The sequence below is a fragment of the Marinagarivorans cellulosilyticus genome, from assembly GCF_021655555.1.
In the GTDB taxonomy this organism is placed as follows: Bacteria; Pseudomonadota; Gammaproteobacteria; order Pseudomonadales; family Cellvibrionaceae; genus Marinagarivorans; species Marinagarivorans cellulosilyticus.
In genome coordinates this window covers 4,315,429-4,373,099 of sequence record NZ_AP023086.1, presented here as the reverse complement: position 1 = coordinate 4,373,099, position 57,671 = coordinate 4,315,429, and the positions used below count along the sequence as shown (strand labels likewise).

At 44.9% G+C, this 57,671-nt stretch carries 23 protein-coding genes (2 of these 23 only partly in view); 22 read left to right on the top strand and 1 reads right to left on the bottom strand.

What is annotated here, in order from left to right; translation table 11 throughout:
- The 16 genes from MARGE09_RS17870 to MARGE09_RS17795 all read left to right on the top strand — a co-directional run.
- Positions 1–1,012, top strand: partial view of a sigma-54 interaction domain-containing protein gene (locus tag MARGE09_RS17870; RefSeq protein ID WP_236984299.1) — the 3' portion only. Its footprint begins 500 nt before the window's first position; only the last 1,012 of its 1,512 coding nucleotides appear in the window; the start codon falls outside the window, past its left edge; the stop codon is at positions 1,010–1,012.
- A 49-nt stretch (positions 1,013–1,061) separates the two neighbouring features.
- The gene (locus MARGE09_RS17865) at positions 1,062–4,439 is read left to right on the top strand and encodes a type I restriction endonuclease subunit R (protein WP_236984297.1); all 3,378 of its coding nucleotides are present in this window, start codon (positions 1,062–1,064) and stop codon (positions 4,437–4,439) included.
- Between the two features lie 217 nt (positions 4,440–4,656).
- Complete coding sequence (locus MARGE09_RS17860; protein ID WP_236984295.1) at positions 4,657–5,025, top strand: winged helix-turn-helix domain-containing protein; 369 nt, start codon at positions 4,657–4,659, stop codon at positions 5,023–5,025.
- Positions 5,025–5,624 (top strand): hypothetical protein, encoded by a 600-nt coding sequence (locus MARGE09_RS17855; RefSeq protein ID WP_236984294.1) that lies wholly within the window; start codon positions 5,025–5,027, stop codon positions 5,622–5,624. The genes MARGE09_RS17860 and MARGE09_RS17855 overlap by 1 nt, the downstream gene beginning before the upstream one ends.
- Before the next feature lie 12 nt (positions 5,625–5,636).
- Complete coding sequence (locus tag MARGE09_RS17850) at positions 5,637–7,328, top strand: type I restriction-modification system subunit M (RefSeq protein ID WP_236984292.1); 1,692 nt, start codon at positions 5,637–5,639, stop codon at positions 7,326–7,328.
- Positions 7,328–8,410 (top strand): PDDEXK nuclease domain-containing protein, encoded by a 1,083-nt coding sequence (locus tag MARGE09_RS17845; RefSeq protein WP_236984291.1) that lies wholly within the window; start codon positions 7,328–7,330, stop codon positions 8,408–8,410. The genes MARGE09_RS17850 and MARGE09_RS17845 overlap by 1 nt, the downstream gene beginning before the upstream one ends.
- Entirely contained in the window at positions 8,403–8,717 is a 315-nt protein-coding gene (locus MARGE09_RS17840; protein ID WP_236984289.1) for a hypothetical protein, read from the top strand. Before MARGE09_RS17845 ends, MARGE09_RS17840 begins: the two co-directional genes overlap by 8 nt.
- Before the next feature lie 31 nt (positions 8,718–8,748).
- Positions 8,749–10,014, top strand: coding sequence for a restriction endonuclease subunit S (locus tag MARGE09_RS17835; RefSeq protein WP_236984287.1), 1,266 nt, complete (start codon positions 8,749–8,751; stop codon positions 10,012–10,014).
- A gap of 16 nt (positions 10,015–10,030) precedes the next feature.
- Positions 10,031–11,773 carry an ATP-binding protein gene (locus tag MARGE09_RS17830; RefSeq protein WP_236984285.1) on the top strand — a complete coding sequence of 581 codons (1,743 nt, stop codon included), beginning with the start codon at positions 10,031–10,033 and terminating at the stop codon, positions 11,771–11,773.
- A gap of 57 nt (positions 11,774–11,830) precedes the next feature.
- Positions 11,831–15,241: a hypothetical protein gene (locus MARGE09_RS17825; RefSeq protein WP_236984283.1), complete on the top strand. Its 3,411-nt coding sequence runs from the start codon at positions 11,831–11,833 to the stop codon at positions 15,239–15,241.
- A complete protein-coding gene (locus MARGE09_RS17820; protein ID WP_236984281.1) occupies positions 15,234–21,143 on the top strand; it encodes a DEAD/DEAH box helicase in 5,910 nt (1,969 codons plus the stop codon). The genes MARGE09_RS17825 and MARGE09_RS17820 overlap by 8 nt, the downstream gene beginning before the upstream one ends.
- A gap of 145 nt (positions 21,144–21,288) precedes the next feature.
- Positions 21,289–22,233, top strand: a complete 945-nt coding sequence (locus tag MARGE09_RS17815; RefSeq protein WP_236984279.1) for a restriction endonuclease — start codon at positions 21,289–21,291, stop codon at positions 22,231–22,233.
- A gap of 90 nt (positions 22,234–22,323) precedes the next feature.
- Entirely contained in the window at positions 22,324–23,139 is an 816-nt protein-coding gene (locus tag MARGE09_RS17810; protein ID WP_236984277.1) for a hypothetical protein, read from the top strand.
- Between the two features lie 374 nt (positions 23,140–23,513).
- Positions 23,514–24,248 carry a Fic family protein gene (locus tag MARGE09_RS17805; RefSeq protein WP_236984276.1) on the top strand — a complete coding sequence of 245 codons (735 nt, stop codon included), beginning with the start codon at positions 23,514–23,516 and terminating at the stop codon, positions 24,246–24,248.
- Between the two features lie 143 nt (positions 24,249–24,391).
- Positions 24,392–25,777, top strand: coding sequence for a DUF4011 domain-containing protein (locus MARGE09_RS17800; protein WP_236984274.1), 1,386 nt, complete (start codon positions 24,392–24,394; stop codon positions 25,775–25,777).
- Between the two features lie 1,385 nt (positions 25,778–27,162).
- On the top strand, positions 27,163–27,714 hold the full coding sequence (locus tag MARGE09_RS17795; RefSeq protein ID WP_236984272.1) for an HD domain-containing protein: 552 nt from the start codon (positions 27,163–27,165) through the stop codon (positions 27,712–27,714).
- Positions 27,715–27,747: 33 nt separating this feature from the next.
- On the opposite strand, the gene MARGE09_RS17790 is transcribed toward MARGE09_RS17795, so the two are convergent.
- Positions 27,748–27,930, bottom strand: a complete 183-nt coding sequence (locus MARGE09_RS17790; RefSeq protein ID WP_236984270.1) for a hypothetical protein — start codon at positions 27,928–27,930, stop codon at positions 27,748–27,750.
- Positions 27,931–28,824: 894 nt separating this feature from the next.
- Here MARGE09_RS17790 and MARGE09_RS17785 point away from each other — a divergent pair.
- The 6 genes from MARGE09_RS17785 to MARGE09_RS17750 all read left to right on the top strand — a co-directional run.
- Positions 28,825–44,331, top strand: a complete 15,507-nt coding sequence (locus MARGE09_RS17785) for a thrombospondin type 3 repeat-containing protein (protein ID WP_275068731.1) — start codon at positions 28,825–28,827, stop codon at positions 44,329–44,331.
- A 235-nt stretch (positions 44,332–44,566) separates the two neighbouring features.
- On the top strand, positions 44,567–45,529 hold the full coding sequence (locus tag MARGE09_RS17770; RefSeq protein ID WP_236984268.1) for a hypothetical protein: 963 nt from the start codon (positions 44,567–44,569) through the stop codon (positions 45,527–45,529).
- Positions 45,530–45,543: 14 nt separating this feature from the next.
- Positions 45,544–46,149 carry a hypothetical protein gene (locus tag MARGE09_RS17765; protein WP_236984266.1) on the top strand — a complete coding sequence of 202 codons (606 nt, stop codon included), beginning with the start codon at positions 45,544–45,546 and terminating at the stop codon, positions 46,147–46,149.
- 170 nt (positions 46,150–46,319) lie between these two features.
- Positions 46,320–46,610 (top strand): hypothetical protein, encoded by a 291-nt coding sequence (locus tag MARGE09_RS17760; protein WP_236984264.1) that lies wholly within the window; start codon positions 46,320–46,322, stop codon positions 46,608–46,610.
- Positions 46,611–46,732: 122 nt separating this feature from the next.
- Positions 46,733–57,556: an RHS repeat-associated core domain-containing protein gene (locus MARGE09_RS17755; protein ID WP_236984262.1), complete on the top strand. Its 10,824-nt coding sequence runs from the start codon at positions 46,733–46,735 to the stop codon at positions 57,554–57,556.
- On the top strand, positions 57,557–57,671 hold the beginning of the coding sequence (locus tag MARGE09_RS17750; RefSeq protein ID WP_236984260.1) for a hypothetical protein. Its footprint extends 542 nt past the window's final position; only the first 115 of its 657 coding nucleotides appear in the window; the start codon lies at positions 57,557–57,559; its stop codon lies off the right edge, out of view. It abuts the gene before it with no gap.

Genomic DNA, 57,671 nt, shown 5'->3' with positions numbered 1-57,671 from the left:
CGCACCTAATACCGCGGCTTTTGACGATATCCTTTCGCAAAGTGCGGTAATGGCAACGCTTAAGCAAAAAGCTGCCATCTTGGCCCAGCGCGATGTGCCGGTACTTATTTACGGCGAAACGGGTACCGGTAAAGAGCTGTTCGCCAAGGCTATTCACAATGCCAGTGCGCGTGCCGCCAAACCGATGCTTGTACTCAACTGCGGCGCTATTCCGAAAGATCTTATTGATGCAACGCTGTTTGGTTATACCAAGGGGGCTTTTACTGGTGCAATTAAGGACGCCTCAGGCTTTTTTGGTGATGCCAATGGCGGCACGTTGTTTCTCGATGAATTCGGCGAGTTGCCGCTGGATGCTCAAGTTCGCTTGTTAAGGGTGTTGCAAGAGGGTACCTATACTCAGGTTGGCTCAACGGTAGCAAAATTTACTGACGTGCGAATTATCGCGGCGACTAATAAAACCTTAATGGATGAAGTGGCCGCAGGGCGGTTTCGCGAAGATCTGTTCTACCGGGTGGCCATTGGTGTGCTTCACTTGCCACCGCTTCGTGAGCGTTCTGGCGATTTACTGCTACTTGTTAACAATATCTTAGGTAAAATCGCCAGCGAGACTAACGCCAGTGCTAAAAAAGATAAAGCGCAAAGCAAAGGCGAAAAACATAAGAAAATTTCCGTTAAAGCAAGAAAACTTATTCAAGGTCACCCTTGGCCAGGCAATGTAAGAGAGCTACAAGCGACTTTACTGCGCGCCACCCTATGGCACAGTGGTGATACCTTGTCGGATGAAGATATTCGAGGGGCGTTGATAAGCACTACGCCGCACAAGGCGGGAATACTCGATATGGATGTGTCTCAAGGTATTGATTTAAATGAACTTTGTGATGATGTGGTACGGCATTACGTGCCCCTGGCACTGGACGCTGCACAAGGTAAAAAGAGCAAAGCGGCGGAGTTGCTAGGCTTGAATAACTACCAAACGCTAGAGAATAAAATGAAGAAGTTGAATCTTATTTAAGAATTGGCACAGCCTTCGCTATTAGGTTGTTATGGATAGAATAATTTTTATGAAATCAGTTAACTTTGAGTTTTTGCGCCCCGACAATGATCTGCTCGCCAATTTGGGTGGGCTTTCAGAGGCCGTACTTTATGTCGACCCCGGTAGTGCATTAACGCGCTTACGCAGCTTTGCAGAGGAACTGACCAAAGCTATTTATAAAGAGGAAGTCCTACCGCGCATGCCGCAGTCCTCTTTTTACGAGCTGGTTAAAAACGCCGTATTCGAAAACTGCGTTAGCAAGTCACTGATCCATCAAATCAACTTTTTGCGCGTCCAAGGTAACGAAACGGCCCACGGTTGCGAAGGTGAACTGCGTAATGCGCTAATGGCACTGGGTACTGCGCACCAGCTCGCCATGTACATGGCCATTAAATATTACGGCAAAACAAAAGATCAGATTCCAGCCTTTGAGGATGTCAAAGACCCAACGGCAACGCTCAACCAATTGCAAAAATCTGTATCCATCTATCAAAAAGAGCTGCAAAAGCAACAAGAAGAATTGCAGCAGGTCATGGATCAGTTGGAGCGCGAGCGCACTAAAAATATCGAAAAACTCGATCCACCCGCTGGGCCGGATCAACAAAAGCGCAAGCAGCAAAGTCAGCAAGTTGCCAGCAGCTTGCAGTGGAACGAAGCCAAAACACGGGCACTGTTAATCGACGCCATGCTACTAAAAGCCGGGTGGGATATTAATACTACCGACGAAGTCGGCCAAGAGGTCGAGGTTGATTTCCCAAACAATCCCTCGGGTAAAGGTTTTGTCGATTACGTGCTCTGGGGCACAAACGGTCAACCCCTAGCTGTTATAGAGGCTAAAAAATCCAGCGCCACCAATTTACAGGCCGGCCGTGAACAAGCGCGCCTCTACGCCGATGCCTTAGAGCGTATGGGTTATCAGCGCCCCGTTATTTTTTATTCAAACGGTTACGAAACCTTTATTTGGGATGATCACCAATACAACACATACCGCCCCGTTTATGGTTTTTACAGCAAAGACAGTCTCGAATACCTGATTTACCAGCGCCATTATCGCGCTGCCGAGCTAGAGCGCCACAATCCAGAGCTAAGCATTGCCGATCGGCCCTATCAAATTGAGGCCATTAAAACGGTTGCTGCGCACTTTCAAAGTCAGCGTCGCAAGGCATTAATTATTCAAGCTACGGGTACCGGCAAAACCCGGGTGGCCATTGCATTGGCCGAGCTACTATTACGCACTGGTTGGGCCAAGCGGGTGTTGTTTTTATGCGATCGCAAAGAGCTGCGTATTCAAGCGGACGAGGCCTTTAAGCACAACCTACCCTCAGAGCCCCGCTGCGTAATTGGCGAGGCCAATAAAATCGACGAAACGGCACGCGTTTATATTTCTACCTACCCCGGCATGATGAACCGCTTCGCTCAGCTCGATGTGGGCTTTTTTGATTTAATCATTGCCGATGAATCGCATCGCAGTATTTACAATAAATACCGCGACTTATTCGACTACTTCGATGCACTTCAAATAGGCTTAACGGCCACACCGGTAAAATTTATTAGTCGCAATACATTTACTATTTTTGATTGCGAAACCACGGACCCAACCTTTGAGTTTGGCCTAGATGCCGCTATCAACAACGAGCCGCCATACCTCGTCCCATTTCGCGTCAAAGACTTAACCACTGACTTCCTGCGCGACGGTATTCACTACAACGATTTAACTGCAGAGCAGCAACGCCAGCTCGATGAAGACCTCGGCCGAGAAGAGGCGCAAAACACCACCATTGCCGGTAAAGATATTGGCCGCAAAATTTTTAGTGAAGATACCGACCGTATCATTCTCGAAAATCTCATTAATAACGGGATCAAAGACGATACCGGCTCCCTCGTGGGTAAAACCATTGTTTTTGCTCAGCGCCAAGATCACGCCGAACACCTCGAAAAACTCTTTTGCAAACTCTACCCGCAGTACGGCACCAAAGTCTGCAAGGTGATTCACAACGGTATTCCCCATGTCGAAAGCTTAATTAAAGAATTTAAAAAAGCCGATAACGAATTCCGCATCGCCATATCGGTAGATATGCTCGATACCGGCATAGATGTGCCCGAAGTCGTCAATCTGGTGTTTGCTAAGCCCGTTAAATCGATGGTTAAATTTTGGCAAATGATTGGCCGTGGCACGCGCTTGTGCCTCAACCTGTTTGGCCAGGGCAAGCACAAAAGTGAATTTTTAATTTTCGATCATTACGGCAATTTCGATTTTTTTGAGCAAAAATATCAAGAGCCAGAAGACACCGGCAGTAAATCCCTATTGCAAACCACCTTTGAGGCTCGCCTGCAGCTAGCGCAAGCAGCTTTACAGCGTAACCATGCCCAAGCCTTTGATGCATCAATCGCGCTTTTACTGGCCGATATTAACGATCTGCCCGATACCAGTATTGCCGTTAAGCGCGAACTGCGCGTAGTGCATCAGCTTCAACAAACCGATTTACTGCAAACATTGGATGCCCGAACGCAGCATCTGCTGGCCAATACCCTCGCGCCGCTCATGTCGGCAAGGGTACTGCGCGACAAACACGCCACCGCCTTCGACAAGTTAATCGCCACCATCCAGTGTTGCTTAGTAGAGCAAGCCAGCTGTTTTGATGATGGCCGCGATCAGCTGCTGTTGGAGGTCGATAAACTCGCCATTAATATTCAGGCCGTTCGCCAAAAGGATGCCGTCATAGCCGAACTGCGCAGCGCCGTTTTTTGGCAAAACCCCAGCATCCAAAAGCTAGAGCATGTACGCAAAGAATTGCGCGGTATCATGAAGTACCGGCAATCGGCTGCGGGTGGCATTTATGCCATGCCGGCCACCAAAGCGGGCGATACGGGGGTGCAAGAGAGCGAGCGCGAAGTTAAAATTGCCGGCGCAAACGAGGCCATGCTTTACCGGCGCCGGTTAAAAGATATTCTCGATCAAATGATCGATGCCAATCCAATCCTACAAAAAATTCGCCAAGGCCAAGCCATTGCCGAGCCAGAGCTAAAAACCCTTACCTCTATTATTCTTACCAGCCACCCGGGCGTAAGCCTAGAGGTATTAAACGACTTTTATGGCCGCACGGCAGATCAGCTTCACATAACAGTGCGGGAGCTAATAGGGTTAAACCCACAAATATTAGAGGCCCACTTTCAAGCCTTTTTACATGCCCACCCCAGCCTTACCGCTCAGCAAGTGCGCTTTATGAACTTGCTAAAAAACTACATTGCCCAGCATGGCTCCATCGTTATTGACAAACTTTACGACGCGCCCTTTACCTCCGTTTCCCACGAAGGCATAGATGGTGTATTCAATGCCGATGACGTCAACGAGCTGGTCTCTGTGCTCAAGCCCTATTTAAAACAGGACATGCAGCATGACAGTTAAAAGCCTATTTCGGTCAACCTGTGCAGGGAGGACGCGTGCTGGTTGCTTTGCGCGGCGCTATCGGCAGACAGGGTCAGCAAGCAGGCCGAGCTATCCACGGTACATATATACCAATAGGTGTTTTATATGTACCAAGTGATGGTTTATATTAACCACCTATTGGTACATTTGGTTGACTAACGGGGTTGAGTAACCGGATCGAGTAACGGAGTTGGGTATGTTTGTGCTTAAAGGGCTGCTGCGAGCCGAATCGCAGGAAAACGCGTTGGTGTATCTTATGTTGCGCGGCGAAGGGTACGCCCGTGCCATAGCCGCCTTTTACGATATGCCGGTCAACCCTATGCAAAAGCAATTAGCAAAGCTGGAAGAAGACAGCGTTATTGTGAGTGAATTAATTGGCCGTGTGCGCAACTATCGCTTAAACCCGCGTTACCCCTTTACCGAGCAACTCACCGCGCTGTTAAAAGCCGCCGTGGCTGCGTACCCGGTGGAGCTAAAAAACCGCTTATTGGTGCAGCGCACCCGCCCGCGCCAGGCGGGTAAACCCTTGGTTAAGGCGCAACGCTCTAAAAGTGAAGGCGAATAATGGATTTTAGTCGCACCAATATGACGGAGCTGGCGGGCATTATTGCTAACCACCTAGCCGAGCATAAAATAGCCGTAGTACTGGTGGGCGGCCTTGCGGTAGAAATCTACAGCCAAAACCTCTACCTCACCAAAGACATCGACATGGTCAACACCAGTTACACCCCCGCCAAAACCTTGCAACTCGCTATGGCCAAACTCGGCTTCAGTAAGCAGGGGCGTGTATTCGTCAACAGTACCACCGAGGTCACTATCGAATTTCCGAGTGCGCCACTGTCAGTGGGGGACGAGTTGATTACGCAGACCACTACCATCCCTACAAGCCATGGTGATATACCCATTCTCACCGTTGAAGATGTCGCCAAAGACCGTTTAGCGGCCTTTATCCATTGGCAAGACATGCAATCAATGGTGCAGGCCACCGCTGTTATGCTCAAACACCAGCTTAAGCCAGACTATTTTCGTGCCTTTATCAAGCGTGAAGGCAACACAAAGCACTACACAATACTGCAATTGCTGTTCGCTGCCGGCAAACAGGGCGATGTCACCATGCAAGCGCTGGAAACCAGTTTGGCAGACATACTGCTGCAACAATATTAACAAGAGAACCCTATGCTAACAGGCCAAATACGTAACGATATCGACAAGCTCTGGGAGAAGTTCTGGACTGGCGGCATCACAAACCCCTTAACCGTTATCGAGCAAATCAGCTACCTTATGTTTGCCCGCATGCTGGATATGCAAGAAGACAACGCCGAGCGCAAAGCCGCGCGCAGCAAAAAAAGCGACTTCGACCGCGTATTCCCCAATACCTCAAAAGGCCAACTACTGCGCTGGAAGAACTTTAAAAACCTCAGCGGTAAAGAGCTACATAAACACCTTAAAAACGAGGTATACCCCTTTTTTGCAACCCTGGGTCATAAGTCGGAACAAAAAGACGGCCTAGGCGGCAAGGGCAGTGCTATCGAGGCCCTGGGCCATATTGGCGAATACATGCAGGATGCCGACCTAGAGATTAAAAACGAATCGGTACTGGTTAGCGCAGTAGAGATGGTCGAAAACCTGCCACTCACCCAAAGCGATGTAAAGGGCGATATTTACGAATACCTGCTGAGCAAGCTCACAACCGCCGGTATTAACGGCCAGTTTCGCACCCCCCGCCATATTATTGATGCCATGATCGAACTCATCGATCCACAGCCCACCGAAAGCATTTGCGACCCAGCCTGCGGTACCGCAGGTTTTCTTGCTCGCACCATGGAATACCTCAATAAAACTTATTCCAGCGAGGCCGGTATTTTTGCCGACGAAGAGGGCAATAAACACTTTACCGGCGATTTATTAGAGCCTTACCGCAAGCACATCAATACCCAGATGTTTTGGGGTTTTGATTTTGATACCACCATGCTGCGCGTTAGCAGTATGAACATGGCCCTGCACGGCGTAAATGGCGCCAATATTCTCTATCAGGATTCCCTCAGTAAATCCATTAAAGAGAACTTTCCCCAACAAGAGCAAAACTTTTTTGATGTCATCCTCGCTAACCCGCCGTTTAAAGGCAGCCTAGACGAAACCAATACCAACCCCGATGTATTAGGTTTGGTTAAAACTAAAAAGACCGAGTTGTTATTTATTGCTCATATTTTACGAGCATTAAAACTCGGCGGCCGCGCCGCCGTTATCGTGCCGGATGGCGTGTTGTTCGGCTCCTCCAAAGCACACCAGCAATTACGTTCGGAGCTTATAGAGAATAATCAGTTAGAGGGCATTGTCAGCCTCCCCAGTGGGGTATTTAAACCTTATGCGGGTGTGAGTACAGCTATTTTGATTTTTACCAAAGGCGGCACAACGGAAAGAGTTTGGTTTTACGATTTAATGGCGGATGGGTTTTCCTTAGATGATAAGCGGGTACCGCTTAAGCCTTCAGTAAAAGATGATGACGTACAAGGAGGCACTAATACCGCAGGCGCAAGGAACGCTGGAGCGGTAAAGCGTGCACATGCCTTAGAAGGAGTCAATGACCTGCCGGATGCCATTGCCCAGTGGAAGAAGTACCGAACATTGATTGATAAAAATTCTCGTGCTGCGACCATTGATAAGCAGTTTGGCGACAAAGCGCAAAAAGCCTTTGTGGTCGATGCGGCAGATATCAAAGCCAATAAATATGACTTATCGATTAACCGCTATAAAGAAGTGGTGTACGAAGAAGAAACCTACGAGCCGCCTAAGAAGATATTGAAAAAGTTGAAAAAACTTGAGTTGGATATACTCAAGGATTTAGACGAGCTAGAGGCCATGCTGTAATGAATAAACCCTCAGCAAAAAAAATAGCCCTAGCGCATAACGACGATTATAAGGGCTGGTTAAGCACCCTTAAAAAACGCTTTATGCAAACACGCGTGCAAGCAGCCGTTAAGGTAAACCAAGAGCTGTTGCAATTTTATTGGCAGTTGGGCGAGCAAATCGTAGAAAAGCAGAAAAACAGTACTTGGGGCGACGGTTTCTTAACCCAGCTCAGTCAAGACTTGATGCACGAATTCCCCGACATCAAGGGTTTTTCGTTGCGTAATCTTAAGTACATTCGCCAATGGGTTCAGTTTTGGCAGGGCGCACCGGAAATTGGGCAACAAGCTGTTGCCCAATTATGCCAAATCCCCTGGGGGCACAATATAGCCATTATGAGTAAGTGCCCAAGCGTTACCGAGGCCCACTTTTATCTTGCCAGCACCTTGCAATACGGCTGGAGCCGAAATGTGCTCATCCACCAGATCGAAAGTGGCTTGTACCAGCGCGAGGGCAAAGCCATCACTAATTTCGAGCAAACCTTGCCGCCGCTGCAATCAGACTTGGCGCAACAAAGCTTAAAAGACCCTTATGTTTTTGACTTTTTGAGCCTTACGGATAATTACAACGAGCGGGAGCTGGAAAAGAGCTTGGTTAAGCATATTACCCAGTTTTTATTAGAGTTAGGCGCAGGGTTCGCCTATATGGGCCAGCAGGTACCTGTACCCGTGGGTGATAAAGACTTTTACTTAGACTTGTTGTTTTACCACACTAGGCTGAGTTGCTATGTGGTGATAGAGCTGAAAACAATAGACTTTGAGCCAGAGCATGCCGGTAAGCTTAATTTTTACATTAACGCTGTGGATGCGCAGCTCAAAAAAGACAGCGATCAACCCACCGTTGGCCTGTTGTTATGCCGCAAAAAAGATAAGTTGGTCGCCGAGTATGCATTAAAGGGGATAGAGACGCCTATAGGGGTTTCGGAATATCAACTGACTCAGGCCTTGCCGGATAACTTAAAGGCCAGCTTGCCGAGTATTGAGGAGATTGAAGCCGAGTTTGCTAAAGATGTGGCGAATGAGTTGGGGGAAGGGAATGAGTAGTTTGAATAGCGTAAGTGGGCACGGTGCAGGGGAGCCACTGCCAAGGCAATTGCTGGGCACGCTGGGCCTACAGGTAAGTGCTAATCCTGAAAATGCAGGAGTATTCTTGCAGGATAAAACACAAAAAGCCTTTGTGGTGGATGCGGCGGATATCAAAGCCAATAAATACGACTTGTCGATTAACCGATATAAAGAAGTGGTGTACGAAGAGGAGGTGTATGAAGCCCCTAAGGTAATACTGAAAAAGTTAAAGGATCTGGAGAAAGAGATTCTCCAAGATTTAGACGAGTTGGAGGCAATGCTATGAGCATGAACTTCGACTTGATTTGGATGATGACGTGCACGACTGCATGGATGCAGGAGGTAGAGCAACGTCTGGAACGGTTGCCGATGGATGCACTAATGTCGCGATTGAATGGAATCAATGGAGCGACGCTGGAGGGGATGCTCTGATGGTGGCTCTAGCTGACTTGGTAGATATTCGAGGGGGAGGAACCCCGAGTAAAAAAGTAGCAGAGTATTGGGGCGGATCGATTCCTTGGGCTTCTGTTAAAGACTTTAAATCATCTGAACTTTCTATTACTCAAGATTGTATAACCGAGTTGGGAGTTAAAAATTCAGCGACTAATGTCCTTCCTGCCGGGACTATCGTAGTTCCAACGAGGATGGCGTTAGGTAAGGTCGCTGTAACAGCCACCAATATGGCAATAAACCAAGACTTAAAAGCGCTATTAGTTAAAGATGAAAGAGTATTAGATAAGCGCTATTTGTTACGTTTTTTGGAGTCTAAATCTGATGAAATTGCTAAACAAGGGAAAGGAGCGACTGTAAAAGGTATCACTCTTGATGTTTTACGTGAGCTGGATGTATACCTTCCATTTCCTAATAATGCCGAGAAAAGCCTAAAAGAACAAAAACGCATCGCCGCGATCCTAGACAAAGCCGACGCCATCCGCCGCAAACGCCAAGAAGCCATCCAACTCGCCGATGATTTTTTACGGTCTGTGTTTTTGGATATGTTTGGTGATCCGGTTAGCGTAGATAAAGTTTCCTTTGGTGATGTTGTCGCAATTGATGCGAAGATGGTGGACCCTAGAGAAGATGCATATATTGATTTAGTCCATATTGGTCCAGATAGGATTGAAAAAGAAACTGGTATGTTTTTACCTGCCTTAACCGCGCGGGAGGAAGGGCTGATTAGTAAAAAATTCCTTTTCGACGAACGACACGTGCTTTATTCGAAAATCCGACCATATCTTCGAAAGTGTGCCTTGGCAAATAATGTTGGTCTGTGCTCCGCTGATATGTATCCCATACGAGCGATTGATGGAAAAACAACGCGTGAATTTATATGGATGCTTTTACTATCTGAACAGTTCTCTCATTATACGGAAACTCTGCCTGATCGTGCGAGCATCCCTAAGCTTAATCGCACCGAGCTGGCATTGTTTGAGTTCTCACTACCAAAATATGAAAGTCAGGTTAAGTTTTCAAAAGTGGTTAACTCAGTTTTATCGATGAAAAGTAGGTATGCAATTGAAGTAAGTAAAGAGAACCTACTGTTTGGTAGCTTAAGCCAAAAAGCCTTTTCAGGAAAACTATAAGTAAGGATATATCAATATGAGCCAACATTCCTTCAAAGTCGATACACGCTTGGCCTTATTGTTAAGCGAAAATTACCGCTCACCCGAAAAGGCTCTGAAGGAGTTAGTTGATAACGCATGGGATGCCGAAGCAGACGAAGTGCGTATTACATTGCCGGGTATTGTCAGTAAAGAATCTATCGTCGTTGAAGATAGCGGCACAGGCATGACTTTGGCTGAGCTACAAAGTGAATATTTGAACATCGCCAGAAACCGCCGCGACCGCAGTGGTGACTTTACTCCAAGCAAACGTAGAAAAGTAAAAGGTAGAAAAGGAATTGGCAAGTTCTCAGGCTTAATGATCGCCTCGGCTATGACGCTGGAGACTTGGGCTAGAGGGAGTCGTTCGGAGTTTCGTTTAGACAAAGCACTTTTGGATAGCCACGAAGGCTTGCCCGAAATGCCGCTTGAAATTACAGAAACTGCGAGCACAGAGTTGGCTCAGGGCACACGTATAACGTTAAGCGATTTACATCAAAACATACGCTTTCCTGATGAAACTCGCCTTAAGCAGGTTTTGATTGCAGATTATGGCAGAGAAGATGGTTTTAATATTATCATCAATGGAAAGCCACTGGGGGTTGATGACCTTCAAGGTGAATACGTAGAGCAGCCCCTTAATTTGAATGAGGGTGAAGGCATTCTTCGCTGCACTGTTAGCGAGCAAAAACGCAAGCTAAGAAAGCCTGGTATATCCATACGTATTGATGGGAAAGTTGTGGGTGACCCATGCTTCTTTGGTTTGGATCAAGCTGATGATATACCAAGAAAGTTACTCGATAAGTGCTTTGGTGAAATTGAGTTAACCGGGCGATCTAATGACGTGACGGCAGATTGGGGTGCGTTGATAGAAGGCAGTAAAACAGAACTAGATCTGCTTGAGTGTGTTCAGCCTATATTGCGTGAGCAACTGAAAAGCGTGTACGGCCAAGAAATGCATTTGGCGCAAGCTCGCCTGCGAAAAAAGGCAAAAGAAAGAATTGCCAAACTCCCAGAAAATAGACGCGACTTTGCTGAGCTAGCTATTAAAAAAATACTCGATAAATTTTATCAAGAACCAGAATCTAAACTAGAGCCTATCGTTAGTGTTTTGTTAGATGCCCTTGAGCGAAGCGATTATAGAGTTGTACTCGAATTTATTAACGATGCTCGTCATTCCGAGGTGGCTAAATTTGCGGAGGCGTTGGAAGAGTTTGGCCTTGTGGAGTTAGCACTAGTTGCAGAGCAGGCTACCCATCGATTACGTTTTTTAGATTACCTAGAAGAGATTTGTTCCAAGAAAGAGACACTAGAAAAACATGTTCACCGAGCAATAGAAAAGAATCTGTGGTTGTTTAGCCCGGAGTACAGTTTGTTTAGCTCGGATATCACACTTAAGCGACAAGTAGAAGAATATCTAGGGCGCAAGTATACCGGCGATAGAGCCGATAAAAGGCCTGACCTATTTTTGACTCAAAATTTGAACGGCGAAAGGCTGCTTATTGAATTTAAGCGCCCAAATCACTCGCTACGATTCGAAGACTACCAACAAGCGACAGCTTATCGAAATGACTTTCACCAAAATGGTATTGATCAACAAATTAATGTGATCTTGATAGGTGGGAAGCGAGGTAATGACTTGTCAGTACAAAACCTGCGTGAACCCAATGTAAAAATCATAATCTTTGACGACCTTATCTGTGCTGCGCGACGGCAGTATCAGTGGCTACTTGAAAAGTAGACGAACTTACCGTTGTGAGTGTAAGTATCCATATAATATAAAAATGATTAGGAGGGCATGATGCACTCACCGAATAGAAATGACGTGTTTAACGTATTTGAAAAATATGAAATTAGCGTTAAACAAAGGTTATGTAAATCTGATGTTCCATATTTGGGTTTGATTGACGGCCTGTTAGATGATGCGACGGCTTCGTTTATACAAAAAGCCTTAGTCCAATCTGGTGGGAAGTTGATCAACTTCGAAAAAGGCTTACGGATTTCCCCTTGTCTTTTTGTTGGGTATTTGGTGCGTACTATTAAGGCGAATCTAGGAAGTGATAATGCAGGTAGCGCCGTTTATGGTTGCATTAACTTGGCGATGGGGCGAAAGAAAGATGCGCCGCAAAATAATGAAGAGCGAAAGCAACTTTGGAAGGCTTTTTGCCACGCCTGTAAAAAGTTAGAGCTACCTCTTTCTAACCGACTTTATGGCGCAAACTATATGGTTGATGCTTACTTGGGTCAGGTGGGCGTAGCGGAGGCCTATATCGGCGATGTATATAATCGAATGGAAAAATACGCCCGCGAAAACGGATTGCCAGATGTAGACGATTTTGGTGCGCAACTGGAGTGGTACGATAGTTTTAAAAAATCCCCCAAAAATCGGTTTGGCAAAAGGACGCAGCGCGCCTTAATGATTGATAACCAAGGTTATTATTTATCTCAGTTTATAAATATGATCACGGGAGCCAAATCTGAAGATACAGTGCATGACCCTTCGAAGGTTAACGTGCAAAGTTTAGATAGTTACAAAATATGCGTACCTCCGGCCTTTATTTTTGATGGTGAAGAACTCTCTATAATACTGCCCTTTGAAGAGGGAGAGTCTTTATGGCAAGTCGAGATTAATGGTCAACTAGAAGAAGTGGATGTTAGGGGGCATGATAAAAATATTGCCCTAGATGATTTTGATATACGCGAAATAGTTTTGAGCCTGCCGAAATCGCAAAAAGTGAATATCGCATTATGGACGAGTGATATTAATAATCAGTTCGCGATTTTCAATTGTGATTCTAGTGCCTTTGTTGGGCGGTTTGATTTATCCGAAGATGGGGTTTCACTCTCTCCGGGCCAATATCGAGTATTAAGTCGCTTTGCGGTAAGTAACAATTGGCTATCGCTTGAGGAGGCTTACCAAGATGGTTTTTTTGTTGGCGAGTTTGAGTTAAAAGCGGGGCAAACTTGCGAGCTTAAGCGCGGCCCAGTATCGTTTAATATATGTGCGCACAGTGAAGCTAGAATGACCTTCGAGGGTGGTGAGGTTGTACCCTATTCGGGTAAGTCGTTTTATGCGTCGAAGAATCTCATATTGATGATCGAGCTGCCTACAGAGTGGATGCGGTCTCAGAGTGAATACGAATTAGAACTAAGTGCTGGGAGTTTAGGAGAGCGCCGGACGTTACCGGTATCTGTTGGCGGTGACGGGAAGATTATAAGTGATCTCTGCTTTGAACAGTTAGGCTGGTCCCCCGGTATGGCCCGTGTTAGGGCGGTCTTGCGCAAAAAAAATGAACGTCGAGAATTAGTTAAGAAAAGTGCATTGGTGTGGCTTGGCCTGGAATCTTTAGACCACGGTTTCAATTTGGATGTCAGTGCGACGCCTACCAATATCAACGCCGACTATTCAAAGAATGTACGTAAAGAGAATGAAAAATTAGTACCGGTCGATCGAGACGTTCAATTTGTCGAGTTATCATTTGATATAGCCGCAAAGCGTAGCCAGCGATTTACTTTTGCACTGCTAGGAACGTTTGTGTATTTGAGTGATTTGGAGGAGGGCTTTCGAAAGGAGACACTCTTACCATTGGGGAGCACGCTTTCATCCAATTACACTGATACTCGACGGGTGCGAATATTTTCAACTGAAGAGGGTTGCTTAGAAATTGGTGGTCATACAGTCCACGAAAGTTTTTCAAGAAAACCTTGGTGTAAGCCAAGTATCGCTGCGTTGTTAGATAAAATTGAAAGCGATGCAAATACATTAGTCTTGAAAACTCCTAATTATACCCTTCCTATTTTAAAGCTTGTTGCTCCTCATTACGTGGACCAATGGTCAATAGTCGTTAAATCGAGAGGCTTGGATGTATCGTTTAGATCTCCAGCTGGTATTGATTCGTTCGTTGTCGATGCAACTAACTTAATAACCTTGAGTCAGCATAAGCAAATATTGTCTACACATAGCGGAGAGTGCATAGGCCGTAAGGGCGAAATTGCTGGGCTATTAGTTAATCAAGACAGTGGTGACCACTCCCAATTGCTTACCTTAAATGTTGATGAATTGGACGATGGAGCTTGGTTTATTCGGTTTGATTCTTCCATTAAGGGTAAGTGGGGGAGTATTACAAATACACGTAAAGATCACTATGGTCTGGGTGTTGTTGTAGAACGTGGACGTATCGTTAGCTTTAGTTCAAGCCTTTTTTCGGATATTCGTGATCTAACTCAGGTGAAAAAACGAGAGTTATTTCTTTTTGTCAATTCAGAACTAAAAAAATGCTACGAGCATAGCTGTTGGAACACTCTGGACTGGATTAAAGGGATTTGGTGTTACTTGATTCGGGATAAAGATGTTGTAAATGATGAAAAAGTTAGTCAAATACTTTCACACGCGGAGTTTATTCCTAGCGATGTTGATTCTTCTTCCTGGGTTCCCCAGGTACATATGGGAGCGTTTAACTTAGATCTCTATACTCGACAATCAAACTATTACAGACAGGTAGATGTTAAGAATTCGGTTAGCTTACGTTGTTTAAAGTTAATGGGTGAAGCGAAAAAGACGCTTTCTCTATGTTTGAAAAGTGAATTGATTGCTGATTCGGTGGTAGTGGCCTTCGAGAATCGAAAAGCGGTAATGGAGGATGGCGCTGAGCCTAAGGCACTCGATGTAGGGATTTTGGCTATCATGCTTCCTTCGGTGTTCAACGATACAATTTGGGGCGATATTTGTTCGGGCGAATTTATTCCTGCATTCGGTGATATGTTGGGCGGTGCGCATCTAGCGTACAGTCAGTATATGTTTGTAGCTAATGCTAGACGGGCGCAAGGTGGCAATGAATTTAACCGCCCGGCGCATAATAATATGATTTTTCGGTTTGCTGGTGATAAAAAAGATGCCTTGCCGTTATTAGTGCCTGATAGTTTTTTTGAAAGTGAAACAGAGAAAGAGTTGCTGGAATCGATTTGTTACTTTAGTTCTGTATTAGCACAGTCTTGTAGAGCCTCAGCGTGGACTGGAGAGGAGTTTACGTCGCTTCTTGCACAATTAAGCGAAAATCTATTAGGGGACAATACAAAGCTAGAAGGTATATTAAGTTATTACTTCGGTGTGGGTGGTGATTTGTTTCATTACTATTTGTTGCTGTGGGATGTGCATTTTTTATCGAGAGTTAGCGTTAATAATAAAGAGGGAGTCTGTGTAGATGTCTGAAGCCAATCCGTTAGTGTTAAAGGGTAATCTAGAAGATACATTACGCCGATACATAGCAACTACTGTACCTATACATTCTCGCTATTCGGGTTTGTCAGAGTCTTTTTGGCAGGCTTTAGGGGCCGAGTCGTTAGTTAAAGGCCCATATATTGAAACCATGCCGGATTTTGAAAAAGGTAGGCCGTTAGCTGAGCTTTTGAAGTGTAATGGCGGGTTTATGCATGATGGCTTGGCTGGAGTGGGCGAAAAGATACTTGATCGTAAATTACACCTTCATCAAGATTTGGCGCTTACCGAGGCGTGTTTGAATAAGGAAAATCTCGTTGTAGCGACAGGTACAGGCTCCGGTAAAACAGAAACATTTTTATACCCTCTGGTTGATCTTCTTTTGAATGATCCGAATTTTGATGATCCTGGGGTTAGAGCTATTCTAGTGTACCCAATGAATGCATTGGCGAACGATCAATTGTATTTTCGTATAGCTCCGTTGCTAGGTAAGGATCTAAAGGATCACCAAATTCCTTTTGGTAGATTTACTGGCCAAACAAAGAAAGGTGTATCTCGGGAGCTAGTGGAAAATGAAATGCTAGAAAACTCTAAGCTCTACGATGAGTTTGGGGAAACTGGTATTCCGCGAAATTGGTTGTTGACCAGAGAAGAGATGCTAGATAAACCACCAAAGGTTTTAGTGACAAACTACGCGATGCTAGAGCATTTACTTTTACTGCCGAGTAATTCCGGCCTGTTTAGGGGGAGTAATTTACAAGCATTGGTTTTAGACGAAGTCCATACATATAACGGCGCTCAAGCAACAGAAGTTGCGATGTTGTTACGTAAGCTTAAAAATCGTGTCGGTGTTGATGGCTCAGTTCAGTATTTCGCCACCAGTGCTAGTTTAGGGAGTTCCCCTGAATCTGAAGTTAAGCTCAAAGAATTTGCATCGAATCTCTTTGGTGAAAAATCGCCTAAAGTGATCCGTGGTAAACGAGAAGCTCACGCAGATCTAATGACTCGGGCGGGGAGTAAGTTTTCTTTGGATTGTGAACAGTGGAAGTCGCTTGGCGAAGCAATGCACTTGTTCTTGCAAGAAAATAAATTATCTGAAGATCAGATTGGTTTTAATTTTTCGGATTGTATAGAAAGGTGCGGTGTTAATCTACAGTCTGTTTTGCCTGAAGATACACTGAATGAAATATGTGATTCTGGCTCCAAGAAGGAATTGGAAAAATGTATTTTTAAATGTTTTATAGATAATGCTGAGTTATGTAAAGCCGCAGATACTTTACAGCAAGGCGTTATACATTTTGAACATTTGGCTGAAGCTATCTTTCCTCAAAGTATTTTAACCGATCGGATTAGTGCGTTAACGGGAATAGTTCAAATAGGCATGTTTGCCAAGTCTGATGTAAACGGGTTTCCGTTATTACCTTGTCGTCATCATATTATGGCTGGGGCGATTGAGGGAGCATGTGTATTACCTGCAAATTCAAGTGAAGGCTACTCTGATTTGAAGTTGCGAACACATAAAGAAACTTCGGCAGGGGTCTTTTATCCTCTGCTAACGTGCCGGCAGTGTGGGCAACCCTATCTTGAAGGTTATGTACATAACGGCAAGTTGCACAATAGATACCCAACGATACAAGGGGCTGCACAGCGCAGAGTTTACTGGCTGGGTCAACCGACAAGCGGGTTTGTCTATGACGAAGATGACGAAGCAGATCATGGAGGTAATATTAAATGGAAGAGCATTCGCATTGATCCTTTAACCGGATTGTTACTTGACGAGGGTGGTGTTGAGCTGTTTGAGGTTGATACCAATGAGGATGAGCATGACAGAAAGCACTATTTGAAAAATTGTGCCGCGTGTAATGCTCACGCATCGGGTGCAAACGCTGAAATCATCAGTCGTTTTTACCCTGGAAATGAATCTCTATCTAGCGTTATTACACAAAAAGTTCTTGAGGCACTTCCCGCGCAAACGGTTGACCAACGTCCGGCTTCAGGTCGAAAGTTATTGACGTTTTCTGACAATCGCCAAGACGCTGCTTTTTTTGCGCCCTATTTTGAACGAACAGGAAATGATTTCGCACATAGGTCAGCCGTGATTGAGGCTTTGAGTGAAGATGATATAGCACTTCCATTTGACACTGTAGCAAATAAAGTTCGTGCTATTTGGCAAAAGCGCAATAGCTTCTCTTATCCCGATTCAAATGGCGAGTCACGTGAATATTATGAAGATGTAAAGGATTTATTGACGGGACGTATAGTCGCAGAGTTTTGCACTCCACCCGGACGCCGAGTATCCATTGAATCACTGGGCTTGGTTGCGGTTACGTACAAGGAGAGGCCTCTAGCGGCTATTGTTAGAGCTCTTACAAAACAGTTTTCGAGTATAGCTAGTAAAGACGAGTTAAATTCTATTTGTCATATATTTCTTGAGCACATAAGGCGTAGTAAGTGTATTACCAATATCCCGAATGATCCTGACCCCAATAGTACGCTTATCTGGGGGGAGCGTTATACGGGTATAAAGGTGTTTGAATTCGAGCGGTCGGGCGCTGGTTCAAAGGCAGATTTTTCCTGGGTCACAAAATTGGGCTCTAAACGATTCAATAGGCGAACATGGTACCTAACAAAACAGTTGGGTTGGGCTCCTGATGTTTGCGCCGAATTTATGCAGGAATTTTGGAGCCTGTTACTTAAAACGAAATTGTTGTTGAATGCCGGTTCGGGCCGAGCGCTTGATGCGTCAGCAATTGTTATCAAAAACTCAGCAATGGAAACGATCTATAAGTGTTCATCATGCGGACTTAAGCAGCATTATGTTGTTAAAGACAAATGTACCGCATTTGGGTGTATTGGAGATGTTACCCCATGTAATTCCGAAGATAGGAGCCCGAATAGAAATCATTATATTCATTCTTATACTTTGGCGGAATCAAATATAGTTAGTGCGAGGGAGCATACAGCGTCTCTTTCTACGGATCTTCGTGAAAAAATAGAATCACATTTTTTCGATTCAAAAGTTAACGTCTTAAGTTGTACAACAACAATGGAGGTAGGGGTTGATCTTGGGGAGCTAGAGGCAGTTGTTAATTTGAACGTGCCGCCCGGTGTTGCGAATTATCAGCAGAGGACTGGACGTGCAGGGCGCAGAGCGCAAGCTGCGCCTTTTTGCGTGACAATCGCAAGAAATTCACATTACGATAGAGTTGTATTTTCAAATTTTAAGTCTTATCTAGCGAAGCAGGCAACGGACCCTGTTGTGTGTTTAACAAACGCTACGATAATTCAGAGGCATCAATTGTCAATTTTGTTAGCTGGTTTTTTAGAGGAATCTATTACACTAGATCGATTGCGAGCTCCAACATTATTTGATTTGTTTGGCGAAGATATTGTTGATGGTTTTTCTTTTGCTTTTAGGAAAAAGGTGCAGCATTGGTTGGAATCTGAATCCGGTAAGGAGTCATTGGGTGAAGCGGAAAGGCTCATTAACATGATTCCCGAAAATGACAGGGCGAGCGTTAAGCCTCAGTTACAGCCAATTATTGATTTGTTTGTCGAGGAAATGACTCTGTTCGCTGGTTTAAGTGAAGAGCGCTGTGTTAAGTATCAACAAAAAATGGCAATCGCGAGAAAAGAATTTGATGAGGGGAATGAAAACTCCATTAAAGTGTATTCCCGATGGAAGGAGCAAAAAGATAACTATTTGGGGCAGTTTTTAGTTTCGAAACTTTCTGAAAAAGGGCTTATCCCTACCTATAGCTTTCCAATTCACTCGTTAACATTGGAAGTTACTAAGGAGACTAAAAAGTTCGGTAATCAATACTTAAAGTCTGATATCGAACTTGTTCGTGACGCTTCGATGGGGATTTCTGAATATGCGCCAGGTTCTGAAGTTATAGCGAATGGTCGAATATGGCGCAGTGCTGGGTTAGCATACTCTCCTCGTGATTTTATGCCTACGCAAGTCGTTTCAATATGTAGAAATTGTTCACATGCCAATATAGCCGACGATAGGGAAGATCAAGCTGTTGAATGTGAAAATTGTAAACACAGAATTACCGAATCTGCTGTTTCTTTTTTAAAGCCCAAGGGCTTTGTGACAGCCTTTAAAGAATCTAAGGGGAAGGATCCTTCCACGACAAGGAAAAGATCTGTACAAGCGGATGAGGCGAAGCTGATAGTTATCCCGCCATTTGAACGCTACGTTGATACCGATCACTCATTGGTAAAGAAAACCTTTATGGCGGCTTACGCGGATGACGAGATTGACGGTAGACTTTTTGTGTTGAACCAAGGGGTTGGCAAGTTGGGATATTGGCGTTGCTCTTATTGTAACCATATGGAGCAGGCTGAATCAACTAGGCCGCCGCGTGAGCATGAAATGCCAGATAGTGGCCGAAAATGTAATCAGAGGCTAGAAAAAACCGCTTTAGCTCACGAGTTTAATACGGATGTTCTATTGTACCGTTTAAATCAACGTATAGAGTTACCCCCAAATATTTCGGCTGATGAGGCTTTGGAGCTTCGCAATGGTGTGGCTACTACACTGGCAGAAGTACTTAGGATGGCTATTGTAAAAACGTTAGAAATCCCTCCGTCGGAAATCCGGAGTTCTCACCGAACAGAGGGTGGTTATTTAACGCTTATTGCATATGACGGTGTTCCTGGTGGCGCTGGTTATGTACGACGTATTTTTGAGGGCACAACATTTAACGCACTGTTAAATCAAATGCTTGAAGACCTTACCTGCGCAAAGGATTGTGATAGTGGATGTATAAATTGTATATGTGATTATTCTAATCAACGACATTGGGATAGTTTTAAACGATGTGAAGCAATTCTTTTCGTTAAAAAACTGCTGGCAGACACTGATTTAAAGCACCCCATTCAAAAAGTTGGGGGTATATATTCAGCACAGGTAAGTATGGCCTCGTTGATTGAACAGTGGTCAAAGTACGAGAGTGTCTTGTTTTCACTTCCTCACTTAGTTGATGATAAATTTGAGAACTCAATTCAAGTCGGGTGGCTATTAAACCTTCTTAGCAGTAATGTGAAGGTGTCCATATTATTGTTGAATAAATTGCCAGATAAATTTGATAAAACACCTTCTTTTTTACGTAAAGTTTTGGAACTTCTTCGGCCATATGTTGAACAAGGAAATCTCAGGATTTCTTTTGTATCTGAAGGGATAGATGAGTCAGACTTGTCATGTGTCCCTTTTGCTATGGGAAATTATGAATCACCTGAAGAAGGCTGCTTGTGGTTTGGTAGTGGGGGGTTCTCATGTTTGAATGTTGTTGAGTATTCTGATTCTGTATTTACTTTAAAACCAAATCAGTTTTCTACTGTTGTCGACAGAATATTAATTGACGTAGAAAAAAATGTTTACCCACTAGAGTATTTTACTTCTCGGTCTCCAGTTCAGGTGTTTAGGTATGATGCAGGTGAGGTGCGAAACTATGAGAATATTTTTGAATACCTCAAAGGAAAATATGTTGAACGATTGGAAATTCGAGATCCCTACGCGGCTACGCCTAATACTTCCCGATATTTGAAGCCCTTAATTGATTCAATATTGCAGTATGTCGAACACGTTGAAAGCTCCCAGATAGATTGTCGATTGCAAGATAGAAATGATGATTACCGCGTATACGAAAGATCTTTGAACGACATTTTGTCTCGCCAGTGTGGTCTTGCGAAGGTGTATGTAAAAGTATTCGATGTTCGGAAAAAGAAAGATTTCCATGATCGTAAAATCACGTTTACTTTGGTCGATCAACAGACTGGCGCACCTGAGACAGTCGTTTTCGAAATGAGTGGCGGTATTTCCAATTTGATGAATCGTGAGTATGAATCAACGGTAACAATGTATTGCGTCGATAAGTTCGGCGGTTAGTCATGTTGGCAGGTTAAAAGGGGTTGGTCGAAAGCCGATAACTATAATACTCTAATCGTTGGTTATAAGATTTTCCCAGTATTTACATAAGGTAGATGATGAGTGCTCTGGTCTCTCAGGGCGAGTAAAATCAGAAGGCAGGGTAATGAGCATACCAAAATACGACGATTTATTTAATGCGGCTTTAAAGTACCTTGATGTTAATGGTGTAACGCCTTGGCGCTCCATCGAGTTACCGCTGGCTAAAGAGTTTGCTTTGAGCGAGGAGGAGATCGGGCAGGAGTATGCCTCTGGCAATGGCACGGTTTTTTTAGATCGTTTGAGTTGGTGTTTAAGTTATTTGAAAAATACCGGTTTAGTGGATCGCCCCAAGCGCGGGATGTATGAAATTACCACCCTTGGCAGAACTTTTTTAGCTAAGCCAAACGATATTAAAAGCTATGTAAAAGACGCCATTAATCAGCGCGAAAAAGAGAAGCGCCAATTTACTGGATCGCCAATCCAGGCCACAACAGCCATCGGCACTCCCATACAAACCACACCCCATGAACAAATGCTGCAAGCCTTTGAAGAAATTCGTGAAGCCGAGTGCGAGCTAATTTTAGATACCATTTTAAGTAAAAACCCCTACGAGTTCGAAAAGCTGGTGGTAAAACTCCTCGAAAAAATGGGTTATGGCGGAAAAATTAAAGATGCAGGGCAAGTGACCAAAGCATCCGGCGATGGCGGTATAGATGGCGTCATTAAAGAAGACGTTTTAGGCTTAGGCAAAATCCATTTACAAGCCAAACGCTACCGCCGCGACATTACCGTAGGCCGCGAAGAAATCCAACGTTTCGTCGGCGCACTCGCCGTAGCCCAATCCAACAAAGGCGTTTTTATTACCACCTCTTCATTCACAAAACACGCCCTAGAATACAGCACCAGCCTAAACGGCAGCACCACCTTAGTATTAATCGACGGCGAAAAACTCGCAGAATTCATCTACGAATTCGGCCTAGGCATGCAAGCCGAGCAAACCCTAGTCATTAAAAAAATGGATTCCGATTTTTGGGATGATTTGGTTGATGATGTGAAAGTAGGGTGTTAAGAGAGAACCTTTATGTGCAATGAGAATAATGCGAACCAAGATGCGACTCAAACCGATAAAGTCAAGGGCGATGCGTATAGGGAAAGTGTTGTGAAAAGTGAAAAGGGTAGTCCTTCCTCATCAAGGTCATTAATTGGTTGGGTGAAAATATCGTCGATTCTTGCATTTTTGACAACATACTCGCATTTTTTTGGCTTCTCTTATTTGAAAGGGCAGTTAGAGCGAATGGGGTTTTATTCATCAGATGTTAATTTAATGGTGAATGAGTCGTTGCATTTGACTTCTTCTGGTGTTGCAGAAGGCGTTAAATTAATTATTGCCCACGCTTTAAATGACGAGGCACTGCTTAGAAATGGCACTTTAACTGCGGTTGCTTTAGCTCTAGCAGCGGCTTTTCTTTTATACGAGTCTGCAAGTAAAGGAGTCGCGCGGAGGGTTGTTGCAACGGTCCGACCTAATCTTTATTGGTTAAAATGGCTAAGAAGGCTTAAAGCCCCGGCGATTATTTTAATTGCAGGTGCAGCTGGGTTTGCCTTGCAAGTTATAGGTGGTCTTTTGATTGTTTTTATCTTTTCGTTTTTATGGTTTGGCCTTTCGCTGGGTAATCACTTAGGGCGAGCATCAGTTGAATCCTTAATGAACGAGGGCGTATGTAATCATGAGATTACTCTAGAGGCGATAGAGTGGTCTACTGTAAAGGGGGAAATTGTATTGTCTTGCGCCAGCATTACAGATGAGGGTAAAAAAGTGTATGGCCGTATTATTCATCAAGATGCCAAACAAATTTATTTTTTAACAAACGATGCTGCTTATCACCTTGATGCGCAAGGAAAAGTACTGTTTAAAAACCTTTACAAAACTCGTGCAAGAGATTATGAAAAGAACGATACACTAACAAAAACGTAGTGATAGTGTTGTGTGGTCCATGTTGTGCTCTTGGAGCACAGAAAGCTTGGTGGTAGTCATTTGGGCGTAGCATTTCGCACCGTGATTGATCCTAATCAATCGACTCTTTGCAAAGAGGGGTATCACGGCTAGGGGGAGTTACGCACGGTGTGCGTGAGTGTGACTACAAGCCATTTCAGATAATGAAAGCGACAAAACGATATAAGGGATTTACGATATTGAATTCTGGATGCAGAAGGTTTTTATTAAAGTAAATGGGTATATGACCAAAAACGGCTATGCCGAGCAGTGGGATGCTGCAATAAGTGAACGCTAATACCGGCTTTATTTTTCGCTGAATTAGTGGCCCATGATGACACTTGATTTAGGTAATAATGATGAAGTTTAATGAGTTAGATACGCTAAAAGCACAATACGATGCATTGCGTCCGTTACCAGAGCATACCGTTAAAAGCTTACATGAAAAGCTGGTTTTAGACTGGACATATAATTCTAATGCTATTGAAGGAAATACGCTGACGCTCAAAGAAACCAAGGTGGTGCTAGAAGGGATTACGGTGGGCGGCAAGTTAATGCGCGAGCATTTTGAGGCGATAAATCATAAGGAAGCCATCGACTTTGTTGAAGACATCGTGAGCCAAAAAGACCCTTTAAGCGAAAGTTTGATTAAATCCATCCATCATCTTGTGTTGAAGCAAATAGATGACAAAAATGCGGGAGCCTACAGGAAGCAAAATGTCCTAATTTCGGGCGCCGAACACCGCCCTCCCGAGCATTTTAAAGTTCCCGATGAAATTCAGCAACTCGTGGAAAGCTACAACAACAGTAACTTGCACCCTCTAGAGTCTGCTGCCCGCTTGCATGTGGACTTCGTAAAAATTCACCCGTTTATAGATGGAAATGGGCGAACCGCACGACTGCTGATGAATTTTGAATTAATGCGAAACGGCTTGTTACCCGTTGTTATTCAAGTAAAAGATCGATTGGCGTACTACGAGGCATTGGATACTGCCCATACCACAAATGACTACAGTTTGTTTATAGATATGGTTGCAAGCGAAGAGGTCGCCACCTTGAAAATGTGTCTTGAGTTGATAACCGGAGAATAGCAGTTCTGACTGCCGTTTTAGTGAGGGCTGAGCCTTTGATTGGCAATAGACAGACATAACTATACTGTTCAATGAAGGCCCGCTGGCTATTATTCGATAAGATGCGGCGTCAACGGTAGAGAGATGAATAACAAGGGGTAACCATGCCATCGCATATTCAGCTAGACATTGATGTATCCAGTACATTCTCGCTTGCAGCGCAGCAAAATGCTTACCCGTTGCTTAAGACCTTCAAGCTTGAGTATGCAGTGCCTTCCGAAGAAGAGCCCGACGGTGAGAATAGCGCTGAGGGGCAACAGCGCAAGCCGACACTCAAGCCCTTTAACACTTTAAAAGTGGTGCTGGAGGAGATACCGGGTTGGTTGGCCGAGGTGGAATGGATGGTGGATTCACTCGAGCCGCAGCAAATACTCAGCCTGCCAAAAAAGGATTTAAAGCTGCCATTCGACAAGCTATTTGGAATGACTGAGGAGCTAACGCTCGAGCTGAATTTCCAAGTGCTTCGCGATGACGGCACCTTGTTAACCGCAAAAACCGTACCGCTGGCGATTTTACCGGCCAACTATTGGGGTGGTGAAAGCCGCCAGCCAGACTTGCTAGCAGCTTTTGTTAAGCCCAACGGCGTGTATGTTGAGTCATTGCTGCGAGATGCGACTGCGGTGCTGGAGCGCGCTGGACAGGGTCGTTCGATTGATGGTTACCAATCCAATACCCGCGACAAACCCTACATGATGCTGGCGGCGCTGTGGAACGTGATTGTGAACCAGCAGTTGGCGTATGTGTCACCCCCAGTTGGGTTTGCGCGCCAAGGGCAGCGCATTCGCCTAGCGGCGGATATTAGCACCGGTAAAATTGCGGCCTGCTTGGATACCTCCTTACTGTTTGCCAGTTGTATTGAGGCCATGGGTTTGAATGCCGTTGTGGCTTTAACCCAGGGGCATGCCTTTGCAGGCGCGTGGCTTATTGATGAGCGTTTACCGGTATTAACCAACGATGACCCGATGGATATTCGCAAGCGCGTGGATAACCGCGATATGGTGCTGTTTGAGACCACACTGGTGACCAACTCGCCACCAGTAACCTTTGAGCAAGCCAAGGAGCATGCGCGCAGCCTAATTACCGAAGAGAAAGAAAACGAATTTGTGTTTGTGATTGATATTGCGCAGGCGCGAGCACGGCAGATTAAACCGCTTTCTACGGTTGAGCCTAAGCGCGAAGAGATTTTTGCTAAGAGCACAGCGGTATTGCCATTGCCCGTTGTGCCACCGCTACCGCCGGTGCGGGCCGATGAGCGTGTGCAGCAAGACACCCCCGAAACGCGCATTGACACCTGGCAACGTAAGCTGCTGGATCTAACCAAGCGCAATAACTTGCTGAACTTTAAAGATCGTGCGGTAGCCATCAAGCTGTTTTGCCCAGACATCGCTGCGATGGAAGACGAGCTGGCCAACGGCGGTAGTTTCCGGTTTATTTCGGCACAAGAAAGTATTCACGGCAATGGAACGAGCTCGCTTACCCGGAGGCCCTAGGTCTAGCGCGACTCGCAAAAGAGAAAGCCCCGAAAGACCCAATTGATTTTATTTGCGACGAGTTGGGCCTTAAGCGGCGATCCCCCAAAACGCTAGCGGTATTTCAAAGTTGGGTCGGTGCTGTTTGCTAATGCGCGCGTGTAGGCTTCGATCCCTTTCCAGTTTGCAGGGCTACTTTGAATGTTTGGCTTGATAAAAAAAGGGTTGATGAAAGGGGTTAGGCTTGAGTGCGCGAATCGAAAGCAAGTTAAAAATAGGAACGACTTCGCTCTATCGCAGAGCGGTCAAAACTCAATAAAAATAAGTTGCGTAAGGTGCAAAATATATCAAATAATTTTCCATGATATTACCTGAAAAAATATTCCAAAACCTATCGCACTACGCCAAAGCGAAATTTTCCTCGTTCGCAGACCTCCTTTGCGAGCGGTGGCAGCATAAATGGCACATATGCCACCGAGATTGTCACCAGTGCCACTGAGAATGGCACCAGTGACAGTGGAAATGGCAGTGGTTTTTTCTGCGATTTTCTAAAAAAGCAAATCCGGCGATGTTGAGTAGTTACAATAGTTATATAATTTTATAATAGTTATAATTGTTATAATAGTTATAACACGGAATCGCGGATCACTGTTAGTAAAATAAACAACTATCCGACGAAGGGTTTTTGGGGTTTTTCGGAATATGACTGATTTTTCAGACCTAAATGCATGATGGGGAGGTATTTAATCAGCATTTATTTTCGCTATAGGTTAGAGCGAAGCGCTGGAAAACCGCAGACCGGGAGAGCGATTATTTTTCTAAAATAACACCATAAATTCCGTTTTTTAATTTTAATGTTTTTAAAAATCTAGGGGCGTCGATCTAATCGCTATTAATAGTCATCGTCGACGGTATGTGTAGCCTGACCAGCTGCCGCGGCGACAGCTGAAACTGCGGTAAAATAGTTCCTAACTTTTGTCATTGGTGGGGTTACCATTATGGTTGTCGAGACATTATGTCACACAGATGTGAGCATCCCGACACGAGTGCTCGAAAAGATTTGTGCACAGTTTCCTGGCGTTCCGCCAGACGCGGCGATGCGTAAAGTGGCGATGGCGGTCTCGAATCACTTTAGTCCCGAATCCAGTGAATGTCCCGGAGCTGACGATGGTTTAGAACCGGGCCCCGACTGGCCGTATGAGTCCCAAATTGTAAGAATTGTTTTACCTGTGAGTGCTTTAAATAGACTCAAATTGATTACACAGGTCGCAAATCACCAATACGCAATAATAGCTGCCGTTCTCGACTTTCTAGACGACCCAGCGAGGATTGGAAGGCGTGTACGTTAGCTATGGTGTTAGACAAAGACTGCTCAGTCTATTTATAGTAAGAAACGAAAGTGATTTATGAGTGAATTATTATTGGCGCTATCGGTCGCAGCCGCAGCACACAAAGGTCAAATACGCAAAGGCAGCGGAGAGCCCTACATTAATCACCTCATTGAGGTCTCGCATTTGTTGTCGGAGCATGTAGATGCAATTGACGTTGAGGTCCTGCAGGCTGCGGTTTTGCACGATATTCTCGAGGATACGTCGGTTTCGAGAGAAGAGCTTTTACTTCAATTTGGTTCAAAAGTACTCGCGTACGTCGAAGCCCTCACTGATGACAAAACGCTTCCACTTTCGCAAAGGCGTGATCAGCAACTGAGCCATATAACCGGCGAATCAAAGGCTGTTAAATTAATTAAGTTGGCAGACCTTTGCAGTAATGTGTCTAGCATTCCGCCATCGTGGAGCGAGACTAAAACAGCTGATTATTTGGACTGGACGCACCAAGTGGCATCAATGTGTTTCGACGCTAATGAGGATTTAGCGAACAAATTTATGAGCCGCTACGACGCTAGCTTGTTGGCAGCGCAGGCGCGGTTCGGTAATGCGCAAAGCGGTGGCGAGATATAGTATTACGGCTTTTCGTGGTGGTTGTGACCCGACCTAAATTCGTATCCCATTGAGCGCCTTGTTGATATTGTCGCTGAAGCGGGAGATGCCCAGCACGCCCGGGAGAGACAGTAAGGCTTTCACTTCAATGTCAGTGGCTTGATGTGCAATCGCAGATTTTTCAAAGGCTTCGCGGAATATCGCAGCGGCTGCGGGTTTTCTGTAGATGAGTAGCATAGCGGCAAGCGCCGGCTTCCTCTTTGGTTGTGGGTGTTCGTCCTGATGTCGCAATGTCGACTAGGTTGTCGATGAGCTCTCTCTCCGCATCTCTAGAGTCGAAATGATTACTACCATGCATACATATTTAACCAAATTAGGCTCATGTGCGTTTTGAAGAGATTATCATTGTTTGCGTAATACGCGATACCTTCTGAGGGCAGGAATAGCATCTTAACTCTTCGTAGAAAGTAAGCTCAAAGCCATCTCCATTACTGCCGCACTGCCTGAATGAGTCAATTGACTCGAGGCGCACGCGTGACTTTAGTAGGGCGTGCCTTATATCCAATATGACGTGGTATTCGATGATAAATCCCTTGTTTATCCATTTGATGGCTGGTCACCTAACTAAAAGCGATATTTAAAGGGGCGTGATGCTCTACATAGGCGGGTCGATTCAATAGCTCAATTACGTCACGAGAATGCAATACAGTGAATATATTATTCGGTATATCTAGCCATAATTTAGAAAGGCATTTTCGATAGTCTTTAGCGATTTTTTGTTCTCTTGGTCGGTCACAAAGCTTGGGCGGTTCTAGTTGAAAGTTGTAATATCATCTAATAAATGATATTTTTGTGAATTCGTTAACCCTTTTAAACCGGTTAAGGCTTCTGTGGGTTAGTTGTACACTAAAACGGTTATTCTCAATATCGGTAATCTCCGATATTGGATTGCATGAATAGTCAAAGGGAACTTGATATTTTTGTTCGGGGCTAGTTGTCCATTTTTATTATTGCTCCCTTGTTACTCATATCCACCCTTAGATCATGCGGATTTGCTGTTTTCAGCTTCCGTACGTCTTACTGCGTGCGTTCTTTTTTGAATTGCTTAAAAATTGAAATATCAGGTTAATTATGGTTTCGTATTTGGGTTGTATTGCTCGTAAATTTCCCGGGTTAATTCTACTGTTTGTTGTTCTTTTGGCATACTCATATCGTGCTACGGGGTTAACGTATGGTGAGTTAAGTGTGACGGATGTGTCGCCAACGTCATTCACGGTTAACTGGGTAGGTGATGTGAATGCCTCTCCAAATATAGAACTATATTCTGATGTCCAAGGGAATAGGCCGGTTTCTGGAGCTACAATTTATCCTAGTTACAATGCGCAAGGTAGTTTGACATTGAGTGGGTTATCAACAGCTGCGGGTGTTATGCGCGTAAGGGTGGCTGGGCTTCAGTCTAGTACCCCATATTTTTACCGTTTATCAGTCGTTTCAGGCGAAGGGGGCGTTGAATATTTTCCTTCTGGAGGAGCTTTGCCCTCGGTTGTGACTCTCGATCATAGTATTCCTCAAAGTAATGATAGTGTGGCACTTTCTGTTTCTGTGGGTGGAGACGAGCCCGCGGCTGGAAGTCTAGTTTTACTGACTGTCCCTGGCATGAAATATCCAATTTCGTATGTTGTTGGTGATGGCTTTATTGATAGTACAGCGGCTCTAAATCTTACTAATATGTATTCTGCTGCAACTAATTCTCGGCATCACTTCACAGGTGGCGAGTTAGTTGGAGTGCGTGTGCTTGGCGGTTTCAATGGCGAGGCTTATTTTGAGGGGCAAGTGCCGGTTAATGATGGTAAAGGCTTGTTACATATAATAGGGGGATCACCCCTAGAGTTAACTCAGTCAAAAGATAGTGACGGCGATGGTATTGATGATTTACTTGAGGCGAAGCATGGGCTAGATAGTGATGACCCCACGGATGCTGATTTGGATAATGACACGGACGGTATCATCAATGGTGCAGAAATTGATTTAGGGACTGATCCGAACCAGTCAGATTCGGATGGTGATGGCATTGATGATGGCGAAGAAGTACTTCTTGGCCTGTCTCCCCGTAATTCGGATACCGATCGGGACGGCATATCGGATGCTGATGAGTTAAATGGCGATAGACCTACAGACCCATTAAATGCTGATACAGATGGTGATGGCGCTGGTGATTACCGTGAGGTTTTGGCAGGAACAGATCCCCTAGACCCTCAAGACACTCCAATCATTGATGATGATGAGGATGGAGTTGAGGATGAGCAGGATAATTGCAATAAATACAACCCCGACCAAACAGATAACGATCTCGATGGTTTGGGTGATGTTTGTGATTACGATGATGATAATGATGGCGTTGATGACGCGCTGGATAACTCACCTCTAATACCAAACCCCGATCAGGTCGACACTGACGGTGATTCAATTGGCGATGCGTCTGATAATTGCGTTGTAATTGAAAACAGAAATCAAAAAGATACAGACGTTGATGGTGTTGGTGATGTCTGTGATCAGGATGATGATAATGATGGCATTAATGACCATTACCCCGAGCAAACTCCCTCAGATATCCCATTGTTAGTTGATGAAATTGATGCATTTATCGGAAGCTCTATTAGGGTTGTCAATGATGATCGGGCAGCGATAGCCTTTTACAAATTTAACTCCGAAAGCTCTTTTAGTGTCTTGCTTGGTTATTTCAATCTAGCAACTCGGATATATACCTCAAATGAACTTCAAGCCAACGAAAAAGGTTGGCAGGGTCGCTTTGCTGTCGTAATGGATGCGTTTGATTGCGATTGTTTGGCCGGTGCTGTTGTTTCGGATGGCGATAATATTGTTATTCAAACTGATCGGGGCGCTTTGGATATTAAGTTACCAAAAGTTACGGGAGAGGAGTGGGGGGCAGACCCGTTCTATTTCTTGTCAGAAGATCTCTCCTTGTATTTACCGAGATATAGCGATGGTCGTTTAAGTGGCTTGGTGCGCTCTGCTTTAGAGCTTCAGGTCTTGGATAATTGCCAGTTTATATTTAACCCCGATCAGCAAGACCATGACCAAAATGGTATTGGTGATTATTGCGATACATCAGATGATGATTTAGATGGGGATGGCATTTTAAATATTCATGATAACTGCCCTGATCTGCATAGTTATAGTCAATTAGATACCGATGGTGATGGGATTGGTGATGCTTGTGAGAATGATTTCGATAATGATGGCGTCCTAAATAATATTGATAATTGTATTGATACACCAAACCCTGCCCAGGCTGATAGAGATGGAGATTCAATTGGCGATGCATGTGATGCAACGCCAGATGGGGATACCGATAATGATGGAATTGGTGATCCCATAGATAACTGCATTAGTGTTGCGAATCCATCGCAAGATGACCTTGATGGTGATGGCGTGGGTAACGCCTGTGATGATGATTCTGACGGAGATGGCCTGTCTGACTTGCTTGAAAGGAGTTTAATTAGCAATCCATATTCTAAGGATTCTGATGCTGACGGGGTTCATGACGAGCTTGAAGACTATGATTTCGATGGTGCTAGCAATATAGATGAGTTGCAAGCAGGTACTGATCCGCTTAAGCCTACACTAAATTTATTTGCTGGCAAAAATCTTATTCATTACCCTGTATTCGTGGAAGATATGACAGCGTTCAAGTTGTTGGCGCGTCTCGGCGGAGCTAGTAAAGTTCTCAGCATTTCTAGGTATAACCATAGTCTCGAAATTTACGATAAGGCCTATTATTCTGGCGGCGCAGCTAGCGGTATTGATTTTGAAGTAGTAAATAATGAGAGCTACTGGGTAGAGGCGCTCGGCGATTCCGTAGTTGAATTTGAAGGGCCGCTATTTAACAAGGATGGATTTGTATACTTTAACACTGGGCTTAATAACATCGGTGTTTCGTACGCGACTAGTGATATGACGGCGTTCGCCATGCTGGACGCATTGTTGCAGCAGGGAGTGGAGGCCACCATACAGATGTATGATGCTGCTAGTGATAAGTTTCTGGCTGCATCTAGCGTTACCGGAGCGAATACAGGTCTAAATTTTGCGTTAACAAGTGTTCAAGGGCTGCAGCTATTTGTTGCCCAAGGCGGTCGTCCCTTTGGATTTGCCTCGCCGACCATTCTTGAGTATAGCTATCGAACGACAAATCAAGAAAACGACCTGATAACACTTGACGTCACTGGGGGTGCTGGAACGGTCTACGTTAATGGGGTTTTCGCGGAAGATTTGTCGCCGGGTGAGAGTGGTTATCAGATCGCCCTAGATCTGGTTCTTGGTGAAAATGTATTTACCATCGAGCAGCGCGGAGCTGACGGTGGGGTTGAGACCACGCAATTGACTTATCTCCTTACGGGTCCTTTTGGTGTTGGCACAGGGGGGGATGATATTTTAAGTGGTTTGAGACCCAAGGGACGAGGCGGGAACGACACCATTTATGGTACCGCTAGTAAAGATCGCCTAGATGGCGGCGCTGGCGATGATCTGTTAATAGGTGGTGCGGGCGACGATCTTTTGTTTAACGGCGAAAGGTTTAAGTTTGATATTGGGGATGGTTACGATGTGCTCGTGGGTTACGCAGATGAACTTCGATTAATTTTCGGGAAGGGGATTAGTCCAGAAGATGTTTATGTTAAGTATAAGACGCCGTCACTAGTTTTTGATGACGAATTTACGACTAACCCTTATTCGGAAGTCGATGCTAATTTTCATTGGGGTGATATCGACACCAGAGATTGGGCGATCATTCACTATTCGACAGGCGACACTATTCGGATGTTGGATTTGCAGAATGCTACGCCGATACTGGAATTTGAGGAAGGGGTGTTTGAAGGGGCTGCAGCGAGAGAGATTTTGTATAAAGGAAGCCCTGATCGTGATGTCTTCTATTTGACAACCGGGTACGAGAAAGTCTCTGGCGGGGCGGGTAATGATGTGTTCTTCATACGCCCGGGCGATGGCGACTATATCGCCGGCGGTGATGGTGATGATCAGTATTTTTTTGATTATTCGCCTCCGTATCACGACCCGCTGTCTGATAATGGGTGGGATAGCAACCTTTCGAGCGCTTGGGGTTTTCAAAGCTTCTTGACGTCATTTGTCGACGATAATACGCCGTTCTTTCCCAGCCATTTCTATAAACAATGGCTAAAAGATGCGATTGCTGAACAATACGCGTTAATGGACGAGCCGTTTACGATTAATGGGGGTAAAGGCGACGATATTTATGTTCTTCGGAGTGAGTTTTCAGGTGATTTTCAGTTCATTTCGGGCGATGGAGATGATTTGGTTCGTTTGCAAGGGGGAGCGCCTAGGAGTCTACGCGTAGTGCGTGGTGTGGAGCCCTTGGAGGAAGAGGTTCTGCTGAAAATTAATGGCGGAGATAGCTGGTCGTTAGTTTTTAATAAGGCTCCTCCGAACGTGTCTGGGGCGGACAGCCTTACCTTTGAAGACGCTGATCTTAGTTATTTGGCGGCGATATTTAGAGGGCAAGTAGTATTTAATTTACAGCTTGGCTCAAACCAGGTTTCACTGGTGGATTGGGCGACTCAATCTGACCTTCACAATATAATATTCACCCCGCCTAGCCCTGAAGTTTACACGGGCGATGATTCGGCGAACGTCATTATTGCTAATGCGCTTGCTGTCATTACGCCGGGCGGCGGCGATGATATCGTGCATGCTGTCGACACCAGCACCCTTGAGTATAACGCCGGCGACGGTCGTGATCAGGTTTCATTTTCTGGGCAGCTAAGAATTGAGATGGGTGAAGCTATTTTGCCCAAAAGTGTTTCCGTTACTCACCGTTGCGAAAAATCGTCGCTAGACCTTGTTATTAATATTAATAAAGAAGCTGACTCTATTGTTGTAAAAAACTACTGGCAGATAGACGAGTCGCTTGTCGAAACTAGAATCAAGTCCATTGTCGTAAATTTTCAGTCTGATGGAACTGAGTGGGGTGACGAGGAAGTCGTTAATCGGTTGAATATTGGCACTGAAGGAAATGATTACTTTGAACTTTGCCGAGCGGGTGACGAAATCGATGTTGATGTTTCGGATTTAACCCCCGGCCCTGGGGATGATGTGGTTAACGTGGGTAAGGCAACTGAAGTTGTATTTCATTTCGCAATTGGGGATGGCAAAGATACATACCAATTTGATATCAATAGCCAAAGCGCGCATGTTGATCAAACTGATGTTGGGATGGTTTTTGACCTCTCTTCAATAAATTCTTCCGAGTTCACCCCAGCACTTGATAATCAAGACCTGCTTATATCGATTGGGGCTCAAGATGAGATAAGGATTATAGATGTTTTCACATTTATCAATTGGCGCCCGTTCGCCGAAATGCGCTTTTCGGACGCTACTTATTCATTCGAAGATGTGGTCGATCTTATAAATTCTAATGACAACTCAGGGCGATTTATCCGCGTGATTGATGGCGTTTTTTCTGCATCGCCGACTCATTTTGATGATGTGATAGTTATCTCGGGTGATGACAAGATAAGTGTTGATATCTCTGGTGCTGGCTTTGATGAAGTGTATGTGGAAGATACAGGTAATACGTATGAGATCAATTTTTCGGGGAGCGGTATAAAACAAGTGTGGTGCGCTTGCGATACATCACGAAAATTTACAAGGGTCGATGGAGACTTGGGTCGAAAACTTTTTCTAAATTTAAATAACGCGAGCACTAATAATATTCGCGAGTTTCGAAGTCCAACATGGAACAATCCAGATTTAATCGTTCGATTGCATGATGATCTTATATATGGCTCTTCTGGGAATCGTACTTCCCTAAGGTTTAATTCTATTTCAGCTGCGCCGGATACGCCGGTAAAACAAAAGGAAATGTATGCTTCACGATACGGCTTTTCTCTTGAATGGTTGAGTGAAAATTTATATGTAAATGGATTCGAGCGTAGACACCTCGGGCCATTTGATCTGAGTCGAGCTGGGTTCCTCCAAGAGGAGGGAAAAGAATTTAACGCCCTCGATGTTGGAAGTCTGGACTACTTGTTGTCGGCTTATTTGTCGCCAAATTTCTACCTTAATTATTATATAAGTAACAACTATAAAGATAGTAGAACAGGGGTTGATGTGTCAGGTAATTCTTCGAGTTTCTATGGGGCACGTGAAAATTTCAATGGAAATGATATTGTTGAAGTTTATAAGAAGGGAACCTATGAAGATTATATGGAAAATTACGGTTTCCTGGCGCGTCTCGTTTTTTCTTACTATACAGGTATAGGCGAGGAGGTGCTGGAAGGGGGGGCGGGAGATGATATCTTGATTCCATTCTTTAGTGATGCTTTTTATGTTTCTGATATTACTTGGAATCACGAACCTATCACTATGTATGAAGTGTTTCATGGGGCCTTAAGCAGCGATGGAGAAAATTATGGTTCTCGTATAATAGATTTTTCATCCACGTTTTATTTTGCTCCAGGGTTCGGTAATGATGTTGTACCCTTAGAAGTTAGTAATCAAAAGGCGCATATACGCTTCTACTTCGAATCTGATGATATGTGCTTAGATCCTATTCGAGTCGGCAGGGATCTTTTATTTAAATGTGGGGAAGGGGACTCTATACTCGTCACTAATTATTATCATTACGATGACCTCGGTGGCGAGTGGCGAGATTCCTCTGATCGGGTTCGACTTTCGATAACCACTCTCAATCCATTGGGTTACTCTTTCCCTTTAGACCCTCAAGAGAGTCACAAGGCGGGATATCGTGACATTATTATTCCTTTACCGCCTTCAGTTGATGAAAATCAAGGTTCCTTAGTTGCACTTGACGATAGTTTTGATTTGCCGGTTAATGTCCCTAAAATCATTGATCCGGCAGTTATTTTGCAAAACGATGTGATTGTGCCGCTACAAAACATTTACTTGGATGGTGTCTTCGGTGCGGTTGGCGGGCAGGTTATCTACGGTAACCGTAAGGGCGTTATTGTTTTTGTTCCAGATGAGGGCTTTGTCGGACAAGCCTATTTTAGCTATAGGGCGCTAGCGCAAAACGGTTTAATGGCTCGGGGAGTGGTTGAAATAAACTATGTCGATAATTCAGACTCGTTATCGGCTGTGTTGGAAGGGCGAGAACTCGTTGGAGAAAATATTCTAGATAATCATTTAGTTGCGGGGCCATTTGGTGTCATGTCGCTCGGTGATGAAGATGATTACATTGGCCTGGTAGTGGATAGTACAGCTAAAGTTGATTCAGGTCCCGGAAACGACATTTTTTATTTATATGATAATGTCGCGGTGCTTGGCGACCTTGATGGCGGCTCTGGTTTTGATGCGTTATTTGCTGAGGAGCCAAAGGGGCCTACGAATATTAATTCGCTTGAGGTGAATAGTCTCACCAACGTTGAAAGCGTTAGGTTGGGTGCTGGGCTAAATCGAATAGTTGGTAATGATGATGCCAATGTTATTGATTTGGCGGGTGCTAGTGTTCTTAATGTTTTTGAGGTTAAAGGTTTGGGCGGCGATGATGTGATTTATGGTCCGCGAATAAGGTATTTTCAAATTGATGGTGGTGACGGGAGCGATCGCCTTGTCGGAAGTGCGCTTGAGGATTCAATTCTTGGTGGTGAGGGCGATGACTACATTTTTGGTGGGCGCTCTAATGATTTTCTGGATGGCGGTGCAGGGAATGATATTCTTTTCGGGGGCGACGAGGATGATAAGCTTCGTGGTGGCGCAGGAGATGATTTGATTGTTGGTGGAAGTGGCGATAACACTATTGTCTGGCAACCTGGTGATGGTAATGATTATATCTCGGTATTTGATGGCTATTCCGACCCTTACTATCAATTTTTTGGTGGTGTGAGTCTGCCATTAGATAGTTATTTCGCTTACTTTGACATTGATCGTGATCCGGCCTCGCAGGTTCTAAATGATGTGAGGCTCGCGCCTGAGGGAGAGTATACATTTTCAAAATCAACTGACCAAGATCTGTTGATAACGTCAATTCAAACAGGGGAAAATCTTCTTTTTTTCAACTGGTTCAAAAATAGAGCTTATCGAGTCGATTTATTCGATTACCAAAGGTTTAGTGTAAACCATACAATATATAAAGATCGTAGGATTTCGTGGGAACAAATTTTTAGTGAGGTAATAGATGATAGTGCAAGTGAGAATTTAGTTATCCTTGGGGTGGAGGGCCACTCACCCAATCCAGCATTGTTAAACTTGGACGGTCAGGGCATTTACCAAGAGTTGTGTGTTAGTTGCCATGGCGTGGATGCAAAAGGCAATGCTCCGCTTACCGGTAATAGTTTAATTAATCGAGCCGAAGCTGTTTCGTACGTTACACGTAGAATGCCCTTACTTGAAGAATCGCTTTGTGATATTACTTGTGCCGAGAAGGTTGTTGATTATTTGCTGACACTTAATTTACCGGTTGATGAAGATTATGATGGCTTTGCGGATGACGGTGATGATCTTTGTCTGGGAACCGACGAGTACGATAATTTGTCTAGAACGATGGATGGTTGTGGGTGGCAGCAGGATGAGGACCACGATGGAGTCTATGATCCTTATGATTCATGCTCATTGACTTTATACCCAGCGAAAGTTGATAGTGATGGCTGCCCATCAGATACAGACGGGGATTCGATTCTCGACGGTATAGATCAATGCCCCAATAGTCCCTCTGGCTCTTCGGTCACTACGGAGGGTTATGAGCCTTACTTCTCCCGGTGGGGTTCTAGTTGGACTTACTATGTCCCGACCAATCTCGGTTGTGCAGCGTCAGAATACGATTCTGACGAGGATGGCGTCATGGATGACATTGATAGATGCCCGAATACCGATCCCCGTTCTTGGAATACGAACACGCCAGCCAATGAATTTGGTTGTAACCTCGCTCAGCTTGATGGGGATGGTGATTTTGTTTCGGATGAATATGACCTGTGCCCTGACTCAACGATTCTGCCTCATTTGAACGCGGATGCTGATGGTTGCCTTACAGTCGATTCGCCTAATTTACTGAATTCTAATGGTACCTTTAGTCAGGGTCGGCAAAACTGGTCTTTCTTTTCTGCATCGGCCGTGGCTAGCTGGATAAACAGCATTGATATTCAATTTGCCGCCAGCTCCCAGGGTGTCGCTAGTTTATCGCATGACGTTGTGTTGGAGGCTGGTAAGAGCTATTCGTTTTGCGCTGATGTTATTGAGGCTTCGGACCTACCCGATAAATTCCGGTTAGATATGCAAATTGACACCGGGGCTCCTGATTATGAATATATCGGCAGTAGATATTCAATCATCGAGCAGCCAGATGGGGATGACGGGAGGGCGATAGGTATTTTGCGCTATGGCAATAATACCGCTAGGCAAAAGTGGGAAGTTATTGGCGGTGATGAGGATCGCGCTGTGAGGCTCTCGATTAGGGTTTCTAATACTGATGAACTGGCTGAGCTCGGTGGCCGGGTGACACTTGATAATATTGGCCTATATGAAGGCGGTGAGTGTGGCGTGCCGGGTGATGAGGTTGAGTCAGGGATTGGTAATGGTAAGAACGTTATTGCATCCGATGGCTCTTTCTCAAATGGCCAGCATGGTTTCTTTGCTCTCGTAACAGAGGGGGAGAACGTATCTTGGGCTGATGATTTTTCGCTAAATTATGGTTCAATTTCAGAAAACATTTGGGATATTCAGCTAAACCATTCCGTGGATTTAATTCAGGGTGAGTTATATACAGCGTGCTGGAAAGCTCGAGCCGATAGCTCTCGTGAAATGTTTGCAGCTATCAATAGCGGTGCCCCTGACTATTTTGATTTACTAGGCGCTCCTATCTCTTATCAATTATCAACCGAGCACCAAGAGTTTAACTTCTCATTTATCGCTGAAGCTAATTATTTGGATGCGATGCTTACCTTTCACTTAGGGCAAAGTGATATAGCGGTTGATATTGATGATGTAGCGCTCTTTAACGGCGATAGTTGCGGTGATATCAACAATCGTGATGGTTTTAGTGAGGAGGTAGGTTTAAATTTATTAGCCTCGCAGCCTGATCTGTCGCAAGGGCAAGAAGATTTTGGTGCTTACTTTGCCAGTGGCGTTGATGCTGATGTTTCTTGGAATGATGAAATTGATATTTCATTACACTCTGCACAAGAAGAGCGGTATTCCGCCCAAATTTCTCATGAGCTTGCCGTAGAAGAAGGTGAAGCCTATATTGCTTGTTTTGACGCGGTAGCCGACGAGGCGAGAGATATTCAAGTATTAATTGATTCTGGCGCGCCCGATTACCAGTCGCTCACAGGTACTTGGCCGATTTTTCCGATTAGTAATGCCTACAAATCGTTCAGCTTGCCTTTTGTTTCTTTAGCCTCTGACCCAGACGCTCGTTTGATTTTCAGTGTGGGGGGCAGTGATATTAATGTAGCACTGGATAATATCGGTGTTTATGAAGGGACGTCGTGCCCCAAGGTTTCTCTACCTGACGATGATCTAGATGGTGTTGAAAATGTTACCGATCTTTGCCCTGCAACCGAAGCTTTAATATCCGTCAATAGTGATGGGTGTGCTGCGTATCAGCTCGATTCCGATAGTGACGGTATCGCTGATGATGTCGATTTTTGCCCGGGCACCGGCGCTGGCATGGGCACAAATTCTCAGGGGTGTTCGCCGAGTCAGGTAGATACTGACCGTGATGGTGTAGTAGATGAGTTAGATGCTTGCGCTGACACTCTTGCAGTAATGGTTGCGGATGAGTTTGGTTGCCCTATCGATAGCGATGCAGACGGTGTTGTCGATGGTGTCGATCAATGTGTTATGACAATCGCAGGTGCGATTGTTGATGACACTGGCTGTCCTCTAGATGGTGATGGTGATGGCGTGGTGGATGGTGTCGATCAGTGTGAAGCCTCGCTTGAAAATGAACCTGTCGATGTCTTTGGTTGCCCTGTCGATCACGATAATGATGGAGTCATTGATCGTGATGATCGCTGTTTGGATTCGCCTGAAGGTGTGTTAGTTGATCTCTTTGGTTGCGAAGTTGATTCGGACCTTGACGGGGTTGTTGATAGCATTGATCAGTGTCCAAATACCTTTCCTGAAGCGCCAGTTGACGGAGTAGGTTGCTCACCTGATAGTGATGAAGATGGCGTACCAGATTCGCTTGATCTCTGCCCCCAATCACTTTCAAATGCTTCTGTCCAAAACAACGGATGCCCCTTTGACGATGATGGTGATGGGGTGGGGAACGAAGTTGATTTCTGCCCAAATACTCCTATTGGCGCGATTGTGTTAAGTGATGGTTGCTCAAGTGATAGTGATAATGATGGTGTATTTGACGGTGTAGATACATGCCCAAACACAATTGCAGAAGTTAGTGTTGATGCTCTCGGTTGCGCTATAGACATTGATTTCGATGGGGTGCCAGACGATTTTGATCAGTGCTTATCAGAAACGCCAGGCCTTACTGTCGATGAGCAAGGTTGTCCGCTTGATTCTGACAGTGATGGAGTGATTGATGATGCGGATGAGTGTCCAGAGACAGAAGTAGGAGTATTGGTTGATGCTGTAGGTTGTACGCTAGCGCCTGATGAAGATGGTGATGGTGTTGCGGACAGCATTGATCAATGCGCTGGCACAGTAAATGGCGCTACTGTCGATGAGTTAGGTTGCCCTGTAGATACCGACGGGGACGGAGTATTCAACGGCCTTGATCTATGTGAAGACTCTACTGCCGTTATTGTCGATCAGAACGGTTGCCCGCTTGATAGTGACTTAGATGGAGTATTTGACGGTTTAGATCAATGTGCGGGCACTCCTCAAGGGGCGCAAGTTAATAGCTTCGGCTGCCCTTCAGATTCTGACGGTGATGGCTCTTTGGATGGGATTGATGAATGTGATAACACGCCGTCTGGTGCCGTTGTTTCAATCATCGGCTGCCCAATAGATAGTGACGTTGATGGTGTTTACAACGGAATTGATCAGTGCCCGAATACGCTGCCTGGTGCCACAGTGGATGCGGATGGCTGCCCTTCAGATTCCGATAGCGATGGTATTTTCGATGGTCTGGATCAATGCCCAGGTACGCCTTCTGGCGAGCCTGTAAATGCCGTTGGCTGCGCAATGGATGCTGACAATGATGGTGTTACTGATAGCATGGATCAGTGCGCGTCGACCCCGGTAGAGGCGACTGTTGATAATAATGGATGCCCAGTAGACGCAGATGGCGATGGCGTTTTCGATGGCGTAGACCAATGCGCCGACACGCCAGTAGGGGTAAACGTTACGGCGCAAGGTTGCCCGATAGATAGTGATAATGACGGCGTCTTCGATGGTTTGGATCAGTGCGCTAATACGCCTGTGGGTGCCGTCGTGAACGGTAGTGGTTGCCCGACTGATAGTGATACTGATGGCGTTTTTGATGGTATAGATCAATGTGCAAGCACTCCGGTTGGTGCGCTAGTGACAACGCAAGGTTGCCCAATCGATAGTGATGCAGATGGCATTTTCGATGGCTTAGATCAATGTGCTAATACGCCTATTGGCGCCATAGTCAATGACAGTGGTTGTCCTGTTGATAGCGATAGTGACGGGGTCTTTGATGGTATAGATCAATGTGTCGGCACTCCGATTGGTGTGCTAGTGACAACGCAAGGTTGCCCAATAGACAGTGATGCCGATGGCATCTTCGATGGCATAGATCAATGTGCTAACACGCCTGTTGACGCCATAGTCAATGACAGTGGTTGTCCGTTAGACAGTGATAATGACGGTGTTTTCGATGGTGTGGATCAGTGCGTAAGTACTACGGCTGGCCGCACCGTTGATGAAACAGGCTGCGCGGCTGATGCCGACAACGATGGTGTTATTGATGATGACGACCAGTGTTTATCGACGCCTCCTGGTGTGTTGGTAAATGAAGTCGGGTGTTCGGTTGATAGTGATAACGACGGCGTAAATGACGATATTGATCAGTGCTCGAATACTCCAATCGGTACAGCGGTTGATGGCAAAGGCTGTGAATTGATCACGAGTTTGCGTCTAGAAGCCGAAACCTATAATGCTGGATCGGATAGCGATACAGGTAATGCGGGGGCGCCGACACAATGCAGTTACGGCGGCTTTAATGTCGATGTTGAGAACTCCGGCGATGTTGGCGGCGGCTGTAATGTTGGCTGGATCGAGACTGGAGAGTGGCTCGAGTACAGCGTTGATCTGTCGGCAGGAACTTACGAGATTACTTCTCGTGTTGCGTCGGATACTGGCGGCGGCAGCTTCAGTGTCCTCCTTGACGGCGCTCCTTTAGCCACTGATTCAGTTGGTGCTACAGGCGGTTGGCAAGTTTATGAATCACATAATTTGGGCGAGATTAACGTTACGGCCGGTGGGTCACATACGTTGAGAATCTCCGTCACTCAAGGTGGCTTCAATCTGAATTGGCTTCAATTCGACTTCGTTGCGCCACCACCCGATGCGGACGGTGATGGCGTTACTGACGTCGATGATCAATGCCCAAATACCGGGGCCGGCGTAAGTGTGGATAGTCAGGGGTGCCCATTAGATGCTGATGGCGATGGCATTAGTGACTCTATTGATCAGTGTACGAATACTCCAATTGGAGCAACGGTAAATAGCAGCGGTTGCCCAAGCGATAGTGATGCTGATGGCGTATTTGACGGTCTTGATCAGTGTGGTATGACACCAAGTACTGAGCCAGTAGATAGCGCTGGCTGCCCATTGGATAGCGATGCGGATGGCGTTACTGACGGAGCAGATGAATGCCCGCTCACTATTGCTGGGGCGAGTGTTGATGCGCAAGGTTGCCCATTGGATAGTGATGCCGATGGCATTTTTGATGGATTGGATCAGTGTGATTCGACACCGACTGGCGTGGTTGTCGATACAGTTGGTTGCCCGTTGGATAGCGATAGTGACGGCATATTTGATGGCTTAGATCAGTGTGAGGCGACACCGTCAGGCGTATTGGTCGACAGTATTGGCTGCCCTAAGGATAGTGACAGCGATGGTGTTTTTGACGGTTTGGATCAATGTGAAGGTACGCTCGTCGGCGAGCCTGTAAATAGCACCGGCTGCCCAATGGATACCGACAATGACGGTGTTACCGATGGTGCAGATCAATGTCCATCCACCCCCGTAGGGGCTGCCGTCGATACCAATGGCTGCCCGCGTGACAGTGATGGTGATGGCGTATTTGATGGTATTGATCTCTGTGCCATGACGGCTGTAGGAATCACGGTGGATGCTATAGGTTGCCCAATAGACAGTGATGCCGACGGCATCTTCGATGGCTTGGATCAGTGCGCTAATACGCCAGCTGGCGCCATAGTCAATGGCAGTGGTTGTCCGTTAGACAGTGATAATGACGGTGTTTTCGATGGTGTAGATCAGTGCGCAAGTACTACGGCTGGCCGCACCGTTGATGAAACAGGCTGCGCGGCTGATGCCGACAACGATGGTGTTATTGATGATGACGACCAGTGTTTATCGACGCCTCCTGGCGTGTTGGTAAATGAAGTTGGGTGTTCGGTTGATAGTGATAACGACGGCGTAAATGACGATATTGATCAGTGCTCGAATACTCCAATCGGTACAGCGGTTGATGGCACAGGCTGTGAATTGATCACGAGTTTGCGTCTAGAGGCCGAAACCTATAATGCTGGATCGGATAGCGATACAGGTAATTCGGGGGCGCCGACACAATGCAGTTACGGCGGCTTTAATGTCGATGTTGAGAACTCCGGCGATGTTGGCGGCGGCTGTAATGTTGGCTGGATCGAGACTGGAGAGTGGCTCGAGTACAGCGTTGATCTGTCAGAGGGCACTTACGTCGTCACATCTCGCGCTGCTTCGGATACTGGCGGCGGCAGTTTCAGTGTTCTCCTTGACGGGACGCCATTAGCCGCTGATTCAATTGGTGTTACAGGCGGTTGGCAAGTTTATGAAACGCATAATCTGGGCGAGGTTAACGTTACGGCCGGTGGATCACATACGTTGAGAATCTCCGTCACTCAAGGTGGCTTCAACTTGAATTGGCTTCAATTTAATATCGCAAATCCTTCAGGAGATTCAGATGGCGATGGTGTTAGTAATTCTTCTGACCAATGTTCAAATACACCAGCTGGTGTAAGTGTTGATTTAGAAGGATGTAGCGTTGGATCGCTAGTCGTTGAGGCGGAGCAATACGATGTAACTTCACCGGTATCGCCCTTCGAATCACAAAGTGACAGCGGCCGAACAATCATGCTCTGGCCGGGCAGCGGAAGTATTAATTCGGCAGCGAGTGACGGTACCGCGGGCCAGCTATATTACCCTGTTGTGGCGACAGCCTCCAGTTTAACAATTTACACTACAGCTAATTTCGCAAACGCTTCGGACGATAGCTTTCACTACAAATTAGATGGTGAAGGCAGTGGTTGGGCGCTTCAAAATGCGGTTGCTACAAATGGTTATCAAGAATTGCAGGTTGCGAATTGGACGGGGCTGGTCGTAGGTCAAACTTATATGTTTAAGGTTCAACGCCGTGAAGATGGCGCTAAACTTGATTCCTTTAGGGTGCAGGGCGGACTTTTTAGTGTGAGCTCTAATTAAAATTAAGCATGGGTTGTTTGAGGTGATAAATAAAATAAATAGCTAGGAAACTCACCGCTTTGTTTTATTGAATCGTAAATGTTGGTTGTAAGGGCGAGTTCAATAGTAAATAGGCCAAACTGAGAGCATTAACTTTAACAACAGGAAAGTAAATGTTTGTTTCAGTGATTTTTAAATTTTGTGGTTAACCAAATGGCTAAATTATGTTTGGTCTGAATTATGGGATTAGATGATAGTGTGGAATATTAAAGTACTGAAGAGTAGTAAAACGATTGATTGGCTAATGGCTATTTTACTATTGTGTAGTTTTATGCCGCTACAAGGTGTGTGTGCAATCATTAACACTCAGGTCGCGGATGTTACGACTAAATCGTTTTCAGTTGCTTGGCTAGCCGATAGAGCCGCATTAGGCGCGTCGTTGCATGTTTATAGAGATCAATCGGGCGCTATAGAAGAGCTGAATGTTGTTCAGAGGTATGTGGGTAGTTCTGGTGGCGATAGCCTGATAGATGGTATTGCCGCAATTTCTGTTACTGGGCTCGATCCTGACACCACTTATTTTTATAGGCTTGATGTTAATTTTTTAAGTGGACTCGAATCATTCCCTCAGGTCACGCCGTTACCATCGGTTAAAACTCAGGTTGGTAGAGAGTTTTCAGATATGTTTGGTCAGCCAATTGTGAATGACATTCTAATTGGACGGTTTAATTATTCTCCCGAATCTACTCCTGGCGCTGGATCAATTCTTTTAATTGAGATTCCCAGCGTTTCTAACTACCCCTTGTCGGCAATAGCAGTCTATAAGGGAGGGGAGATATCATTAGCTCAGATAAATCTTAATAATCTATTTAATAAGACAGGCGTCAATTCTTTTTTGTATGGAGAGGGGGGGGTCAAAGTACGCGAGTGGCGTGGGTATCAACAATGTGGCGATGGTCAACTGCAGCAGCGGACGTACTATAAAAAATTAAATGACAATAGGCTTCTTGCGAGTCTTCATGAAACTGATGCGTTAACTGGTTGTTCAATGTTAGATCTCGATTGCAGTGGCTTTGTGGATGTGGCTGATGTAAATGTTTTGAACGCGCATGAAGGTGCTGAAGTTGGTGGTTGTGGTTTTTATGCACCGTACGATTTAGTGCCGGATGGTGTAATTGATGCAGCAGATAAGCAGTTGATCCTAAATGCAATCGAATAAAAAAGGGTAAAGAAATGAAACGTTTATTGATGGGGCAACTATTTCTATTTGCCATTTTAAATTCCATTGGTTTCTCATTGGCGTTCGGCGCCTCGGTAGAAACTTTCGAGTTGAAGCAGCTAGCAAATATTGCTGACGATATAAGTGTGGCTCGTTGTGATGAGGTTAGTTCGTACTGGGTTGGCGATAAAATCTATACAGATTACAGCTTTGCTGTTTCTGAAAAAATTAAAGGTGCTTCAGGAGATAAGCTCTTAATTACTTCATTGGGTGGAACCGCTATACATCCTCTGATGAACGTGCCAATAAAAATGGAGGTTCAAGGTGGCGGGAGCTATTCTGTCGGAGAAGAATTTGTGCTTTTTACTAAGTTAAGCCCCAAAGGGCATCGGCAAATCATAGGTTTAAGGCAGGGAGCTTTTGGTATTGATAGTGACGATAAAACTGGAGTTAAAGTCATACCCGTTGGGAAGAAGTACTTAACAACAAGCTCTGGGAGAGAGGAGGTGGACTTGCTGTTCTCACCATTTTCTGGTTTCGAAAGCGAAGAGGTCACTGTTGCAGTGAGGTATATGAAGCTTGAAGAGTTCATCCACAGTATAAAATCTGTATTGAAATGATTCGGTTTTTTTCTTGCTCAATGGGCGATTATTGAAGGTTGATGGTAATGTGCGTTAAAGGTTTTAAGTTTTTCGGAAGAAGCTTGGTTGGCTGTATTGTTTGCGGGTTTTGCTTGGAGGGAGCTCTTATTGCTGATGAGGCGGGGCGCCAAGAAGGTTCCGTTTCTCTTATGGTAGATGACCCAGCCTACCAAAATTTTTTGCTTAAACTAGAACAGGATAAGGCCAATGTTACTGAGCTTAATGACAGTGCGGTAATTGTCGAAGAGGTATTGCCAAACCCTGAAGATACAACCGTTATGAGGTTTTCGACATCGTTAAGCGATAGTGCATCGTTAAATAAATCTGCGGTGTTTATTTTCAGTCAGGCGCAAGAAAAATTAAATTCGGAACCAGCGGGTATTCAAGATCGAATTGATAGCATTGATATTCTTAAAAAAACCATTCAAAAAGGATTGTGATCGTGAAGTTTTTCGGTTTTAGAGGCTTTTGTTTGCTTCATTGTATTATCGGTTTTTTGAGTTTTGATGCTATTGCTGGTGGGAATTTAGGCTCACATACTAATAGGCTGTGGGATGCGAGAATGCTACCCCTAGAATGGTATTTGAGTGATGCTGGATACCCAAGGTCAGGCATTGCCAATGAAATTCTCGTTGAGGAACTTGAAAAAGCTTTCGCTACTTGGGAAGAGGTCGATACAGCCCAAGTAAGCTTTGAGTATAAAGGCGAGATCGATCGAAGGCGGTCAGGTATCGATGGTTATAATATAGTGACGTTTACCGACCCGGATGTTGAATTTTCTCCGGGAGTACTGGCATATTCCTTTAGTTTTTCTTTCCCTCAAGAGATGATGTTTGATGACTCAAATAATGACTTGAATGGAGATGGGGTTGCTGATGTCCCAAACGGAAAGTTTGAGGCCGGTACAATTTTCGACGCGGATATGGTGTTTAATTCCAGCCTACGATATGCGGTTTCAGGTGCTTCGGCTACGTCTGATCTTCAAGCTATTGCGTTACACGAGGCAGGGCACCACCTTGGCCTTACTCATTCGTTAATCGAAACGTCTGTGATGTATCCTTTTCTGAAACATGATATTGATGCAGCCCGTACACTGTCGATTGATGATGTCGCGTACAGCTCTTTCTTCTACCCTGAAGAGCCTCAGTTTTCTTTGGCCTTTGGTTTTGTGAAAGGTATCGTCACCGATGGGCGAGATAATCATCCTATTTTGGGGGCTCATGTTTATGCGGTGAAAACTGAAACAGGCGAGAAAATCATAGGTGCTTATACTGATAGCAAAGGACGTTACCAGCTACCTGTACCACCGGGTACTTATTATGTGGGTATAGAACCGTTGGATGGCGACCCAATTGCAGCGGACCCTGCTAGGATAAATGCGCTAATTGCTAAGACTCCAGATATAAATTTTCCTGAAGAACTGTTTGATGCAAATGAAAGTAACGTGGAGGCTAATGCACAGGCTGCATTGCCTATTAGTGTGGTTGCTGGAAGTGAAGTGGCCAATATTGATTTTATAACAAATGCGTTAAATGTCAGTGGTGTAACTGTTGTTTTGAACCCAGGTAAAAATTATTTTTCTTACCCCGTGAGTGTCCCTGAAGGTTTAACGTCATTTGAGCTTATTACCTTTTTAGGTGATTCGCTTGAGATAAATTCTATTGAACGGCTTAATCCGTTGAGCAATTTGTTTGAGCGCACGAGCTACTATAACGGTGTTCCAAGTGGTGAAGATTTTCCGATTTCTCACGGAGTTGGCTATGTCGTATTTGCTGAGAAGCAAAAGGTCGTCACATTTCTTGGAGTACCTGACTGTAAGAATATTGATTTGAAAAAAGGTTTAAATATTATTGGCGTCTCTTGTCCTTCTTCAAGCTTTAGCGGGTATGAGCTTTTGCACGCGATTGGGGGTGAACGAGATGTTAAGTCAATCCGACGCCATGTACCCGGTTCAAATAATGACTATCAGCTGGTGGAGTATGTTGAGGGAAACCCTTCGGGTGACGATTTTCATATAGTCAATGGCCAAGCTTATTTAGTAGAGATGCTTTCGGATATTAATTCTGTTTCTGTAAATGGAGACAAGACTATATTTCCTCCTTCAATCCAGGCCGTTAGTCCCGGTGTTGTTATTCCTGGGGACCTAATGCTTATCGCTGGTGATGGGTTTGATGAAAATATTCTTAATAATATCGTTGTTGTTAATGGCGCTAATGCTCGAATTGTATTTGTATCCCCTACACAAATGGCTGTTGTGGTGCCGAATGCTGTTGGTGATAGCGAGGTTTACGTGGTAACTAACGGGAAAAGAAGTAATTCTCTGCAAGTGTCGGTGGTTAATCAAGAAATTACAGAGGAAATTGGCAAAAATAATCTTATCGTAAATGGGCAGGAGATTCGGGGTACGCTACAAGATGCTGCGGAGCAAGATCGCTATTCTTTTATAGGAAAGGAAAATGCAATCGTATCTATCAATTCACGTGTTTATGGTGAATCGGCTGATTTACTGGTTGCTATTGAGGGACCGAGTGGTGCAATTCTGCGGTCTAGTTTTAATAATGCTCAAGAAGGTGTCGCAGGAATAAAGAATTTTCGTTTGCCTGAAACGGGTAGGTATTCGATTGTGATAACTAGCACGTCTGGCGGTGCTGATTATGGTGTCGGTGTGGATGTTGGGACAGGGTCTACTGTGCCTACCATTTCGGTTTTGGGTGGGGATGCCCAATCGATACCGGCAGGTACGACGTTGCCCAAGCCTATTGAAATTTATGTGACTGGTTCTTCAGGTCAACCGTTAGCGGGTGTGCCTGTAACCTTTACCGCGCAAAATGCTGAATTGTCAGTATCAAATGGCTTTTCTTTGGCTAATGCTGGTACGGCCGTTGTGGTAACAAACTTATATGGTGTTGCCACTGTTGAAGCGATAGCTCCATCAGCTGAAGGGGTTTATGACATTATTGTAACTGTTCCAGGCATGGCCCCCGTTACAATGATGGCATCGACTATCGATAGGCCGATAGATAACGTTGTGGTCTCTAAACAGTTTGAAGATTGTGGCGGTGAGGGGTGCGTGGTTGGTTCTACATTGCCGCATCCTTATCGCATTGGCTTTTTTGACAGTAATGGACTGCCCATTCCCAATGTTCTTGTGCATTGGAAGGTGGTTTCAGGTGCTGGATTTATTGATAGTGAAAAATCTAATCGTAGTCGGATATCGAAATCAGATGGGTCTGGTGAGGTTGAGGTTATACATTCACTCGGTGAAAAGCTATTTGTTTCAGAATTGTCTGGTTTAACTAATATTGTCATTCCTCAGGTAGTGGCGGCAGCTATCCCTAATACACCTACGCCTCTTTTATTCGGAGTCAAACCTAAAGCTGGTCCTCCTGCAAATATCGAAAGCTTAAAGTCGAATAGTTTGCTTCTGACTATACAGGTTGTGGCCTTGGATGCAGTAAAAATAAAAGTAACGGACGAGTTTGACAACCCCGTAGCGGGTGTTGAAATCGAACCGCAACATCAGTTTTTAAAGATTACTCCAGGGCTTTATAAGGGTAAATTATTTGATGACTATAAAACGAATAGTGAGGGTATTTGGGTAGGCGCTGTTGCGACTACCACTGAAGATGGTAGCAATTTAATCCCCACTATTAATGAGTTTAATTCTAAAGACGGGCCGCATTTAGCAGCTCCTTATACATTCACCTTAAATGCTGGATCTGTTGGGAGTGTTGAATATATAGCGGAGGTCAACATGGGGCCAGTAATGCTAACGCAATCTGGAAACCTTGCCGAAGGTTACATCACTCGAGATTTAGATACTGATGTCTCAATGCGACTAAAGCGATTTCAGCGCCGAGATATTAATGATGGCGAAGATAGCGGTGGTGATTGGTCCGATAACGATTTTACATATCTACGGGTTAAGTCCATGGAGGGGGTTAAAGTAAAGCTTTTCGTTCGGCGTGAAGATGGATTTAATGATGATACGGGGTACTTGACGTCCAAGGTAAATGGTCAGAGTGAGGTTGAACTCGTTACTGACTCTGCTGGCATTGTGTCGGCAGATGTTACGTTGGGGGAAGTCGCAGGGCCGCTGGACGTTGTCGCGCAAATTTTAGATCGAATAGTGGTGCAGCATAAAACGGATGATGGCGAAAACATCGGCGAACCTATTGAGTATCCGACCGAGGATTTCGACTTTTCAACATTGAGCATTACAGCATTGCCCATTGTTATGTCTGTCTCTTTAACGGCTGAGCAAGCCAGCGGTATTGATTGGTCTACGTTTAATATAGTGCTAAACAATAATGTGACTGTTTTTAGTGGCGCCTCGGATGTGTTTCCGCCACTTAATACCTATCCCCATTTCATGAAATTATACCTTGATGGCGTTGAGTTGGCAGAGTGGCCAAGTACGGAAGCTCTGCTGGCTGGAGGTTTTGGTCAGCTGAGCTTAACTTACCAACCTAAAGGGTCAGACTTACATGAAGGGTTGAATACCATTGTTATGACTGCGGACATCGTTAAGTTTGATGGCGAAGTAGAGTCAATATTTAAAGAAGAGCGTTACACCTTTAGTGATAGCCCGGAAACCTCGTTGTGGACTATTGAAGAGTCTGCGGACTCGGAGTGGGTAAGTGATTTTTCCTTGAGTAAAATCGTGTCATTGGCTCAGCCAAAAGGAACCGAAATTAATGGTGGTGGATTAGAATTCAAAACTGTAGGGAGCTTTCACCCTTTTCACATACCTTTACAGGAATCATCTTCACTTTCTGTTGAATTACAAGATCATAATAAGAATACAGTAGCGGTATTGTTTGATGAGTCGAATGTTTTACCGGGCACAAAAACATTTGCATTACTTTATTCAGATGTAGAGAGCCGCATAACCCCTATTGTTGATAAAACTGATATGTACATTGTTGTAAAGTCAGTCGGAATCAATTCTGGAAAAGTATCCACTGTTACCTATCGGGGCGAGCTAACGACAACTATAGCGGGCGAAATGCTAGGGCAAGTCATACAACATGACACTTTAATACATAGCGGTAGCCTAACTCTTAGAAGAGAAGATCTTGCGTTAAAAGGTTCCGGCCCACAACTCGAGTTTATTCGTAGTTACACCAATAATATTCACGTTGAGAATGAAAATAATATCTTAGGGAAAGGCTGGTCTCACAATCACGATGTCTACCTAAAAGTATTGTCTTGGTCAGATGGTTCCCCTTTATACGGCAATAATTTGCCTGGCTGGGTTGGAGCTACTCGTGGCATTGCCGGCCCCAAATTAATGACAACCGATGAATATATGAATATTCAGCCTGGAGGTCTGAGCTTTTCGCCATCGCAGATCGCAATTAGTAATGCCGGGGTGTTTGAAAAGGTGCCAGGCACGAATGTTTGGCAAGGTCAGCGTGGTAATTTTGGTCAGCTTACCGGGAGTGTATCTACAGGGTTTGTTTATACCTCTAAGGATGGGACGCGCTATGAGTTTGAAACTCAACGTAATAGTTCGAATCAATATCCTTTACTGCGAGCTGTAGATCGAAATGGCAACGCACTGAACTATGATTATGACTTTATTGCAGTTACAGAGGTAATTGAGGGCTCAAGTTTTGAGGTTACTAGTTCTCACCATTTGTTAACAAGGGTTACCGACTCTGCGGGACGCTATTTAGATTTCAGTTATCAGAAGGGTGAGAATGGTTTGGTTCGACTGAAGGCGGTTGATGCAAACGTTGGTAGTGTAAGTGCTGAAAATATTCGTTTAAGTTTTGACTATTATTCCAGTAAAACGGCGGAGGATAGCGTAAAAGCAAATGCTTTTGATGTTGTTGGAATGTTGCGTAGTTTTACGCGAGATGATTTTGTTGAAACTTATGAGTACGAAACGAAACTAGGCGATAGTCAGCCTAACTTAGCAGCGACAATTGACGCTAATCAGCATAAAACGGCTTATCAATACCACGATAACCTGCCTGTTTCCGTTTTGTCTTTCGCTCCGGGCGTTGCTATTACCGACTTTGTTAGTAAGGTTTGTTACCCTACCGATACACAGTCTGAGCAGTGTACAAAAAATAGCGCCTCAATCAACTACCCGACAAGTGAAGACGGTGTTCGCGAAGTGGTTGATTTAAATGGTGAAGCTACAATCTATAAATTGAATAATTTTGGTAACCCCATTCGTGTTGAGGAGCCAGAAGGCAAAATTACCGAGTTTGACTGGAGTATTGATTTTGGTGGTGCTGAAAACCACTTAATCGAAAAACGCGACCTTTCTATTGGCAGTGTATGGAATTACGAATATGACGCCAACGGTAATGTCACTAAAGAGACCAGTCCCGTCGGTGAGCTTACACAAGTTTGGCATCCTCAATTTAGCTTACTGACTTACCGGAAGGACCAAAATGGTAATGAGACTGACTATGACATTGATAACGCAAATGGAAACCTATTAAGTCAAACAGTCAAAGCCGCGTTAGTGGAAGGGCAATTTAAAGACGTTGTGGTGAGCCATACCTATGGTGCACAGCATGGTCTTAAAGGCTTGCGGCTTTCCACAACAAAAACAACTGATGGTCGTTCCAATACCACGCGCTTTAATTATGATCAGTATGGAGCGCTCGAAAATATTATTGCGCCAGGTGAAATCACAACATTGTATGAAAATGACGGGCGAGGGCGACGAAAAAGTGAAACCGATGCTGAACAAAATACAACAACCTTTGAATATGATTCGCTCGATCGGTTAACACTGGTTACGGATGCAAAAAATAATACTGAAACCACTAGTTACGATGACAAAGGTAATAAAGACATCGTAACGACTCGGGACACGTTTGATATAAATGGCACAGTGCATGAACGCTACAGCTCATTAGACTACGAGTACGACGCGCGAGATCGTGTAAAGACTATTACCCGCATTGCGAGTTTGGATGGGCAGTACAACCTCGAAGGGGAAAAAACCTTTGAATACGACGGAAATAGCAATATTACCTTTGAGTCTGATTGGAAAGGCGTCAAAAATGCTTCTGCTTTCGTGTACGACGGCTTAAATCGGAGAGTAAAAACCTCTAATCGCGCTGGCTATAGTGCAACTACAAGTTATGAATTTGTCAGCGATCAGGGGGTAGTTAAATCGATTTCAGATTTTGAAGGAAGAACAACGGTTGAGCACTACGATAAAGTTGGGCGTCTTGTTAAAGTCATTCATCCCAGGGTGAATCACAGTGACGGTACGAGCGACACTTACTTTCGAGATATTGAATACGATGGTGTAGGAAATATTAAAAGTATTAAAGATGAAGAAGGCAAGCTCACCACTTTTTCCTACGATGCTCGAAATCTTAAAGTGCTCGATGTTAATGCTCTTTTACAGCAAAAAGTTACTCATTTTGATGAATCCGGTAACGTCACGCTCACAGGTTTAAAAGAGGATGGGAATGCTGCATTGTCGTACATTACGGAGTTTGAATACGACGATCTTGACCGTCTAGTGACGAAAACAGAACCACATAATCATGTCTGGCAGTACCGTTATTTTGATAATGGTAACGTAAAGTCTGAAACCGATCCTTGGAGTTTTAAAACATCGTATACCTATGATTCAGTTAACCAGCTGGCGTCAATCACGGACCCAGACGGTACTACGAATGTTTCCTTTACAAAATATGGTAATAAAGTGTTCAGTCAGGATGCTGAAGGGCGCTTAGAAACCTATTTGTACGGTCCTGAAAGCCGTCTTTTACAAGAGGTTGATGGCGTTGGGCGAACAACACGTTATACCTATGACTTAAATAATAATCTCACTGATATCCGTAAAAGTTGGGCTAGCGCGGCCAGTGGTCCGAGCTTAGTTCATACACACATCGAATACGATGTTATCGATCAAAAGGAGAAAGTTCACGATGCATTTGATACCGCGGACAAAGTGATAGCGGAATACCGATTTGATAAGGTGGGTAATCAAACGCACTATATTTTGCCTGAGGGTCGTGAAACGCAATTTGTCTATGACGAGTTGAATCGTGTTAAGGAACTAATTAGCGCTGAAACACAAGGTTTTGATGGGCAAGTACTGAATACAGTTACACTCAAAAAACATAACGGTGTAGGCAACATCGTTTGGCTCAAAGATAGGAGAGAAAATGTCACCTCTACCCGTTACGATGACTTACATCGAGTTGATCTTGTCACTGATTCCCTGCTGCAAACTACGCGTAATGTTTACGATTTGGCGGGTAACGTTACTTTCCAAACTAATAAGCGCGGCATTACCACAGAGAGTAAGTTTGATGAACTCAGTCGCGTTACGTCACAGTGGGTAGACAATAATCTAGGCGAACGTTTTCGCCTAGTTGCAACGGACTACGATATTGATCTAGAAAGCGGTGTTCGAATTGATCACATCACCGATGCCAATGGAAATGTTGTGGTGTCGCAATCGGACTTCCGTGGCAACGTATTGAGCATTACTTTGCCGGCGGATAATACAGCCGAATTTACTCAGGGAACTGTGCATAACCTGTATGACCGGTCTGGTTTGTTAAAGCAAACAACTGACGCTGCCGACAAGGTCGTTAGTCATACTTATCATGGCGATGGCACCCGCGCTAGCAGCACAGTAAATGGCAGTGAAACAACGTTTTTTGATTACGATGTATTTGGTAATGTTGCGGTTACTACTCAGCCAAAAAGAAATATTCGCACCCATAGCTACAATGCACGCAATTTGTTAGTTAAAAGCATGGACGATAGTGGAAATGTGACCCGTTTTGAATACGATACAAGCGGTAACCTTACTCATCAATTTACGCCAGCAGCCAACGACGAAGGTACCGAAGGTCATGTTGAATATGTTTATGATGCTTTAAATCGTAAACGCCAACATATTCAACATAAAGCTGCCAACGACGCTGTTAACCCCGGTGCCACTGGTAATTTGGTTAGCTTGTTTGGTTACGATGCCGAAGGCAACCTTACGCATACCACCGATGCCAAGGGGCAATTGTTTGTAACGAGTTTTGATGTTTTAGGTCGGCCAGAGTTGCAGAGCTTCCCAGCGGAAAGCGACATAACAACTATTGCTAGCACTTTCGATGCTAATAACAACCTAGATATCGTCACAGAAACAAAAGCTGGCGGCCAAATCGAAGTAACCGACCACGATTACGACCTACTTGATCGCTTAGAGCAGCGTAGTCAGCGAGGCCATATCGTAAGCTATGGTTACGATAATAATGGCAACCGCACTAGCGTTAGCGCGCCGGGCGGCAGTACCGTTTATACGTTCGATAGCCGCAACCGATTGCATACTACGGTTGCGAATGACTTAACCAGTACCTACCATTATCTACAAAATGGCTGGTTAGATCGGGTAGAGCAGGGTAATGGTACCCAGGCGACCTACGATTACGACGATGCTGGCCGCACCTTGCAAATCGTAAACTTGACGGCTGATAGCACTCCAGCAGTGCTCTCGCAGTTTGATTATACCTTCGATGCTAACGGTAACCGCGAAACCGAAACAGTCGTTCAAAATGGCTTTGCAGGTAATAGCACGCGAACTACTACCTATAGCTACGATAACCTGGATCGCTTAACTGGATACGTTCATAATCAAGGTGCCAATACCGAAAGCCATAGCTTTACCCATTACCCGAGTTACGACCGCAAAACAGAAACCGTGGTGGTTGATGGCGATACGCAAAAGGACCGCGCCTTTACTTATGATGAAACCCATTGGCTTACCAGCATTACCGATACTGCGCCGGCCAATAGTGGTGTCATCAACTATCAGTACGACAACAACGGGAATACACTGCGCAAAACCGATGGCACGGGGCAGGGGCCTGCCAGCACCGTTATGGCTTATAACAACCGTAACCAATTGCTAAGTGTAGCCGCAGGTGCAGAGGGTAGTGAGCAGACTAAAGGTAATTATGATTACAACTACGCAGGCATGCGTATTCGCCATATCGGCAGCGACCGTGGCGATATCGAATATATCTACGATGATAAAGCGATTATTGACGAAGTCGTCAATAACACCAGCACCTCGGTGGCTCATTACCGCTATGGCGACCGTTTACTCAGCCTGCAATCAGGCGAGGGCGAGCAGTTCTATCATTACAGTAATTTGGGTACTACAGCCAACTTAAGTGATGCCGCCGGCAGCAACCAAGTAGCTTACGAGGTGGACCCCTTTGGAGCGATTACGCGCCAAGAGGGCGAGTCGGTTAACCGGCAGGTGTTTACCGGGCATGAGCACGATGAAGAGACTGGCCTGATTTATATGAAGGCGCGGTTTTACGACCCCGATGTGGGCCGGTTCTTGAGTCAGGATACGTATCTTGGGGAAGGGACCGAGGCGCCTAGTTTGCATCGGTATTTGTATGCCTATGGGAATCCGAATCTGTACTGGGACCCTGATGGTTATTCATCAGTAATGATTGATCATCAGGCAGACTTCAGAGCAATGCGCCCAGACTGGGCAAATCAGCCAAAACATCAGGCTATCGAGGCCGCTGGCGATAAAGGCTACATAATAGGCGCTATGCTATTGCTCTCAGGCGGCATGATTGGTGTAGAGGGAGCAGTGATTGTTGGGGCAGTTAGGTCTTATGGTCTTGGATCCTTGATGCATGCTGGGGCTAATACGGCTGCCCTTAACTTGACGGCAGAGGCGGGGCTTCTTGCTTCGGGTGCTGCGTCTGGACGAATTGATCTAACTCCTTCAATTCCTAAGCCAAAAACGGAAGCTCCACACATAACGGTTGAGCAGCCAAATATTACGAGTGGTGCGCCGGGCGTTCCCCACAATAGTGCTGATGACTCGGTAGTCAAAAATGCACAAGGGTATGTTATCCCTGATAGCGTGGTCAGAAGAGATAACAATTTTCATGACAAAACATTTACCGATGAAAAAGGTCGAATTCGCTCTAAAGCCTATATCGATGAAGCTAATGATTTGAGAGCGGTAGATAAAGATGGGAATATAACTGCCCAGGAACATGTGGCAGGTCGAATACCAGATAAAGATAGAAGCCAGTTTATATCCACAACGGATGAAAGAGCTATTGATAGTGCCGTAGTGTTTGGCGGGGAAACCATGAGGATTGATACTAAACGATTGCAGCAGGATATAAATGCAGGAAAAATTGATGCTCAGATAAAACCTCTCCAGCAGATACACGATGAAATTAATGGCAATATACGTCAGCTAGAGCAGCGGATGGAGTCAGAGATAGATCCTATGGTACTGATGGGCTTAAGCGATGAGCTCTACTATTCTCGCAAAAACTTGTCAGACAGCGCTAAAAACACTGAGTGTTTAATATCGCCATGTATTCCTAGTCAATATTATGAAATGGTGAAGTAAATGAATGATATAAAGGGCGTTATGGGGGAGGATTTATACCAACTGGTTTTTGTTTACAAGGATCCTAATGGTGATGAGTTGAATGTATTTCATCGTTCCCAATGCGTAAGTCCAG

Excerpts from the sequence above, each read along its gene's own strand:
- MARGE09_RS17865 (WP_236984297.1), top strand. The coding sequence starts at position 1,062 with ATGAAATCAGTTAACTTTGAGTTTTTGCGCCCCGACAATGATCTGCTC.
- MARGE09_RS17860 (WP_236984295.1), top strand. The coding sequence starts at position 4,657 with ATGTTTGTGCTTAAAGGGCTGCTGCGAGCCGAATCGCAGGAAAACGCG.
- MARGE09_RS17855 (WP_236984294.1), top strand. The coding sequence starts at position 5,025 with ATGGATTTTAGTCGCACCAATATGACGGAGCTGGCGGGCATTATTGCT.
- MARGE09_RS17850 (WP_236984292.1), top strand. The coding sequence starts at position 5,637 with ATGCTAACAGGCCAAATACGTAACGATATCGACAAGCTCTGGGAGAAG.
- MARGE09_RS17845 (WP_236984291.1), top strand. The coding sequence starts at position 7,328 with ATGAATAAACCCTCAGCAAAAAAAATAGCCCTAGCGCATAACGACGAT.
- MARGE09_RS17840 (WP_236984289.1), top strand. The coding sequence starts at position 8,403 with ATGAGTAGTTTGAATAGCGTAAGTGGGCACGGTGCAGGGGAGCCACTG.
- MARGE09_RS17830 (WP_236984285.1), top strand. The coding sequence starts at position 10,031 with ATGAGCCAACATTCCTTCAAAGTCGATACACGCTTGGCCTTATTGTTA.
- MARGE09_RS17825 (WP_236984283.1), top strand. The coding sequence starts at position 11,831 with ATGATGCACTCACCGAATAGAAATGACGTGTTTAACGTATTTGAAAAA.
- MARGE09_RS17820 (WP_236984281.1), top strand. The coding sequence starts at position 15,234 with ATGTCTGAAGCCAATCCGTTAGTGTTAAAGGGTAATCTAGAAGATACA.
- MARGE09_RS17815 (WP_236984279.1), top strand. The coding sequence starts at position 21,289 with ATGAGCATACCAAAATACGACGATTTATTTAATGCGGCTTTAAAGTAC.
- MARGE09_RS17805 (WP_236984276.1), top strand. The coding sequence starts at position 23,514 with ATGATGAAGTTTAATGAGTTAGATACGCTAAAAGCACAATACGATGCA.
- MARGE09_RS17800 (WP_236984274.1), top strand. The coding sequence starts at position 24,392 with ATGCCATCGCATATTCAGCTAGACATTGATGTATCCAGTACATTCTCG.
- MARGE09_RS17795 (WP_236984272.1), top strand. The coding sequence starts at position 27,163 with ATGAGTGAATTATTATTGGCGCTATCGGTCGCAGCCGCAGCACACAAA.
- MARGE09_RS17790 (WP_236984270.1), bottom strand. The coding sequence starts at position 27,930 with ATGCTACTCATCTACAGAAAACCCGCAGCCGCTGCGATATTCCGCGAA.
- MARGE09_RS17785 (WP_275068731.1), top strand. The coding sequence starts at position 28,825 with ATGGTTTCGTATTTGGGTTGTATTGCTCGTAAATTTCCCGGGTTAATT.
- MARGE09_RS17765 (WP_236984266.1), top strand. The coding sequence starts at position 45,544 with ATGAAACGTTTATTGATGGGGCAACTATTTCTATTTGCCATTTTAAAT.
- MARGE09_RS17760 (WP_236984264.1), top strand. The coding sequence starts at position 46,320 with ATGGTAGATGACCCAGCCTACCAAAATTTTTTGCTTAAACTAGAACAG.
- MARGE09_RS17755 (WP_236984262.1), top strand. The coding sequence starts at position 46,733 with ATGCTACCCCTAGAATGGTATTTGAGTGATGCTGGATACCCAAGGTCA.